A 57,671-nucleotide genomic window follows, 5' to 3' on the forward strand; every position below is an offset into this window, starting at 1 on the left:
CCCGGGGTTGCGCGGTCGGATGCCAAGTGTCGTGATAGTTGCTCGGTCGATCGCCGGAGTCCGTGAGCGCCGAACCGCAGAAAGCCCAGGTCCGTGATGGTTGCGCAGTCGATTGCCAGGCTTCCTAGCGGTTGTCGGAATGCCCGTCAGTCCTTAGCTCTGCCGTTGGGCGAGAACTGGGCGCAGATGTCGACCTCCACATATCTTCCTACCTCCATGTTCCTACCTGTCCCTGGTTAGCAGATGGTAGGAAAATGGAGGTAGGAAAATGCACTCAGTGATTTGCTGGTGACGCGGCAAATTGTTGCTTGACTCCGTTCCGGTCGGTATTCTGAGGTCGAGTCCGATCGGCGGGGTTGGTAAACCGTCCGTGAATCCGATCGCCTCGCAAGAACCATGTGGTGCACCCGAGCGGCGGCAACGTCGTGTCGTGTTCACCGAATCCTGGGTCGCCGCCGGGTGACCACCCACGTTCGTCGACAAGGAGCAGTTGATTGTCGCGACCGAAGACAATCGTTTTTACTCGAGCACGCTGGGACCGCATCTTCGCGACGGCAACTATGGTTGCGTCCGGCGTTGCGGCTTTCTGTGTGCACCTAACTGGTGGATTGCGCTTTCTCGTCGTGCCTGTCGTTTTCGTTGGAACGTGGCTCTATTTCCGACGATCAACACCGAAATCTGGTAAGCGTGTGGAGACGATTGAAGGAAACCCCACGACGATTCGTTTATTGGGTTGGTTGGGACTGATTTTGCTGTGGACCGCTTGTTTCTTCGTGTTCGACACTTTCGTCCTGGGTAATTCGTTTCATGGACCACTGGTTTGGTATCATTGGATATTCCTAGTGGCAACCGTAGCGGCCATGACCATCGGCTGCGGGCTGATCGGTCCCATCTCCGCACATCAGGAACCCGCTGCAGACAACGACGAACCATCGGATGCACGCTAGTCGCCGAGTTGACTTTATTGGAGTGGTTAGTCGATCGCGGCGACCGCGTGATCCGTACCGTTCGCCGACGGAATCACATGATGCGACTCGCCCTGACAAACGTGCTGATTGTCGCCGTCGCCGGATGTACCGGAACGCAATCAGTCACCCTCGGAATCGAGAAACCGCCTGGAATGGCCGAGGCAGTTCTCAGCGAGATCCCGGTCGGCACGCCCGTCGAGGACGCTGAGCGTTTCATGGTACGGGAGGGATTCGCCTGCATTCGCGCAACAGACGCCGAGTTCCTCGACCGCAAAGGCCTAGACTACATTTACTGTGACCGCACAGAGGGCGAGACCGTCCAGCGGCGATGGCAGATTGCGGTCGTTCACAACAACGGCGAGGTTGCCGAGATCATCGCTAGCACCGGTCTTGTCGCGCCATAGGGTCACACCGAGACGGCGAACCATCGGATGCAAACGAGCGGCGGTGGTCCGGTGGTTCGCAGTAGAACGCGTACTTCCGCCGCCGTCTGATCCGTAACGTTCTTGCTGTCCGTCGTTGCGCGGTCGAACGCCAAGCTTCGTGGTTGCGCGGTCGATCGGCCAGGTCCGTGAGCGCCAAACCTCGGAAGGCCCAGGGCCGTATGGATGCATCGTCGATTGCCAGGCTTCCTGGTGGTTGCTGGCATCCCCGTCAATCCTTGTCCCTGCCGTTGGGCGAGCACTGTTCACAAATGTCGCCCTCTGCTTATATTCCTACCTCCATGTTCCTACCTGTCCCTGGCGAGCAGATGGTAGGGAAATTGACGTAGTAGTTCGCAGGTTGCGCGGTCAATTGTTGCTCGGCCCCGTTCCCGACGGTATCTTGGGGGCTTGCCGAGTCGCTCGGATTGGCCAATGCACAGCCGGCTCCATCGCGTCGCAAGAACCAAGTGGTGCACCCGAGCGGCGGCAACGTCGTTTCGTGTTCACCAGATCCAGGGTCGCCGCCGGGTGACCACTGACGTTCTTGCGGTCACCTTCGTGCTCGTGCTTAGTCGCTTGCGACGGTGCTCGTGCTCGTAATCGAAATCGCCGCTGACGAACCGGTATGGCCGTGACGGTTGCAGACGATGCGGCGGGGCAGACTGGGCGATACGAGATCTTGGTGATGCTGTCCCTGCTGCCGCTTCATCTTGATGAGCACGCGAATCCCGGCGCGGTGGCCCCAACTGCACTCGATTACGATTGCGAGCACCGCTTCGCTGAGCACGAGCACGGTGTCCGATCGCCGTGCCCTTTGATCTTCACCGAGTTGCTGGTTCACATTTTCGCTTGTTGCTCGGCCTCCCCGGGAACAGTATCTTGAGGTTTGCGGCTGCCGTGCTGATGGCGAATCGTCCGCCCCGCGGCATCGAGCGCAAGAACCAAGTGGTGCACCCGAGCGGCGGCAACGTCGTTTCGTGTTCACCAGATCCAGGGTCGCCGCCGGGTGACCACTGACGTTCTTGCTGTCCGTGGTTGCTCGGTCGATGGCTCAGGTCCGTGATGGATGCGCGGTCGATTGCCAGACTTCCTGATGGTTGCTGGAATCTCCGTCTGACCCTGTTCCTGCCGTCGCGAGAACCGGTCACGAATGTCGACCTCCACCTATCTTCCTACCTCCATGTTCCTACCTGTCCCTCGCGAGCAGATGGTAGGAAAATGGAGGTAGGAAAATGCACTCAGTGATTTGCAGGTGACGCGGTCAATTGTTGCTAGGTTCCGATCCGGCCGGTATCTTGAAGTTGAGCTAGATCGGCAGCCTTAGCGAACCGTCCGCCGATGCAATCGCCGCGCAAGAACCATGTGGTGCACTCCAGCGGCGGCAGCATCTTTTCGTGATCACCGAATCCTGGGTCGCCGCCGGGTGACCACCGACGTTCTTGCTGTCCGTGCTTGCGAGGTCGACTGCTAGGCCTTGTGGTTGCTCGGTCGATGACCCAGACGCGTGATGGATGCGCGGTCGATTGCCAGGCTTCCTGATGATTGCTGGAATCTCCCTCAGCCCCTGTCCCTGCCGTCGCGAGAACTGGTCACAAATGTCGACCCCCAACTATCTGGTCCATCCGGGATTTTCGTGGGTTTAGCCAGAGTGCGGGGTTTTGTTAGGCACCCGCGGTGGTGTCCGAAGGGTGCGGTCTAACGGATCAAAAATGCTGGCGGCAGGCAATGCTTGCCGCCAGCCAGAGACACCACTGAGCAGACCCCGACCGCGATATCCCTATCAAGCCCGCGTCTCACGCAGAGCTTGCCTCCGTTTCTCGCAGCGGTTGCAATGAAATGGATGGCGACGCCTCAGGCAAAACATTCGGACACGACCGCGGGTGCCTCCGAAAATCCACCATCCTTGGCTTTCCCACGACCAACCCGGAGCGACCGAAATTTTCTGGGGTTTCGCTCACTGACGAAGTAAATTGCGTACGCGACCGAGAGGCGGTTTTTCGGAAACCATCCGAAAAGCCCTGGATGGGCGACATGAGACCGTGTCAACGTGCGTGGGTGGCTACAGCAGTTCCTGGCGTCCCCTCCGGGACTTGCGCGGTGGCGGGGCGTCCGATCCCTGGGGCCCGCACCCAGGGCTACCACATGTCGCCACTGCTGTGGCTGCCACGCCGCAATTGCATTGGCCCTACAATGCTCCAGCAACCGTTGGAAAATGCCGGAGTTGTTTCCAAACAGTTCCTGTTAGCGTTTATCCCAGCTGCACCACAGCTGGATAGTTCGCCGGAAGGTTCCGACTCAGGCCGTGGTGCTGAGGTCGGCCAGCTCTGCGGTGCTGTCGCCAAAGGATTCCAGCTCGATCCCGTTGCGGCGCAGCATCGCCAGGTACAGGTTGCACAGCGGCACCTGGCCTTCGGCCGCCAGGTGTCGCCCCGGGGTCAGCGTCCCGCCGCCGCGACCGGCCAACAGAATTGGGAGGTTGTCGGGGTCGTGGCGGTTGCCGTCGGAGAAGCTGGATCCGAACATCAACATGCTGTTGTCCAGCAGCGTGCCGTCGCCTTCGGGAATCGACTGCATCTTGTGCAGCATCCGCGCGAACTGTTCGACGTGCCAGTGAACGATGCGTTGGTACTGCGCGATCTTGTGCTCGTTGTTCTCGTGGTGAGACAGTTCGTGGTGACCGCCCTTGACGCCGTCGAGGAACGAAAAGTTGCGGCCCGAGACGTCGTTGGCGAACATGAACGAGGCGACGCGGGTAGCGTCGCTCTGGAACGCCAGGATCATCAGATCCAGCATCACGTCGATGTGCTCGCGAAAGGTTTCCGGTTCCTCGGGCCGCCGGGCGTCCAGCTGGTCCGAGCCGACGCGCGGCTGCCAGTCCTGGTTGCGGCTGGCGAACTCCAGCCGCTTCTCGACCGCTCGTACCGCATCGAGGTACTCGTCCATCTTGAATTGATCGTCGCGGCCGAGCCGGCGGCGGACGCTGCGGGCGTCCTCCAGGACGTAATCCAGCAGATGCTGGTCGGATTCGAGCTGGCCGGCCGCGTGCGGCTGGGTTAATCCGTACAGCCGCTGGTACACGACGCGCGGATCGATTTCTTTGGCCACGGGCCGCGTCGGGGTTTGCCAGGAGATGTGCGAACCGTACAGCCGCGTGTACCCCACGTTGCTGTCGACGCCGCTGATCACCGGCTCGGTGCCCAGCTCCAGCGACGGCAGCGGGGTTTGATGGCCGACGTGCTGGGCGATCAACTGGTCGACCGAAATCCCACCGCTGCTGATGTCCTTGCCCGTGGTCTTGGCCACCGGCATGCCGGTCAGGAAGTTAGCCGTTTTGGCGTAGTGCCCATCGCCGCCGTGACTGTGTTTCTTGTCCAGGCCGGACAGGACCAGCACCGAATCGCGGACCGCTTGGAGCGGCTGCAGGCTGGGCGGCAGGTCGAAGGCGGCGCCCGTCTTTTCGGGCACCCAAGCTTTCTCCCACATCCCGTTGGGGAAGTAAAGGAACGCGGTCCGCAGCGGCGGTTTGACCGGAGCCGGTTTTCCCGCGGCCCAGGCCAGCGACGGCAACCACGGCAGGCTCAGCAGGACGCTGCTGCCACGCAACAGCTGGCGCCGCGAAAGGCCGCCCGCTTGCCCGGTTCGTGCACCGGTTTGGCGAGATCGCGATCGACGACTTCCGGCGGAACGACGCAGAGAAAACGGTTTCATTTCGCAGCCTTGAAGTAACGGTGTTGAAACGGGTAACTGGTCACGATCGTTTCGATGATGGCGGTGGCGTTCTGGTCGCGGGCGTCGAGCGCCTCGAGGCAATCCTCGACCACGCAATCGTCAAAGCGGTTTAGTTTGCGTCCCAGGGCAAAGCCCAGCATCTTTCGCGACACATGTTTCTTGAACTCGCCGGCGCGCTTGCGCAGGGTCTGCTTTAATTCCTCGGGACCTCGAAACGTGTCTCCGTTTGGCAATTTGCCAGAGGCATCGATGGGGTGCCCGGCATCGGTTTCGCGCCAGCGTCCCAGGCCATCGAAGTTTTCCAGACCAAAGCCCAAGGGGTCCATGCGATTGTGGCAGCTGGAACACGCCGGATCGCGACGATGTTGCTCGAGGCGTTCGCGCTGCGACAGACTGGATGCGGCCGCCGTTTCTTCCAGCGCCGGCACGCCCGGCGGCGGCGGCGGGACGCGGCTGCCCAGCACCTGTTCCAGGATCCAATGCCCCCGCAACACCGGACTGGTCCGCCGCGGATAGGAAGACGCCATCAGGACCGCGCCCAGCGTCATCACGCCGCCGCGCCGGCGATCCTCGAGCGAGACGCGTTGCCATGGCGCGTCGGGCGACAGGGATAGTTCGTAGTGCTGGGCCAGGCGGCCATTGGCGAACACCCAGTCCGCGTCGATCAGATCCATGACCGATCGGTTCTCGGTAAACACGGCCGCCACGGTCCGGATCGCTTCCTCATACAGGTCTTCGGAGAGCGCCGTGTTGTATTCCGGATAGACTTCGGCATCCGGCCGAGTGCTGGAGCGGAAGTGGGTCAGGCCCAGCCACTGCATGCCAAAATTTTCGCCCAGGGCGCGGGCCTTGGGATCGGCCAACATCCGCCGCGTCTGTGCCAGAACTTGTTGGTCGGTTTCCAGCTGGCCAGCATCGGCCGCAGCCAGCAGGGCTTCGTCCGGTACCGACGACCACAGGAACAGCGCCAGCCGCGTCGCCAGTTGATGGGAGGTAAGTTTCTGGACACCGCCTTCGGCGGATTCGGTTTCGACGACGAACAAAAAATGCGGTGAGACCAACGCGGCTTTCAGCGGCCCGCGGAGCGCGGTTTCGACATCCACCGCGGCATCGTGACGGGGCTCTGCATCGCGGCGGGCATCGTACAGGTGCATTAACCGCTGAACTTCGTCGTCGCTGACCGGCCGTCGCCAGGCTCGCCGAGCAAAACGCCGCACCACGTCGCTGACGTCCGCTCGCTGCATCGCGGCGGGGTCTTCCACCGGGCCGAAGAGCCGCTCGCGGGCATCGCGAATCGCCGCGTTGCTGTCTGCATCGGTTCGCGCCGTGCCGCCGACCACGCGATCGATCACGTCGCTGGCCGCGGCCAGGTAGCGTTCGATGTGGATGGCCGAGGTGAACAGCGAATCACCGGCCGTATCGAAACCTTCGCCCCCGGCGCCATCGGAGGGCAGTTCGATCGAAGCGTTCAGCGAAACGCCGACCACGTCGCGGAGGGCGTTGCGGTACTCGGTCCGCGTCAGCCGGCGGCTCATCACATAGCCGCGATACCAGGCTTGGGTTTCATCGGTGGCCAAAGCCTGGCAGTCGTCACTGGCCGGGCGGGCATCGAGCCAGCGGTGGAAGATCGCCTTCTGTTGATCGTTCAGACCGGGGCTACCCTCGGGCGGCATTTCGTTCAAGCGGATACGCTTACCGACTTCCTCCCACACGTCGGCCTGTTCGGTGACCGCCGCGCCGGTCTGAAACTGGGCGATGTCAAAGCCAGCGTCGGCATCGTCACCCCGATGACATTCAAAGCAGTGGTCGCGGACGATCGGCAGGACCTCCTTTTCAAAGGTTTCCTGCCAGCGGCGAACGTCGGCCGACGGTTCGGCTCGCAAGTCAGCGGCTAGACAACCCATTACGGCGACCAACACCGTCAGGCTGAGGCCACGGCGATGGCAAAAAGCGATGGTTTGAGGCACAGCAAAAACTGCAGGGGAGAGGTGGGAGGAAGCGTCTGACGCGTTCCGGAGTCGAGGTGGGAATATTGCATGATAAGCGAAGGGCCTCCAAAGGTCCACACAGATCGGTCCCGGGGTCACGGCGAAAATCTTGCCGAATTCCCTGGGCTTTTCTTCCTCTGGCCGGTACCCGTTGGTTATCCTCAAATCCTAGAGAGCCGGTTGCCGATCCGCCCGTTCAAGGGGATGGTGGTTCCCAGCGGGCGGAGACGAAATCGAACCGTTCGCTGGGCCGCCCAAGGTGACCCAAGCGTGCCTTGTCCGCGTCTGTTAAGCAAAGCTCGACCGTGCCCATCGTCTACAAACTGTTGCTGGCCACCGTATTGCCGTCGATCCTGATCTGGTTGGTCGGCATCTATGCCACGGCGGCCGGCCAACACAGTCTGCGGGACGCGATCGAAGCCACCTCGGCTCGCCGTGCCCGCGAGGTCATGGACGAAATCGATTGGATCATTCAAACCCGCACCACCAATTGGCAGGCCTACCTGCGTTCGACGCTGGTGCGGAAGACACTGCGCGAGTCGCATCAGGAGATCGGTAATCTTCCGAATCCGCAGGAGACCATCGACGAGCGTGATCGTCAGTGGCAGCAGGCGACGAGCGAAATCGACTGGATCCAAGAACTGTCCGCCAACGACCTGGCCCTGGATCTTCGCGCCCGCCTGCTGGAACTGGACAGGCGCGCGGGCTACCCGGTCTTTGGCGAAGTCTTTCTGACCAATCGCTACGGTGTCAACGTGGCCCAGACCAGCCGCACCTCGGACTATCGTCAAGACGACGAACCCTGGTGGCAGCAGGCCGTTGCCGAGGGTGTCTATATCGGCGACGTCAGCTTCGACGAAAGTGCAGGCTTGTACTCAATCGATATCTGCTTGCGCGTGACCGACGAGGACGAACGGCTGTTGGGCGTTTTCAAAGCCGTGATGAACATCCGCGAAGTTTTGGAAATCGTCGACGGCGGCTCCCGGGAGAACCTCGCCGACGATCAATTAATCCTCTTCAACCGCAAGTATCAGATCATTCGCAAATCCGGAAGCGACGCCGCGATTTGGCGTGACGGAACGGCCTACTTCGACCATGTCCGATTCGCGCCCGGCGCGACCGAAACGACGACGAATCTTGCCGATCCTGACAGCGGTGAACCGCTGCTCGGCGCCCTGGCCGTCTCTCGCGGGCACCGCCAGGGCGAAGGGCTGGGCTGGGTGCTGTTGCACGTGCGTTCGCACGCCGATGTTTTCGCGCCGGTGCATCGCCTGCGAAACCGCATCATCCTGATCGCCACCTTGGCCACGGTGGTCGTGGCCCTGGTGGGCTGGCTGCTGGCCCGGTCGATCACTCGCCCGATCGCCGAGGTTCTCGATGGCACCGCACGGATCGGCCGCGGCGAACTGGAGCATCGCATCGGGGTCCACAGCCGCGACGAGATCGGTCGACTGGGGCGAGCCTTCAATGTGATGGCCCGCAATCTTCAAGAGATGGTCCAGCACCTGCGTCTGAAGGAAGGCGAGCTGAAGCGACAGTACGAGACACTGCAGGCGCAGAGCCAGACGTTGGCCACACAGGAAGAAATGTTGGCCGCCCAGCAGCAACGAGCGAAATTGTTTGAAGCCATTCGCGACGCCGTATGCCGCTTGAACGACGCCAGTGACGACATTCTGGCCACGACCACCGAGCAGGCTAGCGGCTCGCAGGAACAGGCTCGGGCGGTTTCCGAAACGGCCAGCACGGTGCACCAGGTCGCGCAGATCGCCGACCAGACGGCCGAACGAGCCAACCAGATGGTGGGCGGTGCCCGCGACGCACAAACCGCTGCTGAAACCGGACGCGAAGCGATGTTGAAATCGATTCGGGCCATCCAATCGGTGCAGTCCCAAGTCGAATCCACCGCCCAGACCATCGTCCTGCTGGCCGAACGAGCCGCTGCCATCGGCGAAATCACCGCGACGGTCAACGACATCGCCGAACAGACCAATGTGTTGGCTCTGAACGCCGCGGTCGAAGCCTCGCGGGCCGGCGAACACGGCAAGGGGTTTGCGGTGGTGGCCAGCGAAGTGAAATCGCTGGCGGGCCAATCCAAGGAAGCCACCAGGCAAGTGCGAAAGATTCTGTTGCAGATTCTGGATGCCACCAACGAAGCGGTTCGCAGCAGCGAAAAGGGCACCGAACTGGTGGGCACCGCGGAAAAGGTGGCCGCCGAAACGGGCCAATTGGTCGACCGCTTGCTGGCGACGATCTCCAGTTCCGCGCAGACCGCCAGACAGATCTCCGGTTCGGCCAGCCAACAAGCGACCGGAACGGTGCAGTGGATGGAGGCCATGCGGAGCATCGAGGAGGTCGCCAGACGGAACGTGGCCGCCCTGAAACACATCGAACAATCCGCCGCCGACCTCAGCCGCCTGAGCAGCGAACTGGCCGAACTAACCGCCGAATAGCCGTGCGTCCCATCGAACTGAGCGATTTCGATTTCGCTGTCGGTTTCGATGTCGCTGTCGCGGACAGGGACGACCGGACGATCGCTACCTCGGCCGATCTGTTGGCGGACGCGCTGCGGGCCGGTAAAGTAGGGGACATGAAAACATCAACCTCGACACTTGGCCCGCTCGTGCTTTCGCTGCTGTTCATTTGCCCTGCAAGCGGCCAACAACGCGCCGCTCCCAACCACGATGAAACGCTCGTACCGGAGTTTCGACTGCCGGATCCACTCGCCGGCGTCTCCTCGCCAGAACAGTGGCCGGCGCGGCGACAGAAGATTCTCGAGCAGTTCGCCGCGGAGATGTACGGCAAGGTGCCGGCCGAGGTAACCGATGACTATGTGGTCAAAGACCAGGGGACACCGCAAACGGTGCTCGCCGGCAAAGCGACCATGAGGCAGCCGGTGATCACGGTCGCCGGACGGGACCTGTCGTTGCTGGTGCTCTTGCCGGCCGGCGTCCAGGACCCCGTGCCGGTTTTTCTGGCCTACAACTTTCACGGCAACCATACCGTCCTCGATCATCCCGATATCGCGCTGACCGACCATTGGGTGCGGAAAGGCGATCACCGTGCCAAGGAAGAGCAACGAGGCCAGAGCACGTCAAGCTACGGTGCCGAACAGATCATCGACGCCGGTTTCGGTTTGGTAACGTTGTACTACGGCGATGTCGACCCCGACGTCGATGACGATTTCCAGAACGGCGTCCATGCGGCGTTTGAGAACCCGCCTGCGGACGACCAATGGGGATCGATCGCGACCTGGGCCTGGGGCCTCAGCCGCGTGCTGGATTATCTGGAGACCGTTCCCGGCATCGACGCCGAGCGGGTTGCGGTGATGGGACATTCGCGGCTGGGAAAGACGGCGTTGTGGGCCGGCGCCCGCGACCAGCGATTTTCCATCGTTATCTCCAACAACAGCGGCTGCGGCGGGGCCGCCCTCTCACGCCGGCGTTTTGGTGAGACCGTCGAGCGTATCAACACCGTTTTTCCCCACTGGTTCTGCGACAATTTCCTCAAATACAACGACAACGAGGATGCGTTGCCCTTTGACCAGCACATGCTGATCGCGTTGATGGCGCCGCGGCCCACCTATGTCGCCAGTGCAGCTCGGGACCTGCATGCGGATCCCCGCGGCGAGTTTCTCGCCACGCTTCACGCCAGTCCGGTTTACGAGCTGCTTGGCACCTCGGGGTTGCCCGCCGACGAGATGCCTCCGGTCGACGAACCGGTGCACGGCCAGCTCGGATACCACGTCCGTTCCGGCGGTCACGCCGTGACTGCTTTCGATTGGCAGCAATACATCGCATTCGCAAGAAAACACTGGCAGCCCGAGGACTGAACCGCCCGCGAAACGGATCCCGCGGGACGTACTTTGCCGCGTGCTTTAACCGACAACCGGAACAACGCTCGTGACAAAAGGCCGATTAGCGTTATCGGCAATGAAGGCCACTTGGCCATCGAACAGCGTGACCTTGGGAGCTTCCATAACGTCGGACCGGTCGTCGCCCTGAGCTGCTCGAAGGAAGAAGAAGACTTCGATGTCGCTGAGGATCGCAAACCCGAAGCTGGCCGGCGTGCCACCGTCTCCGAATGGTGGAGCCGTGCTGAACGAACCCTGATTGAAGTTCAACTGCGGCACCGCGGGCAACTCAAAGGATTGTTCAAAGCCACCGACGTCGCTCACCCCCGGTGCCCCACCGCTCAGATCCTGCCCATTGGGTAAGGGCAGCGTGTCGTCGTTGACGTCGAAATCAAAGTCCACACCGATGCGTTCGAAGAACGAGTCGTTCAGAGTGATGAACCGCACTTCGATCGTCACCTGCAAGTCCTGCAACCTGCGAAGTTGCTCCAGCAGGTCTGTAATCTGTTCGTGAACCTGCTGTGTTTGCCCGATGACCAAGCTGAGGTTCTGCGGATTCTCTACGATCGTTCCCGCGCCGCCATGCTCGTCCCAGGAATCCGGTGCGATCGTCGTGGTGATCAAATCGATCAGCGGGCCAAAGTCGGCATTCGGCGTTCCGCCCATACCACCGCCCATACCACCGCCCATACCACCGCCCATACCACCGCCCATACCACCGTCCATACCACCGCCCATACCACCGCCCATACCTCCGCCGCCGTAACTCTCCCAGCCGTTCATCCAGTCAGGGGCCATTTGGCTGTCGAAGCCGCCGCCGAGCCCGCCGCCGAGACCACCGCCGAAGCCGCCGCCGGTTAAGACGTTCAGCACGGCGCTTAATCCGGCCAGCGGGCCGCTGGGAATGACCAGATCCGCGACCGGGTACACCCTGGTGACCAGTTCCGCCGTATCGCCCTGGTCATCGGGTGGCGGTGGATCGATGTCGGGATAGGCCGGGCGCAGCAGGTAGTTGACCGCATTGACGACCGTCAACGCGTCATAGGGAGTGACCCAGCCATCGAGATTGACATCCACCGAGAGGTCGTCGGTCGCCAGTGCGCCGAGCAACCGCGTCCCGTAGCGGTTGAGATCGTTGATCACCAGCAAAGCGTCGTAGGGCGTGACTCCATCGTGGCCATCGACGTCCGGGCGGACGCGAATGCCAGCCGTACTCTCTGGCGAAAAGGCTCCGGCGACGCCCGTTTGGATGGGACCGGCGACCTCTTGGGCCACCTCCCTGATAGACTCGCCGAGAACATTGGCCATGGGATCGCCCCCGGGATCCAGCACCGCGGCGGCCAAAACCCTGCGGTCCTCCAGGTGTTCGAAACGAAGCATGGGGACGCGGTCGCGTCTGCGACGAGATGACGGAATCATGACCCTGGCCTAATTGGAGGTGTCTTTCAATCCAATCCATACGGCGGTGTCGATGCGCTCCTGAATTTGAATATAGAGGGCCTAAGTCCGGGAAGCAAACTCGCCTTTCGATGCGGCATCTCGCGGGCCGCCGAAGAGGCGGCCGGCCCGGCCTGCAGCGACGCACCGCGCCGGCCGACCAGGACGGCGACCACGCCGGCGACCAGGGCCGAGGCGGACATGACTCGGGTGCGGAGGCTTCGACCGTTCTTGGTTGCAGCGGGCGGCGACCGCCGTTACCGGCCGGCGACGCCTTGACGAACGCGGTCTCCCAGCTGCTTGTCCACGTTACTCCAGTATTCGAACGCGCGCTCGAGCACGGGCGGCGACACACCGTCTCGGAGGTGACCGACGATGTTGGAAACCAGACGCGTACGTTGTTGGTCGTCCATGACGTCTCGTACCAACGTACCGGCTTGACCAAAGTCGTCATCGTCTTCGCGCAGCGTGTAAGCCGAACGCGTGAATTCGCCATCGGCCGCCCAGGTCGCGGACTCCGGATAGCGTTCGCCATCGGCCGCGGGTCCGCCCTTGGAGTTCGGTGCGTAAACCGGGTCCGACACGTTCTCGGTTCGTCCCTGGCCGTCCTTGCTGTAACTGAACACCGGACACTGCGGAGCATTGACGGGAATCTGTTTGTAGTTCACGCCCAGCCGGTGCCGGTGGGCATCGGCGTAGGCGAACATGCGTCCGAGCAGCATCTTGTCCGGGCTGGGGCCGATCCCGGGCACGAGGCTATTGGGTTCGAACGCGGCCTGTTCGATTTCCGTATGAAAGTCAGTGGGATTACGATCCAGCGTTAGCTTGCCGACCTCGTGCAGCGGGTAATCGCCATGCGGCCAGACCTTGGTGAGATCAAACGGATTGAAGCGATACGTTTTGGCCTCTTCAAAGGGCATGATCTGCATCTTCAGTGTCCAACTGGGATACTCCCCACGCTCGATCGCGGTGAACAAGTCGCGACGGTGGTAGTCACCATCGGCGCCGGCCAGCCGATCGGCTTCTTCCTGCGTCAGGAAGTCATTGCCCTGGTCGGTCTTGAAATGGTACTTCACCCAGAACCGCTCGCCATCGGCATTGACCCACATATAGGTATGGCTGGAGTAGCCGTTCATGTGCCGCCACGTCTTGGGAATTCCGCGGTCGCCCATCAACCAGGTAACCTGGTGGGCGGATTCGGGCGACAGCGTCCAGAAGTCCCACTGCATGTCGTGGTCGCGGAGGCCGTTGTCGGCGCGTCGCTTTTGCGAGCGGATGAAGTGTTGGAACTTCAGCGGGTCGCGCACAAAGAACACGGGCGTGTTGTTGCCGACCATGTCGTAATTGCCTTCGCTGGTATAAAACTTCAGCGAAAAACCGCGGGGATCGCGCCACGTATCCGGACTGCCTCGTTCGCCCGCGACGGTGGAGAAGCGAATCAACGTGTCGGTCTTGGTGCCCGGCTGGAACACGGCCGCTTTGGTGAAGCGACTGACGTCGTGTGTGACCTGAAAGTGTCCGAACGCTCCCGAGCCTTTCGCGTGCGGTTGCCGCTCGGCGATACGCTCGCGATTGAAGTTCGCCATCTGCTCGATCAGATAATGGTCATGCAGCACGATAGGGCCATCGGGACCAACACTCAGCGAGTGCTCGTCGCTGGAAACGGGACAACCCGCGTCGTTGGTCGTCGGTTTTGAGTCCTTCTTGCTCATCGCTGGCACCTATCGTTTGGAGTGCGGGGGGTTCGACCACGTCCCTCAATCTAGCACTACTGTACGTCAGGTGCGAGCGACGCCGGGACATCCCCGGTCGGCGGCCGACCGGTCCCCGTTATTGAACCGGGTCCCCGTTATTGAACGGGTCCTCGTTATTGAACCGGTCCCCTTTATTGAACCGGTCCCCTTTATTGAACGGGGGTGACGAAGGCTTCGGGTTTGATGGTCAGTACCGAGCACTGGACGTCGGACAGGATGGACTCGGCCGTATTGCCAATAAAGAATCCCGCCACACCGGTTCGGCACTGTGTGCCGATGACCAACAAATCAGCGTCCACCTGGTCGATGGTTTCACGAATCTTGGTGTCGGCTGCGCCGCGGTGGAGGTGCTTTTGGACCGTTGGGCTGCGGACCGATTGGTGAACCAGCTGATCCAGTTTCGTTCGCACGTCGGATTCCAGCTCCGCCACCACACCGTCGACAATCTTGTCGCCCAGTCGCGCCCGCAAGGCGGTTTCCATCCAGACGTCCCACACACTGACCACGTGCAGGGTCGCCGCCTCACGTCTGGCAATCGTATCGGCGTATTCGAGGATGTCTTCGTTCAGTGCGTTGTCGGCGGCTTCGGGCGACGTGACGTCGATCGCTGCTACCACATTGTCGAACTGGTCCGGCGACTCCGGCTTCAGCAACCACACCGGACACGGCGCCAGACGCATCAAGGACTGCGAGACGCTGCCCAGCAGGCGATCGGTGATTCCAAAACCATCGGCCGACTTGACCAAGAGGTCACAGTTGCCTTCGACGACCTGCCGGACGATCGCATTGGCGGGATCACCGACGGCGACCACGGCATCCAGGGGCACGCCGGTGCAGGAGTACTCACTGGCCAGCTCCAGCAACTGACGACGGCGCTCGGCCGCGACCGTCTGCTGCAGTTCGTCGGGGTCGTCGATGCCGCTGAACATGCTCCAGGTGCGCGGCAGACGCTCGACCACGCTCATAAACGTCAAGGCCGCCTGGTTATCGATCGCCAACTCGACCGCGCGGCTGCGAGTGGCTTCGTCCGCAGCCGGATCGGTGACATGCAAAATGTGCCGGAACTTCTTCATGAAAAACCTCGTTCGCAAATGCGGACACACCCCGGTGTGTCGTGCAATCCCCGGATCGTCGTCGGTGTGATCATCGTCGTGCGATCATTCTACCGTCTCGCAGGTTGGCCAAAATGCAAAACATGTCAACGCGGGTGGACCGGCGACATCCGGCGTTGACGCTGCGGCGGGCAAACGCCGGGACGGACGGCGGTAAAACGCAGCAAAGTCGGCGAAAATGCAGGGAAACACGGGAAAAACGGTCGCTCGACAAACCTGGCACGACAAGTGCATTAGAGATGTTAATAGTGAAAGGATCGCCTTTCTTGTTTGATCTCCACTCTCTTTGCAAGGAGCACCATTCATTGCGTCAAGTCTCTAATGATCGTCACGTTCAGCTGCTTTCCACGCACGCAACGCCCTGCATCTCGCTGTACCAACCCACGCACCGGAGCCACCCTGACAATACTCAGGATCCCATCCGTTATCGGAACCTGCTCGGGGAACTGGAGGCGAAGCTGGGCGAGCAGTACGATGCAGCCCAAGTTCGTCAGCTTCTGAAGCCGTTCAAGCAACTGGGTGATGACACGGAGTTTTGGAAGCATCGCACCGACGGATTGGCTGTTTTTGCCGCGCCGGACACCTTTGAGATTTTCGAACTACAGCGTCCCGTCGAGAAGTTGTTGGTGGTCGCCGACAGCTTTCATACCAAACCGCTGGTCCGGATCCTGCAGTCGGCCGACCGCTACCAGGTTCTGTGTCTCAGTCGACAGGAAGCCAAATTGTATGAAGGCAACCGCGACGCGCTGACCGAAGTGGAGTTGGTTGATGTGCCCAGTCGCATCGCCGATGTATCACTGGACGAACGTACGCCTTCGACTCAGCCCGTGGGTTCCCACGGCAAACGATTTGGTGTCGGCACGGCCGTGATGCACAAGGGCCACGAGCCCCGCACCGACGCCAAGGAAGCCGACGAATTAATGTTTTTCCAGGCCGTCGACCGGGGAATTCTGGAACACCACTCCCGACCCTCTGGGCTGCCGTTGGTGTTGGTCGCACTGGCAGAATCACAGGCCGAGTTTCGTCGCATCAGCGATAACCCGTTCCTGCTGAGCGACGGCGTGACCGTTGACCCGGCAGCGCTGCGTCCGGAGGAGCTGCGGACGGAGGTTTGGAAGGTTATGGAACCGTCCTACGTCGCCCGGCTGCAGAACCTGAAGGAACGTTTTGGCGAAGCCCAATCCCAACAAACTGGATCGGGAGACCTTTCGGACGTCGCCAAGGCGGCGGTGGCAGATCGGGTGGGCACGCTGTTGTTGGAAGCCGATCGCACGATCCCCGGCGTGCTCGACCGCGACACCGGTGCGATCCGTCCTGCAGAGGCGTCGAGCTCCCATGTCGACGACATGTTGGACGATCTGGCCGAACTGGTGATCGCGAAGGGCGGCGAAGTTGTTATCGTCCCCAAATCGCAGATGCCCACCGAATCGGGCTTGGCCGCGATCTACCGTTTCTGATGCCGTCGCGGTGGACGGGGAAACCGTTACCGATCGCCAGCATTCTAGATCGCGAATCGCTTCGCCGTGTCGACGGCCGCGAGTCTCGTTAAACTGAACGTCCCGTGAACGACGACTCACAGTGGACGCCGTACCATTTCATCACCTCGGAGAAATCAAATGAACAAAGAAGTCATCGAAGCATTGCGTCAAACGGTCGCCAGCAGCTATGCCTTGATCGGTCAACTGCATCTGTGTCACTGGAACGTGCGAGGGAAGTCGTTCTTTAGCTTGCACGATGCGTTCGAGTCGCAGTACACGGAACTGTTTTCGGCCGTCGATGAGATCGCCGAACGCATCCGCGCGATCGGAGGTCTGGCACCGGGCGGACTCAGCTCTCTCGCAGAGATGGCGGGTATCAAAGAATTGCCCGAGGATGCCAGTGCTGACGAGATGGTCGAGCACCTGCTGGAAGACCACAAGAAAGTGCTGAAAGATCTCGCCGTTGCCCGAGAGAAAGCCGTCGAGGCGAACGATGCCGAGACCGAGGATATGATGATTGCCCGAACTCAAGTGCACGAGAAGGCAGTGTGGATGCTGAACAGCTACCTCGGATAGGCTCAGATGGGATCGTCGCCACGGGCCGCTCTCGGCGTTGGTCCCGGTTCCGTGCGAACCGAGGCTGACGCCAAAACGGCGGATCTGGCTGCTGCCGCCCGGCTCGATAGACCGCGACTCGATAGACCGCGACTCGATAGACCGCGACTCGATAGACCGCACCCCGATGGACCGCGACCCGAGCCGTTCGGCACCGCTCAGCCCTCGTGGTGCGTCAAAGCCCAAGCTTAGGGTAGCTGATCTCGCCAGAGCTTGGATTGAAGCGGCGAAAAGGTCCAAAGTCTGGCGACTTCAGCTACGGCCAGACCCTAAAATCTTACGCTGACGCAGCCCTAAGCACGTCGGCATGAATCTTTCGGTGAAACCCCGCGACAACACCCTCCCGCGCAGCGGGAGGGTCGGGCTCTAAGGCCCGGGGAGGGCCCTGCGAAAACCCTCTCCGGGCCTAAGAGCCCGACTCTCCCAAAGGGAGAGTGATGCCGAATTAAAGGTTGCGACGTGCTTAGAAGGGGAACAACAGCGGGACGATGATCAGCGTGGCGATCAGGATCAGCAGTTGCAGGGGCACCCCGACTTTTAAAAAATCGCCGAAACGGTAACCGCCTGCGCCGGCCACCAGGGCATTGATCGGTGAGGCGACCGGCGTCGCGAACGAGGTCGAAGCGGCCAGAGCGACGCCCATCAACAGGGGGTGCGGGGAAACGTCCAGTTGCCGGGCAAGTTCCAGGGCCAGCGGAGCGATCAGGACACTGGTCGCCGTGTTGGAGATCGCCTGACTGAGCAGCGACGTAACCGCGAAGAGCAACAGAAACAGGGCCCGCGGATCGGTCAAGCCAGGGCTGTCCAGGATCGCCGTGACGACCAGGTCCAGCGCCCCGGCTTTCTCCAACGCCGTCGCCAGCGGCATCACCGCGGCGATCATCACGATGCTTTCCCAGTTCACGCTTTGATAGGCGTTTGAACCTCGGAAGGCGCCACTGATTACCATCAACGTCGCGGCCAGCAGGACAGCGGTCACGTTCGCCACCACGCCCGTGCTCATCGCAATCAGCATGGCCACCAGGATCGCAACGACCCAGGGGGCGGCGGGCGAAAGTTTCGGAGCGAGTTGTTCCTCTTGTTCGCTGACCAGCAAGAAGTCGTTTCGCGCCTGTCCCAGCCGCTTGATCGCGCTCGCGTTGGCCGCCACCAGCAGCGTATCGCCCGGTCCCATCGCCGTGTCCGAGGTGTAGGTGTCGACCGGGTCTCCCTTCTGCTGCAGGGCGATCACCATCGCGCCATGGTTGTGAAAAAAATCGACCTCGCGAATCGTCCGGCCGATGAAGGTCGATCGGGGCGGAATAATTAATTCCGCCAGCGGAACCTCCCGAGGCAGCTCCGCCGGCGAAGCCACCAGTTCGATTTCGCTCTCCGCCACCAGATTCTCCAGCGCCTGAGGATTCGATGACTTGACGAATAGCGAGTCGCCGGCCTGGAGCAGCGTATCGGGTTCGCACCTCCGCACCACCGGACCCTTGGGCCCCGGTGTGGATACCGCCAGCACATTCACCCGAAAACTGGTGCGCAGGCTCAGGTCGCGCAGGGTACGATCCGCCAACATCGATCCTTGCGGAATGCGAAGCTGGAAAATCTGGCTACCGATACCGTAGTTGTGAATCAGTTCCGGCCGCGAGACGAGCCCCCGGTCGGGCGGCAGATGTTTGGAATCGGTGCGGCGCGCCGGCAGCATCCGCGTCCCAACGGTACTCATGAACGCGACGCCCAGCCCCAGCACGACGACGCCAGCGGGGGCGAACGAAAAGAAGTGAAATGGTTCCAAGCCCGCGTCGTACAACACTTGATTGACGACCATGTTCGGCGGCGTCCCGATCAGGGTCAGCATGCCGCCCAACGACGCGGCAAAGGCCAGCGGGATCAGCAGTTTGGCCGGCGGCACTTCGCTGCCGCGACACAGACTGATCACCACCGGCAACATGACCGCCACCGTTCCGGTCGAACTGAGCAGCGCCGAGAGCAGTGCACTCGATAGCATGACGGTGATGGTCAAACGCACCGTGGACGTACCACCGAGTCGGCTCAGTCCGCGGCCGGCCAGATCCGCAACGCCTGAATTCAGCAACGCACCGCCTACGACAAACAACCCCGCGATCATCAGGACCAAGGGGTTCGAGAAACCGGCCGTGGCTTCGGTCGGCGTCAGGATACCGGTTGCCAGCAGAGCCATCAGGGACACAAAGGCGACCACGTCCAACCGGAACCGGTCCAGCACGAACGCCACAATCGTCGCCAGCAAAATGCAGGTCACAATCCAAAGGTCAGCAGTCATCCGAGAATCTTAACCAGATGTCTCGCTGGGCGTAAGGATCAGGGCGCGGCCGCGTCGCCGACCAGGTCGCTCAAGGGGACCCGCTGGAACGTCAACTGGGCCTGACTGCCCTCGTACAGGATGCCGACGGTGTTCGCGTCGATCATCGACATGCACGAGTACCCCGCACTGTTGCCTTCGTCCAGCAGCAATTGATGCGACTCGGGCCACGACCGCCCACGATCCGGGGACGCCTTGATCGTCAGTTGGCGTCGTGCTTGCGTGCTGTTGGGGTTGGAGAACAACAGCCAGTCGCCGCGGCTGCCATCGACCTCTTGAGCCACATCGATCAAGCTCGCCATGCACGTTCCGGGTTCGATCAGAGCGTGCTCGGACGTCGGATGTTCCTGCCACGTCTGGCCCATGTCGCGGGTCGTCATCACGACCCGCGCAGGTTTGCGGTTGTAGCGACAGTTCAACATCAGCACGCCGGGTTCCACTTCGACGACCTGCGCCTCGGTGGTGTCATCGAAGGCGCCGGTTCCGATCTGCCACGAACGGCCGTGGTCTCGAGAATACATGATCGTCGAATGCGGCAGGCGATGCGCCGTCGGGTCCGATTCATCGGGTGGGTCCTGGTACTGCGCGGCGAAGACAATCGTGCCGTCGTGCATCGTGATGCCCTTGCCGGGGCCGGGCAAAAGGAAACTCCACTGCGGCTTTTTAACCTGAGCGGTGATGTTGATCGGTTCCGACCACGTCACACCATCGTCGTCACTGCGGACCAGCATTACCTGGCCCGTCTCTTCCGGCTTCATTCCCGGTCCCGATCCTCGCCACGACCGATTGCCGTGGCTCCATGTCGCCGCAACCCAGATGGTCCCGGTGTTGCGATCCACCAGCACGGCGGGGTCACCGATGCCGTCGTAGTTCCACTGGGGATCGTCGCCCATGTCCATGATCACGCGCATCGGTTCCCAGGTCTTGCCGCCGTCGGTCGAACGCGACATGCCGACGTCAATGTCCGCCGGCAAATCCCCGCTGCTGCGGTACCGGATGTCATAGACAGCGATCAACGTTCCTTTGTTGGTGGTGGCCAGCCCCGGAATGCGATACGTATGCACGCCGTCGTCGCCGCCGCTGCGCAGGGCAACACCCATCCGCTGTGTGGAAACGGCGTCCAGGCCGACGGTCTGTCCATTGGAAAACGTCATGCTCTGACACGCCGCACCCACGGTGTGATCGATGTTGGCGTCCGCCCGCAGTGTGCACGCAATCCAGACATAGTTCTCGCCTTCCGCTAGGACCTGTTGGCCCGAAATCACCTGCGGTTCGGGGTTGGCCGCATCGGCAACATCGACGGGTTCGCCAAACGGCGTTGCGGCCGTGAACCGGCGATTCGCTCCGCCAAAATAAATCCGCGCCGCGGCGATGTCGTCCGGCTTTCCAAGCACCGAAGCCTGCAATTGCGAAAGCGAAATCGGGTTCAGCGTGCCGGTGGTTTCGATCCGCAGCTTCATCAGCGGACTGGCTTCGGCGCCGACCAGTGCCGGCAACGTCAGGGGCACAGCGGTAACCCCGATGATTTTTTGGGGCACGGCCGGGGCGAGACGCACGTCGTCGATCAGGACGCCGGTCTTGGGCGGACTGGTTACCGTAAACCGCAGCCGCCGGACGTCGTCATCGCCCAGTGGCACCCGCACGTGCGACAGAAACGAACGGCCCACCCGCACATCCTTGTCGCCGACGTAGATCGTTTGCCAGCGGTCGCCGGAACGCGTTTGCTTTTCGATGCGAAAGGAAAACGGCTCGCGCTGCGTCCAGCGTTCGGCCCAAAAGGCTAACTCACCAGAGGTATCGACGTCCTCGGCCAACCGCAGCGTGACGCTCGTCCGTTCGCCTCCGGCCAGCTGCAGGCACTGCGTACCGGTCTTGGCATGCTTGTCGTCGACGATCGCCGTGCCCGCCTCTCGCGTCCAGACGCCCAGCGGCGTTTGCAGTTGACGGAACGGCCCGGCCGCCGCCTGTTCGAAGCTTTCGCTGCGAGTCGCAGCACCGGTGGACGGGGCGTTCGGCTGTGGTTCGTCAGCGGGGCACAAAGCCGGTATTGCCAGGAGTGCCATCACGCCGATCAAAAATGTTCGTTTCATCTATTTCTCTAAACGCTGAAGACTGCTTTGGGCTTGGTTATAGCATAGTCGAACTTAGGATCTTGAGCCGCATCGAGCGGTCGTGTTTGACTTGCCCCGCCGCAGGCCAGACAATTTTAAGCTCGGATGGAATCTTAATCGGGCGACATCGTGAGTCGCTAGGGACAGAAGACGCGCATCTGGTGGATGCCATGAAGACAACCGCGGGACCTCAATCGCAACCTGCCGCGGCTTGGCACGCCCTGGATGTTAGCGACGTCGCGGTCCAATTAGCCGCGACCGATCGAGGGCTGAGCGAAACCGAAGCCCAGCGGCGGCTTGCTGAGTACGGCCCGAATCAACTGCCGCGAAAGCCGCCGCCTCCGCTGTGGGCGATCGTGCTGCGGCAGTTTCGCAGTCCTTTGATCACCATTTTGTTGCTCGCCGCAGTCGTCTCTTTGGCGATCGGCGATGTCAAAGATGCCGCATTCATTCTTGGCGTGTTGGTGTTGAACGCCGTGATCGGGGCCTACCAGGAGTGGAAGGCGGAACAGAGCAGCCACGCGCTGCAGTCCCTGTTGGAAATTCATGCGACGGTTCATCGCGATGGCGATGTTCGGGAAATCCCTGCCGAGGCGGTGGTGCCGGGCGACGTGGTCTGGCTGGAGTCAGGGAACCGCATCCCTGCCGATATTCGCTTGCTGTCCGCACAAGGGTTGGAAGTCGACGAGTCGTTGCTGACCGGCGAGTCCTTGCCGGTGCACAAAGTGCCGTCCTGGTTGGGCACCGACACGACGCCGGTCGCCGATCGCCTGAACATGGCCCATGCCGGATCGATCGTGACCCGCGGACGAGCCCAAGGACTGGTGGTCGCGACCGGGCTGGCGACCAGTGTGGGGCAATTGGCCGTGGATGTGCTGGGCAGCGAAGGCGGCAAAGCACCGCTGCTGTTGCGGATGGAGCGGTTCACTCGAACCGTCGCCGCGGCCGTCGTGGTCGCGGCGGTGGTTATCGGCGGGATCGGCGTGACCGTGGGTGGATATTCACTGTCGCAGATGTTCATGTTCTCGATCGCTTTAGCGGTCTCGGCAATCCCCGAAGGACTGCCGGTGGCAATGACCGTGGCTTTGGCGGTCGCCACCACACGGATGGCCAGACGCGGTTTGATCGTCCGCCGCTTGACCGCCGTGGAAGGACTGGGCAGTTGCACTCTGGTCGCCACCGACAAGACGGGCACCCTGACCTGCAACGAATTGACCGTCCGCGAGATCCACTTGCCCGATGGCCAAGTCCTGACGGTCACCGGCGAGGGGTTCGCGCCGCAGGGCGAAGTGTTTTGCGAGGGCGAACGAGTGCAAGTCGCGACGCTGGCTCCGTCGTCGCCGGCCCCAGCGGACCGCCACGACAATCCGCTGGAAGCCTTGGTCCGCGCCGGGGTGCTGTGCAACGAGTCCGATCTGCATCACCGTGGTGGCGACTGGCTGTGGCACGGCGATGCCGTCGATATCGCGTTTTTGTCCGTGGGCCAAAAGCTGTCTTGCCGACGGCAACCGACACTGGATCTTCATCCTCAGCTTCATCAGATTCCCTTTGAACCGGAACAGCAATTCGCTGCCACGTTCCATAAGATCGACCGCGGCGTGCTGGTGTGTGTCAAAGGCGCCCCCGAACGGGTGCTGGGGATGTGCAGCGAATCGACGACGGCGAGTTTTGATGCTGAACGGTTCGACGCGATGGCAACCGGCATGGCCGAACAGGGTTTTCGCGTGTTGGCCTTGGCCGACGGCGTGCTGCCCGCATCGGTCGCCGACCAGGCGGTTCCGCCACCGCCGGCGAACCTGCGTTTCCTTGGCTTCGTCGGCATGATCGACCCCTTGCGTCCGGGAGCCAAAGACGCCGTGCGAGCTTGCAACCGAGCCGGCATCTCGGTTTCGATGGTCACGGGCGACCATCGCATCACAGCGCTGGCGATCGCCCGCGACTTGGGGCTGGCCGACGAGGTCGGCCAGGTCATGACCGGCGAAGAACTGCTGGACAAATCACCGCCGGAACTGGTCGAGATCATCGGCCGGATTCGCGTTTTCGCACGCGTCGCGCCCCAGCAGAAACTCGACATCGTGGCCGCCGCTCGACAGGCCGGCCACTACGTTGCCGTGACCGGTGATGGCGTCAACGACGCTCCGGCACTGCAAGCGGCCAACATCGGCGTGGCGATGGGCAAGAGCGGAACCGATGTGGCTCGAGAAGCCGCCGAACTGGTGATCGCCGACGACGATTTCTCAACCATCGTCAGCGGCGTCGAAGAGGGCCGAGTGGCGTACGATAATATTCGCAAAGTCATCTACCTGTTGGTGTCTACCGGAGCGGCGGAGTTGGTGTTGATGGGCCTGGCGATCGCCACCGGCATGCCCTACCTGCCGCTGTTGCCCATGCAGATCCTCTGGCTGAACCTGGTCACCAACGGCATTCAGGATGTGGCTCTGGCGTTTGAACCCAACGAAGGCGATGTGTTGGAGCGTTCACCGCGCGCGCCGAGCGAAGGGATCTTTAACCAGTTGATGATTGAACGCACCGTCATCGCTGCGGTGGTCATGGGCGGCGTTGGCTTCTTGACCTTTCGCTGGTTGCTGCCGGCCGATCCCAGCGATGCCGAGGTCGCCTCGGCTCGTAACGGCCTGTTGCTGTTGATGGTGTTGTTCGAAAACATCCACATCGGTAACTGTCGTTCGGAAACCAAGTCCGCCCTGCGATTCTCACCGCTGCGCAGCCCCATCCTGCTGACCGGCGTGATCATTGCTTTCCTGGTTCACCTGCTGGCGATGTACACGCCGTGGGGTTCGGCGCTGTTGGAAACACAACCGGTCGAACCGGCGCAGTGGGCGATCCTGTTTCTGTTGGCCCTAACGATCTTTCCCGTGATGGAACTTCACAAACTGAGCTGGAAGCTTCGCTACGGCAGTGACGCACACTAGCGTCTCGGGTCTGGCCGTAGCTGAAGTCGCCAGACTTTGGACCTTTTCGCCGCCTCGATCCAGTCTCTGGCGAGCCTCGGCTCCCCCGAGGCTCTGTCTGAAAACCTGGTCGGGTGGAATGGATGGGCCGCGAGCCGCTGCGAAAACCTGGCGATCATGGTTCGGTTCGGTGGTAAGCACGTCGGCATAAATCTTTCGGTGAAACCCCGCGACAACACCCTCCCGCGCAGCGGGAGGGTAAAGCCGAATTAAATGTTGCGACGTGCTTAGCAACAACGCCGGACGACAAAACCGACCCTTTTGCTCTTACTCTGAACGGAACGGTGTGCCTTTGAGTTGGACCTTGGCATCGATTCCCAACGCCTTGGAACGCGGTGAACGGCATCTGCAGCCGAACTGGAGCGTCATCGCGGGTTGGGTCGACTCGCAGCAGTTGGGTGAGCGGACGAATGACGTATGGACAGCGTTAGCCCGTGATTGGCTCGAGCAACTTAGACGATCGCTGAATGACGGATACGTTGTGGCCGAATCCTCCGAGTTCTTCGTTTTGAGCAAAGAGTCGGCGGTCAAATCGAACCGTCTGCTCGGACATTGCGAATACGCTCGGCGGACGATTCTGCAAACGCTGGACGGCGTCGCTCGAGACGAAGGCTTTGGAAAGCATGTGGTGCTCGTCCTCGCCAACGTCGAACAGTACTACGACTACATTGCCGACTTCTATCCGGACGAAGGCCAAGAGCTGAGTTATCACCTGGCCCAAGTTCTGTTCCGGAATCTGATGTCCGATTACCCGAGCAAGGTTTGTGCGATCCTCAACTCGGCAGACTGCGAGGACGCAGGAAACAGTGCTCTGAAACAGCTCTGCGGCACGTCCCTGGCGGATCGCGCTGGGCAGTTCCTGGGCGGTGGCGATTGGGAACCGCAGGAACGGTTCGAAGAGATTGATTGAGTCTCACAGCCGTGTCGGGGCAGTTTGGGACGCGGCGTTGGGCTAGAATGAACGCCTGTATCACGGGCAGCCCTCAGCACCTGGGACAGGGCAGGGATAGACCGTAGGTACAGCGATTGCACGTTGGGCAATGCCACTCCCGCCAATCTCGGCAGGTGCGACACACATCGCAGTGCCAGGTGCAGCTCTCCTGCTCTGCGGTTCCCCTGCAGAAGGAAAAGGAATAGAGCTCGTCGTCGCAGCCAGGACAAGAGTAATTGTCGATCAGTAGCTTTAGTGGGACCGGGTCATGGCCACAGGGCAGCGGTATTAAAAGTTCTAGCTCTTCGCTAGTCAGTGCGCGAACGATCTCTGCGTTTCCAATCGCGCAGTCGGACATCCTCGAGACATCCATGCCATTGAGCGGGTTCTGGCAATCAACACACTTGCACGCCTCACTGCAAGGTTGATGGTTTCTTAAGCACTGGCATCGTCGCGTGTCACAGCGGCCCTTGCATTTACAACGCATGGTGGTTTCTTTCATGGGATCAACAGCAAAACCGGATACAGATCATTCAGGTGTCCTCGCAGGGCTCGCGCCAACCCAGTTTACCGTCTCGCCCCGTCGCTATCGCTAGTATTTAGCTTTAAAGTCACGGACGTCAGGGTACGGTAGCGGCAACGCCGGTAGGCTAGAATGATGTTCTCCAGCATAAAGGCTGCGAGCCTGTCCGCATCTTTCCGTACTCCGCCTACCGATCTTCTCAGAGAAACTCCGATGAAACGATTCGCCGTTGCTTGGCTGCTTGGCTTTGTTGTGGTTACTGCGTGTCCTGCGCAAGAAGCTGCTAGCAGCGGACCCGAAACGCAGCAGGCCGAGCGTGGGGAGCAGCGGAGCCGCCCGCGTGAGCGCCGCCCGGAGGCACGCACCGAAGTTACCGTGGCAGATCCCGACGGTTATCGAATGGAAGGCGAACCGGTCTTCTCTGGGCCCCAGCCGGGCGAGAAAGTCGTCGGCTTTCAGGCCACCAGCCTTGCTGGCGAGAACAAGGGGCAGGCGGTCGATCCGATCGCGGCCGCCGACCGTAGCGCTCAGGTCCTGTTCTTCCAAGACGACACCGGCGTGGCCATTCGCGGACTGCTCGGTGTCGTGGATGCCATCGAGGCGATCGATCAAAAGGCGGATGCCGACCTACAGGTCGTCTGCGTCTTCCTGTCGGACGACCCCGACGCGATCGCTCAGCGATTCGCAAGAGCGTTTCCGATCATGCAGCGACGCGGGGTGGATGTCATCGCGGTTTCCAAAGACGGCCGCGACGGGCCCGGCGCCTATGGGCTGAACCGCAATATTGCTCAGACCATCATCCTTGCCAAAGATGGCAAGGTCACACGCAACTTTGTTTTCCGCCAAGGCCTACTGTACCTCGATCCGCACGTGATGGGCGGCATTGCGGAACTTGTGGACGAAGACCGCGAAACGGTCGCCAAGTGGCTGGCCGAAGCTTCCGAAAACAACCCACGGATGCGGATGCGCCGCAGCAATGCTCCTCCGGCTGGGCGATAGCTTCAGTCCAATCTCTGGCGAGATCAGCCACCCTGAAATGAAACCCTTGCCAACGGTTCGAAATGCACTGCTTATGAAAACGCTGCTGTCGGCTCTGGCTCTCGTCGTCGGCTTCGCCGCGGCCGGCGTCGCGGAAGAGGCCTCGTCGCGACGTGTCGATTTTCGTAACGACTTGATTCCGATGTTCACCAAGAACGGTTGCAACGCCGGGGCGTGTCACGGTGCCGCGATCGGTCGCGGCGGTTTCAAGCTTTCGCTGTATGGTGGCGATCCAGCGTCCGACTACGAAGCGATTGTCCGGCAGCGGCAGGGCCGGCGGATTCATTTGCTCGATCCGGCCGGAAGCCTGATCTACCGAAAACCCGCCGAATACGTGCAGCACGGCGGTGGGGCGGTGTTCGAAGACCAAAGCGAAAGCGCCCGCTTGCTGCTTCGGTGGATCGAGCAGGGGGCGTCGCCGGTATCACGGCGTGAACTCGTGGACGTCGCGATCACGCCGGCGAAGCACGTGTCGCGATCCCTGGACGAACCGATTGCCCTGCGTGCGGTCGCTCACTATGCCGACGGTTCTACCCGAGACGTGACCCGGTGGACGATTTTCAAGGCAGAGGACGCGTCCGCGGTCGCAGTCGATCCCGCGTCCGCGACAACTCGCGTGCTGCGTCCGGGTCGGCACATCGTGATCGCTCGCTATCTGAATACGGTCGTGCCCATCGAGTTGGTGGTGCCGCTCGCCGAATCCACGATCGATTTGGCCGATGAGGCCCAGAGCAACTTCATCGACCAACGGGTCCTCGAATCGCTTGCGGCGCTGGGACTGTCGCCTTCGCCGGTGTGCGACGACGCCACCTACCTGCGCCGCGTGAGCTTGGACTTGACCGGCCGCCTTCCTTCGCCACAGCAGGTCCGCGACTTTCTCGATGACGACCGAGCGGACAAGCGGCGCGTTTTGGTCGATCGCTTGCTCGAGGGAGAAGCCTTCCAGCAGTACTGGACGTTGCAGTTGGCCAAGCTGTTGCGGATCAGTCCGCCCCAGGGCGATCAACAAGCCGCCCAGGCCTATCACCGCTGGGTGGCGGACCAGGTCAAGCGGGACGCGAGCTACCGGCAGCTTGCGCGAACGCTGATCCTGGCTAGCGGCGATACGCATGTGGTGGGGCCGGCCAACTTTTATCGCACCACGACGGGACCGCGCGAGCAGGCGGAGTTTGTCAGCGAGTTGTTCATGGGCAGCCGGTTGCGTTGTGCGAATTGTCACAACCATCCGCTGGATCGCTGGACGCAGGACGACTATCACGGGCTGGCCGCAGTTTTTGCCAAGGTCGAACAAGGCGAAACCGTCAGGCCAAAACCGGACGGCCAAACGATCCATCCCCGTACGCTGGAGCCCGCCGCGGAGCGGATCCCGGGGGAGTTCTTTCTGGCCGACAGCGCCACCGACGGGCGTCAGCAATTCGCCGATTGGTTGACCGATCCGGCCAATCCCTACTTCGCCAAGGCCATCGTCAACCGCTTGTGGCAGCGGATGATGGGCCGCGGGCTGGTCGAACCGGTGGACGATTTTCGCGATACCAATCCCGCCACGCATCCCGTCCTGCTGGACCAGTTGGCCGAGGATTTTATCCAGCACGGTTACCGTCTGCGGCGGACGTTGCGTTTGATCGCCAACAGCACCACGTATGCGCGGAGTGCGAACGCGACCGCCGAAAACAAAGACGATGATCGCTTCTACTCCCACGCCCTGCGCCGACCGCTCGAAGCCGAGGTGCTGGCCGACGCCATTTCCGACGTGTTGGGCGTTGCGGATCGCTACGGTGACCAGCCGGTGGGGACGCGAGCCGTGACGTTGGTCAGCCCCGCTACGGCGTCGCCGGCTCTGGATATTCTGGGCCGGTGCGATCGATCCGGGGCCTGTGAAAGCTCCTCCCGCTCGGCCGGTGGCCTGCCGCAGAAACTGCATCTTTTCAACGGCGACCTGCTGAACGCTCGCATCGCGGCCGAGGGCGGTCGCCTGGAACGACTGCGTTTGGAAGGCAAACGCTCGATGGAAGTCATCCAGGCGTTTTATCTGGCCGCGCTCAGTCGTCCGCCGACGAACCGCGAACGCGAGCACTGGCAGACGCAGTTAAACGGTCTAGGTTCCCACCATGCCCGGCAAGCCTTTCTCGAAGATTTTGTGTGGGGCCTGCTGACCTGTGAAGAATTCGTAACGAACCACTAATCCCGACGAAAGAAATAATCCCGGCGAAAGAAAGGTCCATCATGAACCATCTGAAACGATGTGTCGGTGTGGTGCGCCGCGACGTGCTGCGGATCGGCGGACTGTCGGCACTGGGGATCGGCTTGGGCGATTTCTTTCGTCTGCGGCGGGCGGCGGCCGCCGAAACGTCGCCGGTGGCCAAAGCGAAGTCGTGCATCTTGATTTGGCTGGACGGCGGGCCGAGCCACCTGGAGACGTTCGATCCCAAGCCCGATGCGCCGCGGGAGGTTCGCGGGCCGCTGGACTCCATCGCGACCGGTATCGCGGGCGTTCGTCTCGGCGAGTGTCTGCAGCGAACGGCCACGATCATGGACAAGATGGCTATTGTTCGCTCGATGACCTCACCGCTGGGCGAGCACAATTTCGGGACGCATTACTTGATGACCGGATACAAGCCATCGCCGGCGCTGGAGTACCCGACCTTCGGCGCGACGCTGGCCCATGAGCGTGAACGCACCGGAGTGCTGCCGCCTCACGTCGCCGTGCCCGAGTTCAGCCGCAACGTCAGCGGCAACGGGTTTTTGCCCAGGGGCACCGAGCCGTTTTCGGTCGGCGGCAACCCCGAGCGCCCGGACTTCAAGGTGCGCGACCTGGACTTTTATCGCGGCCTGGATCTCGATCGCTTGGATCGACGCCGACGCATTGTCAACGCGCTGGACGCCTTCGCCCGGTCGCGAGACGCTTCGGCGTTATCGCAATCCGATCCGGATCTTGAACAAGCCTACGACCTGATCGCCTCGCCTTCGGCCAAAGCCGCCTTTGATCTATCGGACGAGCCGGCCAGCGTTCGCAATCGTTATGGCCGCAGCGGCGGCAACGGCATCGGGCAAAGTTGTTTGCTCGCACGGCGATTGGTCGAACGAGGCGTCCCCTTCGTAACGGTCAACAGCGCGGGCTGGGATACGCATCAGAACATCATCCAGCTGAAACAACGCTATGCGGGCGATCGCAACGCTCACCTACCTTCGCTGGATCGCGCCTACAGTGCCTTGATCCAGGACCTGGACGAACGCGGCTTGCTCGGCGAGACGTTGGTCGTGGTCATGGGCGAGTTCGGACGCACGCCCAAGATAAATTCCGGCGGCGGTCGCGACCACTGGCCCAACGTCTTCAGCGTCGCATTGGCCGGCGGAGGCGTCAAAGGCGGTCAGATCATCGGCAGTAGCGATCCGCTGGGCGAGCTGCCGCACGACCAACCCGTCACGCCCTCGGACCTGGCCGCCACGATCTATACGTTGCTGGGCATCGATCCGAGCCACGAGTTGCACACCGGCGACGGTCGGCCCGTTCGCGTTGCGGCGGACGGAGCTCGCATCGTGGCTCAGTTGTTCGGTTAAAGGAACCCACGATGCAACGCCATGAGGTTTGTTCGAGATACCTGTTCGCCCCAAGCATCGTGCTCGGGCTGACCGTTGCCCTGTCGGTTGCGGCCACCGCGACCGAGCCACCGATTACCGCCGTGACGTTTACTCCGGATGGGCAAGCGGTCGTGGCGGTGTCGCAAGCGGGCATGCAGGTGTGCTCGTGGCCGGACCTGAAGCGACAACGAACGAGTAAAGCTTCCGTACCGAACCTGCACTGCGCGGCCTTTTCGCCGGATGGCCAACACCTTGCCATCGGCGGCGGATATCCGGCCGAGGACGGCAGCGTCGAACTGCGGTCCTGGCCAGCCGGCACGCCGACCGCGAAGCTGGGGGACCACGACGATTCCGTACGAGCGGTCGTATGGTTGGACTCGTCGCGGCTTTTGAGTGCAAGTGCCGATCGACAAATCAGGCTTTGGGACATGAAAACGCCGCGCGAATTGGTGCGGGTTTTACAAAGCCATTCACGAAGCGTCGATGCGTTGTGTCTGCTCGAGGATGGCAAGACGCTTGTCAGCGCAGGCGTGGATCAATCGGTGCGGGTGTGGGATCTGGAAACAGGAGCGTTGGTCCGCAGCATGAACCAGCACACGCAAGGAGTGCACGACCTGGCGTTGCGTCCGGGGGAGGGCGGATTGCCGATGGTCGCTTCGGCCGCTGGCGATCGCACGATCCGGTTTTGGCAACCCACGATCGGCCGGATGGTCCGCTACGTTCGGCTGGACGCGATGCCTATGGACATCGCTTGGCGGAGCGACGGTTCGCAGATCGTCGCAGCCTGTGCCGATGGCCGGATTCGCGTGGTCGATCCCGAGGAAGTAAAGGTCACCGAGACGCTCGACGCGATCGACGGCTGGGCCTACGCCGTCGCGGTCCACCCCCACCAGAATCGCGTTGTCGTCGGGGGCAGCGACGGACAGCTAAAAAAGGTAACGATTCGCTCGGCTGGAAACGCCGACATCAGTGTTCGGTGAACCCCTACGACAGCACTCTCCCGCGCCGCACGTCGATTGTGTTCGTGAGCGTCCCTCGCGGCAGGCGAGCTTGAATCGCGAAGCGATGGCAGTCGCCGACCTGTGATTCGCATCCCAGGCTATCGACGGTCGTTGCCTCGCAACTGGCGATCGTGTGCGATCGTCCAACAGTAGCTCGGCTGTCCTCAGCCGAGACGAGAGCGAGCGAAAAATGGAAGATGGCCATTCCGTTCTCGACGGCGCGGATGCCGATGCGAGCTGTGCTGAATCGCGAAGCGATGGCAGTTGATAGCCTCGGATGCCAATCCGAGGTAGGAGGCCCTATAGAATAGTAATTGGTTCGGTGAGGGGCGGAGGTCGCACGCGCATTGCCGGCCGATTACGATGAGCCTTGCAGTGAAGTCCGACGGCACCAAGCAGTGGTGGCCGTACCGTTTGATGATCGAAGTTGAGAATGAGTTCACACGTAAAGAACAGCCCCGCGGCTTGGGCTGCGTTAACCTTGCTATTGGCCAACGTCGCCATCGCTGCGGACTACACGGCGGCATCGCTGTCGGCCGTCGACGGAACAACGCTGGGACGCTTGCGCTGGATCGTGTGGAACGTTTCGCCTGTCACGAACGTGGGTGGCGGAGAGAACACCGCGTTCCAGGAGCTGGCCGTTCGCACTGCGGAAGAGCCTTTTACAGAGACAGAGACAGAGACAGAGACAGAGACAGAGACAGAGACAGACGATTCGGCGGCGACAGACGCGGCGGCCGGAAAACCCAATGTCATCTACCTGATGCTGGATGACTGGGGGTATTTTGAAAGCGGGCACATGGGGCACCCGGAATTGGTGACGCCGAACATCGACCGGTTTGCCAGCGAAGGGATGCGTTTTACGAATGCTTACGCCGGAGCCCCGGTGTGTGGGCCGACGCGAGCCGTGTTGCTGACCGGATTGCATGCCGGCCACACCTCGATGCGCGTCAACAACGGCTTTTCGCCAATCCGCGAAGACGAGCCCACTCTGGGCACGATGCTGAAGCAGCACGGCTATGCGACCGGCGGCTTCGGCAAGTGGGGCATCGGCGCACGCGGTACGTCGGGCGTCCCGGAAACGCATGGCTTTGACGAGTTCTTCGGCTACTACCATCAGGTCCATGCTCATACCTACTACCCCGCCTACCTGATCCGCAACAGTCGCGAAGTGCCGCTGGCAGGAAACACCGGCGAGAGTTTTTACATGGGCGAGACCCACGCCCAAGACGAGATCTTCCGCGAGTCGAAGGAGTTCATTCGCGAACATCGGGACCAACCGTTCTTTTGTTATCTGCCCTGGACACCGCCCCATGGTCTGTGGGGGATCGACGAGGACGATCCTTCGTGGCAGCTTTTTAAAGACAAACCCTGGACCGCCGGCCAGCGAACCGATCGCGACGCTCGCGTGTACGCCGCATTCATGCATATGATGGATCGGCAACTGGGTGAGTTGATGGACCTGTTGAAGGAGTTGGAACTCGACGACAACACGGTCATCTTTCTGTGCGGAGACAACGGCGGGCAGGATTACTTTCATACCCCAGACCGTCCGCATGGCTTTTTCGCTCCGAACCTAAATCCCGAAACACGAACGCGGTTTCGGGCGGGCAAAGGTTCGCTGTACGAGGGCGGACTGAAAGTTCCCTTTCTGGTCCGTTGGCCGGGGAAGGTACCCGCGGGAACGGTCTCCGATCATGTGCTCAGTTTTCAAGACGTTATGCCCACGCTGGCCGACTTGACCGGTGCGAGCAGTCCGCCCACGGACGGACTGTCCTTTCTACCCACGTTGATGGGCCGAGAGGGCCAGCAAGCACATTCGCATCTGTACTGGGAGTACCGAGATCAGACCGCGGTACGAATGGGGCGGTGGAAAGCGTATCGCAAGAACAAGCAGCCCTGGGAACTGTACGACCTTTCCGAGGATGTCGAAGAAGCGAACGACCTTGCCGCCCAGCATCCCGAGCTCTTAAAGCAGCTGATCGCACGGGCACAGCAGGAACACGAGCCGGTGCGGCCGGGTAAAATCTACGATCGCCAGCTGGTCGAAAAGGATCGCCGCCAAGCTCCGCACTGACCGTCCGGCCGCCCTGCTTTACCGTCCGATACAACTCATTGCCATTCCATGTCAGTACAGGACAGAGTCCAGTGAAACAACTTGCCGTAGTCTTGTTGATGGTTGCAGTGTCGAGCGGGGACGCAACATCCCTTCGAGCGGAAGACTTCACGCGATTCCGCGGGACGCACGCAACGGGCGTTGCCGAGGATCATCCCGATCTTCCGGACCGCTGGAGCAAGACCGAAAACGTCGCCTGGGTGGCCAACGTGCCGGGGCAGGGATGGGGAAGCCCAATCGTTGTCGGAGGTCGGGTGTTCGTTTCTTCCGTCATCGCGGATGAAGAAAACGTCAAACCGAAGGGAGGCTTGTACCTGGGGCGAGGCGTCCGTGATCCTGCAAAGGGTGTCCATCACTGGATGGTGTACTGCTTTGATCTGCACAGCGGCAAAGAGTTGTGGCGTCATGAAGCGCACACCGGCCGGCCCGTCGTTCCCCGGCACCCGAAGAGCTCCTACGCTGCGGAAACGCCGACCACAGACGGCGAGCGTTTGTTTGTGCTGTTCGGTGATCTCGGACTGTATTGCTACAGCCTCGACGGGGATTTGCTCTGGTCTCATCCGATCGAGCCCAAGAAAACCAACTTCGACTACGGCGCGGCGGCTTCACCCGTGGTGCACGATGGTCAGGTTTTTGTCGTTTACGACAATATGGAAGAGTCGTGGATCGCTTCGTTTGACGCGGCAACCGGAAAGCAGCGTTGGATCACCAAACGAGACGAAACGATGTCCTGGGCGACACCGCTGGTTTGGCAGAACGACAAGCGAACGGAAATCGTCGTGCCGGGTCAACAACGCAACCGTGGCTACTCGCTTGATGGCCAGGAGCTGTGGAGCTTTGATGGGGGCATGTCCATCCTGGTGATTCCCTCGCCCTTTGCCGCCCACGGTTTGTGCTACATCTCGTCGGGCTACGTCGGCGATGCACATCGCCCGACGTTCGCAATGCATCCTGGTGCGGAAGGGAGCCTGGATCTGGACGATGGCTTCGCAGAAAACGAGTTTATCGAGTGGTATCAGCCGCTGGCTTCTCCCTACAACACGACGCAGATTGTTTACGGCGACTACCTTTACACGGTGTACGATCAGGGATTCATGACCTGTCACAACGCCTTGACCGGAGAGGAAGTCTACGGCAAACAACGCTTCTCGCCCAAAGGCAGTTTCACCGCCTCGCCGTGGGCGTACAACGGCAAGGTGTTTTGTCTCAGCGAAGACGGGCTGACGTACGTCATCAAAGCTGGTCCGGAGTTCGAGATTCTGAAAACGAATCCACTGGAGGAACTGTGCATCGCCACGCCGAGCGTCGTCGGTGACAAATTGTTGATTCGAACTCTGACGAAGCTCTACTGCGTCACGGAAAAGGACCGTTAGGCCGTCACACAGAACCGTGTTCGCGTCTCGAGATCCGACAGGCATTCGGCCCAACGCTGGACATTTATCGACGAAGTATCGCCGAGCGATCGTCTCGTTGCTGACTTAAACGACAACACCAATCCGAAATTCTGATTAGAAAATGAACCGTCTAAAAAAAGCTGTTTGCGGTCTGCTCGTCGTTCTCGTGCCGGGATTCGTCTTTCTTGGCGCTTCCAAGGCGGCTGCAGCCGACGACCGTGACAAGCCCAACGTCGTGCTGATTTTTATCGACGACCTGGGCTGGACGGATATCGGCTGTTACGGCAACGATTTCGTCGAAACGCCTCGGATCGATCAACTGGCCGCCGAGGGCGTTCGCTTCACGGATTTCTATGCGTCCGGAGCCGTTTGTTCACCCACGCGATGTGCGCTGCAGTCCGGCCAGAACCAGGCTCGCATCGGTATCACGGCACACATCCCGGGCCACTGGCGACCCTTTGAACGCGTGATCACGCCGCGTCCGACGATGGCACTGCCGAGCGATACCGTGACGATCGGTGAAGCGCTCAAGACGGCCGGCTACACAACGGGCTACGTCGGCAAGTGGCATCTGGGCACGGGGGCCCCACAATTCCAACCCGACCAGCAAGGATACGACTTCTCGGCCGTCATCGGAGGTCCTCATCTGCCCGGTCGTTTTCGGGTTCAGGGGCGACCCGATCTGAAACCCGGCCCGAATCAGTATCGGACGGACTTTGAAGCCGACTTAAGCATCGAGTTCATCAAGAAGAATCGAGACCAGCCTTTCTTTTTAATGCTCTCGCCCTTCGCCGTTCACATTCCCCTCGGAGCCATGTCGGAAAAGGTCCAGAAATACCGCCAGAAGGCCGCCGAGCAGCAACGGGATCTGCCGCATCCCGTGTACGCCGCCATGATCGAACACTGCGATGATATGGTTGGGCGCATCGTCGATGCGATCGACCAGAACGGTCTGAGCGACAACACGATGGTGATCTTTACTTCCGACAATGGTGCACTCTATCGACGTTACGACTTTCGCGAGCAGGCGGACGACACCGTCACCGACCTTGCGCCCCTGAAAGGAGAAAAGGGATCCTTGCACGAAGGCGGCGTTCGCGTGCCGATGATCGTGAAGTATCCGCCCCTCGTGGGCGCAGGTGCTGTCTGCAACGAACCGACCATTACCCACGACTTCTATCCGACACTCGTCGAACTTGCTGGCGGACAGTTGCCACGGAATCAGACTATCGACGGTGTGAGTTTGACGCCGTTGCTGTCCAACCCTGATGCTCGGCTCGATCGGGATGCGTTGTACTGGCACTTTCCCCACTACCACCACGATCGACCGGCCAGCAGCATCCGCGCGCGTGATTGGAAGCTGATCGAGTATCTCGACGGCACCGGTGACATCGAGTTGTACCAGATCGGAAAGGATATCGGAGAAACAAAGAACCTTGCGGCCGAGCGACCTGGACGCGTCGCTGACCTGCAGAAAAAACTGAAAGCCTGGCGCGAGAACGTACTGGCACGCATGCCGATCCCCAATCCGGGTTACGATCCTGATCGCGCAGCCGAATGGTGGAACGTGCGGAACGGCCAGCCGGTTGCCAGCGACAACCGAAAGCGGTTTCCCGCGACGGAGAAAGACCAGTAATCGTGATCGATACCAGCCTCCGAGCAGAGTGACGCCTCAATTGCGGGAAACGTAACCGCACGTACTAGAGCTACGGCGATTATGCTGAAACCCCGTGCGCGGAAGCCCCCGGTGCTGAAGCACCGCCCGTTCCTCATTCCCGCCCGTTCTTCATTCCCGTCCGCTTTCTTTCCTAGTGACCGCTTTGATGAATCTTAACCGTCGCCAGTTCGTGGCCGCGTGCACTGCCTCCGCGTTGCTTGCTCGTACCGCTTCCGCCACGCCGTCTGACTTCCAGTTCAACTACCTGGTCGGTTCCAGCATGTACGGCTACACCGACCTGAAAGACATTGTTCCCGAGGTCCCGAAGACGGGAGCGAAGGCTCTGGACATCTGGCCCAAGGTCCACGGCAACCAGCGCGAACAACTGGATGCCATGGGCGAAGCCGCTTTCCAGAAACTGCTCGATCGGCATGGCGTCCAACTGGGCTGCATCACGCAGTACAAGCTGGGTCCGTTCCGGTTGCAGGACGAGATGCGGCTGGCCGGGCGACTGGGCTGCCAGACGATCGTTTGTGGCGGCAAAGGTCCTAAGAGATTAAAGGGGACGGAATTGAAAACGGCAGTGGGTGAGTTTGCCGAACAGATGAAACCTCACCTGGCCGTCGCCGAAGAAACCGGAGTGACGATCGCCATCGAGAACCATGGCAACAACCTGATCGAATCGCCGGACTCCCTGAAGTGGCTGGTCGAACTCTGTCCCAGCAAGCACCTGGGCGTGGCGCTCGCACCCTATCATCTCGAGCAAGATCCCCAGTTGATCGCCGGGCTGATCGAATCGCTGGGCAACCGCATCGCGGTGTTCTACGCCTGGCAGCACGGGATGGGATCGGTCAAGAAGCTGCCCAAAGAGCAGGAGCTGATGCAGATGCCCGGCCGCGGCGAGCTGGATTTCGGACCCTTGGTCGATGCAATGAAGGCGGTCGGCTACGCGGGCTGGACCGAGATCTTCATGCATCCGGTGCCGCGTGGGGTGCCGATTCTCGAACCCACCGCGGCCGTCACTGCCGAAATCAATCGGTCTCGCGATTACCTGGAAAGCCTTCTCTAAGGCTTGGCTCCCACCGTGCCAGCGGCGGTGGTGAGCCGGACGTTGGTAAGCACGTCGCAACATTTCATTCGGCTTTACTCTCCCTCTGGGAGAGTCGGGCTCTTAGGCCCGGAGAGGGTTTTCGTAGGGCTCTCCCCGGTCCTAAGAGCCCGACCCTCCCGCTGCGCGGGAGGGTGTTGTCGCGGGGTTTCACCGAAAGATTCATGCCGACGTGCTTAGTTGCCCCGGAGCGCTGGCGGGATGGCCAGTACGTCTTGCTCGGAAACTCGCAGGACGCCTTCGGTAACGCTTCCCATCAGGGCCCGAGCGAACACGGAACGACCGCACGTCCCCAGCACCACAAGGTCGGCCGACATTTCTCGAGCGGTGTCGCAGATCGTTTCGGCGATATTGGCGGTGGCGTGTTGAACCAGCGGGGTCATCTCTTCAATGCCGACGCGCTGCATGAAGGCAACGGTCTGCTGCATGGAGCGGTTTTGAATACTGTCCAGATACGACTGTTTCTCCGCTTCGCTCATCGAGGTGCGGTTGACCAAGGTGCTTCCCGGCGCGCTGTAGACGTGCAGCAGGGATACGCCCAGCCGGTTCATCAAGCGAAGTTCTTGAGCTTGGTGAATCATTGCTTGGGATTCGTCCGAGAGGTCCGAAGCGACCAGTGCCCGGCGGTACAGCCCACTGGGCACGCCATTGGCCATCAACACGGGACGGTCTGCGGTCCGGATCGTTCGCTCTGCGGTCGTGCCCACCAGGATATTGCGCAGCAGTTGGCGGCGATGGGGGCCGATGACGATCAAATCCGCGTCCAGTTCTCGAGCGGCTTGCGTGATGGCCAGGAAGGGCTTGCCCAAAGCCACGCGGAAGTCGCACTGCACCCGATCGACGTTGCCGAGGGTCTGCGTCAGCTTCGCGAGCAGCTCGGTCGACGCGGTCTGCTTGGCCTGTACGATCACTCGAGGTTGATCGTCATCGACGACGTGCACCAGGTGCAGATGCGATTCAAACTCCCGCGCCAACAACTTCGCCCGCCGGATGGCGCGGTCCGAACGCTCTGAAAAATCGGTCGCAACGACAATCGATCTCATTTCCTGATTCCTTCAAACGCCTCATCGTCGGCGTTCTTGTGGAAGGTCGCCCAAACGGCTCATAGAAGCCATGCGTTTTTGAAAAAATCGACAGGCCGAGATCTCGCCGGCGACGTCCGCACATGGTGGTCTAGGCGGCATCCTTTTTCCAAAACGCCGAAGCAAAGAGAAGCAAAGAGCGTACCAGCCATTTTTTGCCTGATCAACCAAAACGGCTCCTGGCCTTTTCCCTCGCCCGCTGTTCTCTCTGTATTGGACATCTGGCTCAAGGTCCACGACGGGTTCCGTGCGTGGGAACCGACACCGCGAACGCTGTGTCAGGCGTTATATTCGGTACAAACAGCAGGCCGCCCCTCCGGCGAGGGTTGGCTTGCGTTTTTTTAGGGGGTTTCTGATCCCCGCGGGCTGGGCCTGAGAGCTATCTGTTGAAGTCGTCGCACGTATTGTGTCACACCGTTTGCAGAGAGCCGCCCGCATCATGCCTGCTGAGAAAAATCGTCTACACCCACGCTCGACCCGACGCGGGGCGAGCGCGGTGGAGTTGGCCTTCGTGGCCATTCCTTTGTTCCTGGTGCTCTTTGCATCGATCGAGTTGGGCCGGGCTGCGATGTCCGTGCAGGCTCTCGAGGAAGCCGCTCGCTCAGGATGCCGGTTGGCAATCTTGCGGTCGCAGAGCAGCGCAGCGGCGGAAGCCGAAGTCCAGCGGCTGACTCAGAGCATCGGCCTACGCAACGTCACCACGGAGATTTTGCCGGAACAACTGGAGTCGATGCCGCAGTGGGATCCCGTCACGGTGCGGGTATCGGCCCGCTTTGCCGACAACAGCTGGGTGCCCTTGCCCAAGTACTTTGCTCGTTACCGCTACACCGCCAGCTGTGTGCTGCCGCGCGAAGCCGAACCTGAACGGTAGGGATTGCGAGATGAAGATGAGAAAACACTTTGCTCGCCTACGCCGTCGTGGTGGCACTATGGTGATGTTCACCTTCTTCTTGGTGATCGTCATTGCGATGGCTGCCTTCGCCATTGATTTGGCCCGCGTCCAGCTGGTGCGCAGCCAACTGCAGTCGGCCGTCGATGCGGGGGCGCTGGCGGGCGGATTGCAGCTGAAACGCGACCCCGACGATGCTGAGGCGGCCCGAGCGGCCGCCGAGCGTTTTATTCAGATGAACCAGGTCGGGTTTTCCGGCAACGTCGCCGCCGCCGCGATCGATGTCGAGCTGGGGCAGTGGGAACCGGATGCCCAGCGGTTCTATGCCACCGACGAGAATCCCTACAGCGTTCGCGTGTTGGCGAGGAAAGAGGACGAACCGTATTCGTTCGCGCAGATCTTCGGCAGGACGACGTTTACGGTGCCGCGACAGGCCGTTGCATCGGTGCCGACCGCCCCGCTGGACATCATGATGGTGCTGGATCTGTCGTCCTCGATGGGATCTCAAGGCCGTATCGAAGCGTTGCGCGAAGCCTCGCCCGAGTTCGTGAGCACGATTCGAGACGCTGACAAGGAAGACTTCGTCGGCGTGATGGGCTACGGCGTGCGGAAAGACGATTACGACCCGGACGATTACGCGTCCCCGGGGATCGTCTACACGGCGACGCCGGCAAGTCTGTTTCCCGATCCCAGTGAGGCGGCGACCGACTGGGCCGGGGTGCTGGAAGCCCCTCTGACCGACGACTACGATGCTTTAATCCGTACCGCGCTCAGTCCCGCCGCCTTGCAGGCCCGCAAGTATGGCGGCGGCACGCCGATCGGGGCAGCGATTCGAGACGGGGCGCATTGTGTGGACGCGAACAATCGTGAGGACGTCGACATGTTGATGGTGTTGATGAGCGACGGGCATGCCAACAAACCGTCCAGCAACGGCGATGGATACGCTCGACAAATGGCCGCTTATGCCGCCGACTTGGGAGTCAAGATTCATACGATCAGTCTAGGAAATTCCGCCGACGTCGATTTGATGACCGACATCGCTGCGATCACCGGTGGGCGGCACTTCGACGCCTCGGGCAGCGGCAGCGTGCTCACGTCCAGCCTGCGAGAGGCCTATCGCGGAATCGCCAACGACATCAACCGTACCACCATCGTGGAATAATCCCATGCAAAAGCGAAACGCTCGCTCGCAACCGTTCCCCTGTTACGGCCCCCGCCGTTTCCGCTCGAGGACTACGCGGCGGGGCATTGCGGCGGTGGAGTTCGCCGTGATCCTGCCGGCGGTGATTCTGGTGATCCTGGCATCGTTGGAGATCACCCGGGGCTTTACGGTCCAGCATGCCCTGCAGGAGGCAGCCATGAATGGTTGTCGGATCTATACACTTGGCGATAAAGACCAAGCGGACGCCCAAGCCATGATCGATCGTTCGCTGGCTGAAGCCGGCATCCTCGGCTATGCGGTGGCCTACACTCCGGCGACCAAAGCCGAGATCGTTTCGGACCTGCAACCGGTGTCGGTCACCGTCACGGTACCCTACAGTCGGGTCGGCATCGGCATCGAGTGGTTCCTGGCCGGCACGGACATCGCGGCCAGCGTCACCCTTCCGGCCGACTCACCACCGCCTGCCGAACACGAAGATTAAACACCGCTCGGCAATCGCCGAGACGCTTACGAGAATGGGAGACCGAGGATGAACGACCGCTTCGCGACACCGCGATTCCTCGGCTTCATTGTCGCTGGCAACCGCTGTGCCGCCGGCTGGTGGTCTTTTCAGCCGGAGGCGAAGCGATGAGAGCGGTCTACGCCGATCGATACGGTCCGCCCGAGGCCTTGGTATTGGCCGAGGTGCCGCGGCCCGAGCTGGACGCGTCAGCGGTGCTGGTGCGGGTTCAAGCCGCCGGGCTGCACGTCGGAGATTGCTTTACGGTTCGCGGCCGTCCGTTTGTCGTGCGGATGGAAACTGGCTGGCTTCGCCCCCGCTGTGGAATCCCGGGCTATGACTTCTCTGGCGTCGTAGAACAGGTCGGAGACGCCGTAACCGATTTCCAGCCTGGAGATGAAGTGTTCGGTTACCATCCGGGGACCTGTGCCGAATTCGTCGCCGCGGGTAACGACAAACTTGCGAAGAAACCGCGCGGCGTATCACACGCCGAGGCCGCGGCGATCCCGACCTCGGGCCTGGCGGCTTTGCACGCTTTGCGAGACGTCGCCAAGTTGCAAAGCGGCCAGTCCGTGCTGATCAACGGCGCGTCCGGAGGGATTGGCACGTTCGCTGTACAGATTGCCAAATCCATAGGGGCCGAGGTGACCGGGGTGTGTAGCGAGACGAATATCGAGCTCGTGGAATCGCTCGGGGCCGACCATGTCGTCGACTACACAAAAGCTGATTTTACCGCGACCGCCCAGCCCTACGACGTCATCCTCGACAACGTCGAGAATCGCCGTTTGGCAGAGGTGCGTCGAGCGCTGAAGCCGACCGGTACACTGATATGCAACAGTGGCACGGGCGCGAGTGGATTGGCGTTCTGGATCCGCCTACTGCAACCGCTAATCCTCTCGCCGTTTACGAAACAGAGCCTTCGCCGCTACATCTCCGTACCACTTCGCCGAGATCTCGAAGTGCTTGGCGAACTGGTCGACGCCGGCAAATTGAAACCGGTTCTCTCGGAAACGCATTCGCTGGAGCGTGTGGCCGAGGCGCTGGCGAAATTGGAGCAGGGTCATACGGCAGGCAAACGAGCGGTAAACATCTCGGCAAAATAATTCTGGTGCGCGATGTGGGTTCCGACCCTGACCTGTTTGTTGGCCGATGGGACCGTGACTGCGGGGGAGACGTTGACGCTGTGGAGTGTGCGGTTGGCCGTAGGCTGTTATTTGGTCCGGGTGTTGTTGGATGTCGTTTCGCGTTCGGACGCGGAGCCCGCGGCAGCGTCTTATCTGGTGCGGTTCTTATGGACCATTGGCGCCGTGTTCTGTCTGGTTCACATTGCCGGAGCGTTCGGCGTGTATCACGATTGGCGTCATGATGCGGCTCTCCGCCACACGGCCGAACAGACCGAGCGGATGATTGGCGTCGCCTGGGCGGGAGGGCTGTACGTCAATTATGCGTTCACGGTCCTCTGGCTGGCAGACGTCGCCGCGTGGTGGATCGGTGGCGTTGGCTTTCCCTATCGGCACCGCGTTTACTTCTGGACCGTTCATGCCAGCTTTGCGTTTGTCGTCGTCAACGCGACCGTGGTCTTCGGTCCGCCCGGTTGGCGGTACGTCGCCGCGATGTTTGCTCTTTGCCTTGCCGCTTGTATGGCCTTTCGTCTCCGCGGCCGGCCGGGACCGCCGAATAGATCGTGACTAGCACTCCCTGCACCGCTGGGCTGGTTCAGCGGTAATTGGAATTGGGCGTCAAGTGAGAAGAGCAGGGTGGTCGGCTTCCTGCCTGATTCTACAGACGCCCGCCGTGATCTGGCGTTCCTACTGCCCGTGAGCACACCGGACCCAACCCCGCGAACGGGTTCTGGAATGAACTTTGTGACGAACAGCCGCGCGGAATGGCGGCGCCGCGCATCCCCGCAGTGGCGGCGAGACGCTGCGAATATTCTACGGCAGCTTCACCTGAACACCGAACGCAACGCCCAGCCCTCGCCGTAACCGCAGGTCGCGCGTTAAACGCTTGTGTCGCCCCTCCGGGGCTTTGTTTTGTTTGGGGTGGCGAGACCCGGCGGTTGACACCGCCGGCAGGGGCTATGCCGCCCTGCGGGCTGGTGCTGCGGTCGCGGTGATTGTTGCGGCGTGGTTTGTTTGGTTCCGCTGCATGTCCAACATAACTTGCTTGTGAACAAGTCTGCTCCTGGCTCCTAGCCCGAAGGGCGGCACAGCCTCTGCCGGGGACGTGAGTCCCCGGGTCCGGGCCAGCAGAACACTTTTAGCCCGAAGGGCGGCACAGGTGCAGACCCGCTGGGTCGCCCCTCCGGGGCTTTGGTTTGTTTGAGGATGCGAGACCCGGCCGTGACACCGCCGGCAGGGGAAGGCTTCGCCGGGGGTAAGGCCTTGTGTTCGGTGTTCGAGGGGGGGGGAAGGCTTCGCCGGGGTCAGGCCTTGTGTTCGGTGTTCGAGAGGGGGAGCGTAAAGGGTTGCACCTATCCGCCCGGAGGATTGTCATGCCCAGACCGCCCCGGATTCAGTTTCCAGGCGCTAATTACCACGTCGTTACTCGCGGTGATGGCCGGCGCGAGCTGTTTCATGACCATGCCCGGTACAAAGCTTTCTTGGTCGAGGATGCGGGCTACTACTGGACGCTCAATCGTTATATTAACCTTAATCCCTGCAGTGGCGCTCGCCCCCTGGTCGCCGATCCAGAATCCTGGCCACACAGCAGCTTCGCCGGGTACGCGAGGAGGTTGAAACGAGTCGACTGGATCGCTTACGACCAACTGCACACCTACTGGAAGGCGTCCGTCGGCGGCAAAGACCCGGCGGCGGCGTACCGCCGCTATGTGAATGCCGGATTGGCGGCTCCTGAAAACCCCTTCAACACCCAGCTACGCGAATGGGTGTTCGGAAGCGAAGACTTTCTGCGCCGCATGATCCAGCTGGCTGACGGAGCCGACTCGCATTGCCAACAAAGCACATCCCGGCGGCCGGGAAGCATCGGAGCCGAGGAGATCATTGCCGCAACCGCCGCCTATCACGGAGTGGAGCCGGCGGACTACGCGGTGTTCCGAAGCACCGCGGCAGGCCGTGACATGGCGGCCTGGCTTTGCCGGCGATGGTCGCCGGCCACGCTGCGAGAGTTGGGGCCTCGGTTCGGCCTGCCGGGGGTGGACAGCGTGTCGAACCTGGTCCGCCGTGCGGAACGACGATATCAGGAGTCCCGGCAGTGGCGCCACGACGCCGCGAATATCGAACAACAACTCCACCTGAACACCGAACACAAGGCCTGACCCTGGCGAAGCCTTCCCGGTCGACGCAAACCTCGACACCCAGTTGAATCGCATCATCGAGCGTGCCGGATGCGTCCCATGGCAAAAGACGTTTGTCAACTTGCGATCCACGAGACGAACCGAACTGCAAGAGCGGTTCCCCAGTTACGTTGTCGACTCGTGGCTCGGACATTCATCCGAGGTCGCCGCCAAGCATTACCTGCAAGTGACTGTCGATCATTGGGATGCCGCGCGAACCGCCCTTACCGGATCAACAGAAAGCCGCGAAATGTCACCGCCGCCGGCTGGCGGTCTCCCTGGCGGTGTCATTCCTACTCTTTCCGAGTGCTTTACCGCGGAATCGGACGGTGGAAACCGAGCAAATCCGACTGGGAAAGACTCCAAAACACTAGGAAAAACAAGCAAAGTAGCCCAACCAGGACTCTCACAATCGCCCGAAACGCTAGGGAAAACCGCCCTGCCCGCTGCTGGTGGTAACACCGGTGGTAACAGGGCCGACGAAACCACCGCCGAACTGTTAGCGATCTGGGACCGACTGGACGCATCCCAGCGGGCCGAATTGCTGGCCGCCGCCCGTGCCGCCGTGCGATCCCAGAAGGGTCCAACAAGCTGACCCCCGCCGGGCCTGTGGGTCCTTGGTAGGCAACCGGACCGAAGGCACTCGACTACCCACTGCGGTACTTTCGCACCGATGCGATGTGAACTGGGACCACCCCCACCGCCCTCCTTGCCATTTGCAGATGCCCGCGGTGATCTGGTGTTACAACTACCACGTGAACATACCGGCTCCCACCCCGCAGCCGATCCACGCACTAACTTAGTAATGGACCGCCGCGGCTTGCTCACCCCGCGGGGCGGACGATCGGTCGGAAGTACCTGCGAGTTACACCGGAGCTTCCCCCTGGCCTCCAGAGTATCTTACCGGACGGACTGAGTCCAACACCGGCCGGGCTGCTTCCTACCGCAATGGGAGTCGGGGGTGGGCGACCGGGGACCCGCGGCACGCCGGGGCGGGGGTGGGCAGATTGTGGTGGTCTGCTTGGCCGCGACCGTGGTTGCCCGTTTTATTTCTGCCGTGCGAAAAATGGGCGTTGGTAGCGGAGCGTGCTGGCCCGGCTGGCCCCTCTCGCCTTGCATGGCATCCGTGCCAACGATCGGTAACAATATTCCTGTGCGGGTTTGGTCGCCCGCAATTCTCCGCTGTCGCCTGACCCGCGATGGCTTCCAAGGGTAGGCCGTTAGCTACGGCTGCACGATTCAGCCGACCGCTGGCGTAAAACCTTCCGCGGCGGTCGGTCGAATCGGCCCACAACCGAAGGATGCCAATGAACGTCGATAGGAATCATCTGCAGCGAGAAGTCAGAGACGATTATCTCGGCTTGTTTACGATCGCTACTCTGCCAATCGCAACCAGCTATGAGGGAAAACGGTGTCGGTTAAGTGATTCGTTTCCACGTTTCATGGAAGTTTTTTCGGATGGGACTGTATGGAGAAGCACAGGCACGCTTCAGGCAATCTATGAGAACAGGCGAGGTGCTCACCTTGGTCGGTACTCACCGGATAGTCTTCCGCCGGCAAAGTTGAACTCGGGCAATCGCTGCCATGTGTCCAATGGGGATTCATGTTTCATGGAACTGTACTCAGATGGGATGGGATGGCGTTTTTCAGCCTCTCATCTTCCTCTAGCAAACTCTCGTTTATCGGAGATCAGTGACCCCCGGGAGCTACCGGCCACGGTGCCAGCGCCACCACTCCCATCTGTTCGCTTACCAAAGGTTTTAGATCGCCTCTTGCGAGCAATTTGGAGCACAGCAGATTGGACCGCAAGCCCGCCACAAGCAAAAGCCATTGCCGTCGTTGTGGAGGTCTGGAAGGATGAAGAAAAACTATCAACAAATCTTCGCCCGACCATAAGCCGGTTGAATGACGCGTTCCTGTGCGCTGAGCCTCGCGTCGATCTAAATATTACGACAAAAGGTGACTGGATACTCATGGAAGGCCGCTTATCTGGATAGCGATTATTTGTTGCAAAATTTGAAGCGGTTTTGCAACTGACTGAATGCCAAAGTGGTGCCACCTCAAACAAAAGGATGGTGCCAAATGGCAAATCGAATTTCTGAACCACTTGATTGGATCCCAGACCCTCGGAATGTCCGAGTTGAGCTAGGGAAGCGATTGCGAGAACTTCGCTTGCTTCGACGGCTGCTTAAACTGGCCGAGGCTGTAGACCACGAGCGATCTTCTGTCGAATCACAGGAGGAAATGGCTCGTGGATAAATCTTCTGCTCTGTCCATAATTGCAGATGGGCGTCGTCTGTTTCTGCGTCGTTTAGAAGAAGGGCCGGCGACCTTCACTGACGCGATTCGCGGGCTTTCATTGCCCAATGACATGGACGGCCGCGTGTTCGGTGCGATGGTCGCCCAGCTCCACCGCGATCGGATCATCCGCCCAGTGGGCTACGTTCCATCAAGCAACCGCTGTTGTCATTCCCGGCTGTGGGAACTGGTCGACGATCGGAAGGGGGTGGGCCGTGGCTGATTTACTGCTGCGAGACACCGACGCCGACGCACTGGCTGCGATGATCGCTGCGGCTGTGGCCGATGCGGTCCGGCCGCTGCTGGCCGAATCTGCCGAGCCGCGGTTGGTCGACCGCGAACGCATGGCCGCGCTGCTGTCGATCAGTGTGCCGAAGCTGGACACGATGACCGCTGCCGGAACGATCCCCAGCGTGTCGGTGGGACGCAGGCGGCTGTATCAACCCGCCGCCGTGATCGACGCACTGTCCCGCGACTGAATCGCCTAATAGACCTTTACGGGCCGGAGCGCGGTCGCTGGAACAGGCTACTCACCTTGTTCTGTCGGGGTTCAACTCCCCGTCGGTCCAATGACAAACCCCACGCCGAAACGTGGGGCTGTCGCTGGAACAGACTACTCATTAACAAGGATAAAACAGATGGCTCTCCCGAGCAATCGGAATCCTGGCGGTCCGCCCAAGGCGTCACCGGCACCGGATCCCGTACACAAACCGAACCGCAGGCCCAGGCTACTCCGCATGGCGGATGTGACCCCGCGCCCTGTCCAATGGCTGTGGCATGATCGCGTCGCGACTGGACGATTGTCGCTGCTGGTTGGTCAACCTGGCGTCGGCAAGTCCTACCTAACCGCCGACATGGCCGCGCGCATCTCCACCGGCCGACCGTGGCCTGACGGCTCGCCCTGCGAGCGTGGAAGCGTGTTGCTGCTGAGTGCCGAAGATGACCCCGCCGACACCCTGAGGCCGAGGCTAGACGCCCACGATGCGGACGTGTCCCGCGTGGTCGCAATGACGGGAAGCTACTTTGACAACGCCGATCCCGATGACGCTGACATGACGGTGACGCTGGCCGATGTTGCGATGATCGAAGATGCCTTGCGAGAGCTGGACAACTGCCGGCTGATCGTTGTCGATCCCATCGGCAGCTATTTGGGTGGCCGAACTGATGCACACCGGGACAACGAAGTCCGGAGCGTGCTGGCCCCCATCGCCAAGCTGGCGGAAAAGTACGGGCCGGCCGTGCTGTGCGTGGCTCACCGCCGGAAGTCTGCGGGGCGTGCTGCCGATGACATGGCACTTGGCAGTCGAGCGTTTACCGGGATCGCGCGGTCCGTGTGGCATCTGTCGGTCGACACCGATGACGATAGCCGCCGCCTACTGCTGCCTGGCAAGAACAACTTGGCTCCCAGGCAACACGGGCTGGCCTATCGCATCACCGGCAATCCTGGTGTGCTCCAATGGGATCCCAAGCCCGTGACGATGAGTGCCGACGATGCACTGGCGAAGGAAAACGATGGGCAGGACGCCGGACAATCCGCCCACGATGAGGCCAAGGCATGGCTGGCCGACTACCTGGTAACCGGCCCGCGGCCTGCGAAGGAAATCAAGCAGGATGCCAAGCGGGACGGCATCGCAGAACGGACGGTCGACCGGGCCGCGAAGTCGCTGAATGTGGACCGTGGCCGCGATGGACTGACCGGCCCCTGGGTGTGGCGACTGCCCGAAGATCCCCAAGTACTCGCCAAGGAACCAAGTACTCGCCAAGAGAACCCGTTGGCGTGTACACGGAATGTTGGCGAGTACACGGAAACCGCCGATCGCGTGAGGATGCAAATATGACGCCCCTGATGCTGGTCGATGACCTGATGGGCCGCGGTGTGTACCTGACCGTGGCGGGCGATGCCTTGGAACTGGACGCGCCGCCGAACGTGGTTACGGATGCGGACGTAGAGGCACTGAGAGCGAACAAGCAAGCCGTGGTTGCGATCCTGCGACTAGACGCCGGCCTGTCCATCACAGACGCAGATGCCGAGCTGCTGGCGTGCGAGGAAATCGCCCCAGCCGATGTGCCGATGTGCGACCGATGCGGGCGGCTGTGCGACGTCCAGACGTTGGCGGAAACGTGGCACTGCTCCCACTGTGACCCCGCCGCGGCTGCCCGCCGTGAGCGGACGGTGCGACTGATGGAGCGTGCCAAGTCGATCCGATGTTACAATCAACCTTGCAACGGCTAGGCTCGCTACCGAAAACCGGCTTCACCACCGGCTGCCGTTGTTCTCTTTCCCCTGGTGATTCGTGAAAGGTGATTCGCGATGGCTTCATTGCATCAACAGAAGGGCGACCGGCCCGGCTTCAAGATCCGCTGGCGCGATGACGCCGGCAAACAACGCGCCCTGTGGCTGGGCGATATGAGCAAGCGGGCTGCGAGCGCCATCTTCTCGCATGTGTCGGAGTTGATCCGCGCCCAGTCTGCCGGTACACGTCCCGAGGCACCCGCCGAAGCGTGGGCGAGCAAGCTTACCGGCCGGCTGCGGACCAACCTGGTCAAGCTTGGATTGGTCGACGATGGATCCGCGCAGGAAACAACCGACGCCGACCGGTTGCTGGGTGCGTTCATCGATCGGTTCATCGAACGCCGGACGGATGTTTCGCAGCACACGGTCCGGAACTATCAACAGGCACGGCGGTATCTGATCGAATACTTCGGAGCGGATCGGACGTTGCGCTCGATCACGCCGGCCGATGCGGACCAGTGGCGTCGATGGCTGCTGACCTATGTGGTCCGCCGTGATGGCGACGGGAAGCCGGTCAAAACGATGGCGGTGGCGACCGTGGCCAAACACGTTAAACGCGCGCGGCTGCTGTTCAACGATGCGGTCCGGGGCCGGCTGCTGGGCGCAAGCCCGTTTGCAACCGTGAAGATCGGTTCGGAAGCCAATGCGGAACGCCATCACTTCGTGGATCGGACCACCGCCGCCGCGGTCTTGGAAGCTTGCCCGGATCACGACTGGCGGCTGGTCTTCGCCCTGGCTCGATACGGTGGCCTGCGCTGTCCCTCCGAAGTCACTCGGCTGCGATGGGCGGACGTTCAATGGGACGCTGGCCGCCTGCGGATCGATTCACCGAAAACGGGGCTGCGATTCTGTCCGCTGTTTCCCGAATTGCTGCCGATCCTGGAAGCCGCCGCCGCCGACCGGGAAAACGATTTGGTGATGAACCGCCGCTTGATTGTCGGCTACGCGGTGGACGCGAACCTGGGCACGCAACTGCACCGAATCATTCAGCGGGCCGGATGCGTTCCGTGGACAAAGACATTCGTCAATCTGCGTTCCACCCGCCGCACCGAGCTGCAAGAGGCATTCCCCAGCCACGTTGTGGACGCATGGCTGGGACATTCGTCCCAGGTGGCTGCCGAGCACTATTTGCAGGTGACGACCGACCACTGGGCGGACGGGGTGACGAAGCTCACCGGCAAGCCTGTTCAGACGAAATCGGATGTTGAAGAGCGCCGTGGTAACGCCGGTGGTAACGCCGGTGGTAACGCCGGTGGTAACATCCACGCTCTTTCCCAGGCATTTGGGGCCGAAACGGACGCTGGAAAGCACCCGAAACGCACTGCAAATGAGGCTAAAAGCCTAGGGAAAACGCGGGAAGTAGCCCAACCAGGACTCGAACCTGGAATAATAGAACCAGAATCTATCGTGTTGCCAATTACACCATTGGGCCGCGTATTAAACTAAGAATCGCCGGCTGGCTGTCAAGCGGGGGCCGGTGGATTTGGGCGTTTTGAACGCCGGATTCTGCGGGGTGACGGATTCTGCGGGGCCATTGGCAGCTGGGTCTTTCTCGGTCAACTGGGAGCCGATCGATCGCGTGGGCCTTGGGGACAGGGCCCCCCGGTTCGTTGACGCCGCCGCTGGCAGGCGCCAAAATGACAACCCTCCAACCCTTGACCGGCGTCTTCCTCGTTGCCTTGTGTGTTGCTCCATCATGGCTTTCCTTTCCTCGCGCAGTGAAGGCTCCGCCGGTCGCTACGACCTGCCCGAAACGGCGATCATCGGTCGGCACCCCGAGTGCGACGTGATCCTGACCGTCGGGGCGGTCAGCCGGCATCACGCGAAAATTTTCCGGCGCGATGCCGAGTACTTTCTGGAAGACCTGCAGAGCCGCAACGGGACGTTCGTCAACGGCAAACTGGTCTCCACGACGCATCCGCTGGAAGAGGGCGACCGGATCCGGATCTGCGAGGTGGAGCTGGTGTTTCACCGCGATTCGCCGCCGGCCTTCAATCCCAGTTCGGAGATGACCTTCGACGGTACGCAGTTCGGCATCGTGATGGTCGACGATCCGGTCAGCGACGACGATTCCAGCTCGCGGATCGACATCCGCCGCTCGGGCGATACGTCGCGAATCACCGCGACGGCCGAAGCCAAACTGGCGGCGCTACTGAAGATCACTACGAATCTGGGCCAAGCGTTGTCGTTGGACGACGTCCTGCCGAAGGTGCTGGCCTCGCTGTTCGAGATCTTTTCGCAAGCCGATCGCGGTTTCGTTGTGCTTCGCGAACCCGACGGGACGCTGACGCCGCGCTGGGTCAAGACGCGGGCCAAGCACCAGGAGCAGACGATCCGGATCAGCCGCACGATCCTGCATCAAGCGATGACCGGCGGCGAACCGATCCTCTCGCTGGACGCAGCCAACGACGACCGCTTCGACGCGGCCGCTTCGATCGCGGATTTTCGCATTCGTTCGATGATCTGCGCTCCGCTGATCGACAGCGAAGGCGTCGCCTTTGGGGCCTTGCAGATCGATACCAGCGAGGGCCAGGGGCGGTTTGCCGACAACGATGTCGACCTGTTGGCCGCGGTCGCGGCCCAGGCCGGAATCGTGATCCGCAATGCCCAGCTGCACGAACAAGCGCTGGCCCAGCGCGAAGTCGAACAGGACTTGAAACTGTCCACCGAAGTCCAGCAGGCGTTCTTGCCGCAGCAGCCGCCGGACGTCGCCGGGTATCGGCTGCGGAGTTTCTACAAAGCCGCGCACCATATCGGCGGCGATTACTTCGACTACATCCGCTTGCCCGGTAAACGGATTGGCGTGGTGGTGGCCGATGTCGTGGGCCACGGGGTCGCGGCGGCGATGTTCATGGCCAAATTGTCCGCCGAAACGCGGTTCTGCTTGGCTGGCGAACCGGACGTGGCACGCGCTATCGAGATGCTGAACGACCGGATGAGCGCTTTGCAGATCGAACGCTTTGTGACGTTCTTGTTGATGGTGATCGATCCGGTTAAGGATGTGGTCAGCATCGTCAATGCCGGTCATATGTGTCCGATCGTGCGCAAAGCGTCCGACGGTTCGATTGATGAACCCGGCGCGGAAGAATCCGGTTTGCCCATCGCCATCGAGACCGGCATGCAGTACGAAGCGGTGCCGCTGAGGATGGAGGTGGGCGATCTGGCGTTGATGTATACCGATGGCATCAACGAAGCGATGAACGACGAGGACGAACCGTTCGGCATCGACGCGATCCGCCGGATCGTGGCCGCCGGTGAAGACGCCGATGCGACCCTGCAGCAATTGGTTAGCGCCGTGGCGGGACACGCCGGGCCCGGACCTCAAGACGATGACATGTGTGTGGTGGTGATCGAACGCGTGGCCGCCGAAGGCAAATTGTCCGAGCGCGAAACCCATTCCGACGTGATCACCCATGCCTGAAGCGATTCGTGTGAAAATTATCTATCAGGGGACGGTGCAGGGCGTTGGCTTTCGAGCCACGACCGCTATGCTGGCCGAACCGATTCCCGTCACCGGAACGGTGCGTAACCTGCCCGATGGCAGCGTCGAAGTGGTGGCCGAGGGAACGCGAGCCAACGTCGAGCGGTTGCTGACGGCGATCGAGACCGAGCTGCGTCACCGCATCGACACCGCGGAGCGTCGCGAGAGCTCCGCCAGCGGCCAGTTCGAGCGGTTCCGGATCACGTACTGAAGCGGTGTAGAGTTGCCTTTCGCTCCGCGAAAGTGAAAGACGTAAAAAGCTGCTTTCGGCGGAGCGAAAGGCGACTCTTGAAAAACTGCTTTCGGCGGAGCGAAAGGCGACTCTTGGAGAGCTGCTCAGCTACTTTTAAGGTTTTCTCTGCGTGTCCTACCTGCAAGATTTGACGTTTCGACTGGCCGCCGGTGCGGTCCGCCTGCCCGCGGAGGTTCGCCAGCGGCACGCCGATTGGCTGCGCCGGCAGCAACAACCCGACGGCGGCTTCGCCGGCCGGGAAGGTGGCAGTGATCCGTACTACACCGGCTTTGCCCTGCGGGCATTGATGATCCTGGACGCCTTGGAAGAGGAGTCAGCCGAGCGGGCGGCGGACTTTCTGCGGTCGCGGCTCGACCAGCGCGAGAGCGTCGTCGATCTGATCTCCCTGGTCTACGGCGCGGCCGTCCTGCAGTTGGTCGCGGGGATCGATGTCCTGGGGGCGGCCGATCCGCAGTGGCCAGAGAAACTGTCGCAGTTGCTCGAGTCGCTGCGCCGCGACGACGGCGGCTACGCCAAGAGCCCCGAAGGCCGAGCGGGCAGCACCTACCAGACGTTTCTGACCACGTTGTGCTACGAACTGGTCGACATGCCGCAGCCCGAACCCGAGCGAGCGGTCGATTTTCTGCGGCGTCACGAACATCCCGAAGGCGGCTTTCTGGAGATCCGCGTGGGCAAACGGGCCGGGGTGAATCCGACGGCGGCCGCGATCGGGGCTCTGAAGACACTGGGTGCCCTAACGCCCGAGATCGCCGAGCGGACGGCGGAGTTTCTGGCCGAGATGCAGTCCGACGAGGGCGGGCTGGCGGCCAACACCCGCATTCCCATGGCGGATCTGCTGAGCAGTTGCACCGGGGTGATCACCCTGAGCGACCTGAACGCGACCGACCGGATCTCCCTCGCTCGTCTCCGCAACTACGCCCTCGAGATGCAGCGTGACGACGGCGGCTTCGCCGGCTTTGCAATGGACCCGGCCGAGGACGTGGAGTACACGTTCTATGGTTTGGCTACGCTGGCCCTGTGCGCTGAGTGAGTGGAGGGGGACGGCAGCTGAGCTCGCCAGAGTTTGAGCTCGGCGACTTCGGCTACGAACGCGGGTGAGGCTCGCTTCGCAATCTGGCGACGGCGTAGGCGGGCGCGACTCGGCTGAGTTCTGGCCCCAGCGTGTCGCGGAGATCGGTCGCGGTGAGCGAGTCGGGACGTGCGTCACCGAGCAGCGCTTGGCCGTGACCGCTGAGGACCCAGTGCCGGTGCGGTGGCGCGGCGTCGATGGCCGCGAGGATGCGGCGGCGGACCGCCGCCAAAACGTGCCGGCTGCACCGCAGGGCGGTCTCCGCTGGGAAGCGATCCGCATCCAGGCCGACCATTCTCGCAAGTCGGGCCGAGGCGGCAGCAACGGTTCGCGGCCGGCCGTCGGCGGTGTGCGTATCGCGAACGTCTTCCGGTTCCAGGCCCAGGATGAGCGCGCAGTCACCGGTCGTGGCGAAGACTTCGTTCATGACCGGAACGGTGCGTCCCGCGATGGGTAGGTCGTCGACCACCGCGCATACCGGCGTTCGTCCGAAGCCGACATACACCAGTTCATGATGGCACAGTCGGTCGAAGTCCGATTGCGAAGCGGTGTTCACACGGCCTGCATCCAGAGAAATTAAATCGCAGGTGGTCGAGCCGATATCGATCAACAAGGACTGCGGCGGCGCCTCGTTCGCGACAAAGGCGGCCAGAGCGTGCCAGTTGGAGGCGGCAAAGCGGTGCGGATCCGCGCAGACTTCCGCCAGCGAGGCAAACCGTCCATCGACGCCGTAGAAGGAGATTCGCCCGTGGTCCGGTAGGGCTGTGCAGACGGCCTTGGCGATGAACCGCACGCCCTCGGCCGCCGAAGCAAAGCAATCGGCCAGCTCGCCTGTCATCGTCACGGCCAAGTCCGATTCCTTCAGCAGGCCGTCGGCACCATCCGCATGATCGAAGGCGCTTTCGGCCGCCGCGACGCCTGGCGCACTCGCGGCCTGGGTCGCCAGCTTGTGCACCAGCTCTCGCAACTGACCGGCCAGCCGCTCGGGCGTCCGCCAGAGGGCGAACGGTCGGTCGATGCTGTGGCCCAGCGTATCGGCCGCTTTGAGGTTCGCTCCGCCGATGTCCAGGCCCATCACGTGGCGGCCGGAGGGCTCTGCCTTAGAAGCCGGCGTCACTTCAGCAACCGACCCGCTCGTCGACCAATCGGTCATTGACCCAGACCTGTCCATCGATCGCCCAGCGGACGCTGGTCGCTTCGGTCGCACAGCGGACCGGGCCTGCGCCGTGGCCCAGAATGCGGGCTGCGAGGTTGTCTTCGACCATGTGCCGCAGGCCGACGTAGGAGGTGGTCAGACGCGGATTGATCTCAATGACACAGTCCTCGGCCGGCTTGTCGCCCAGGATCAAATCCAGTCCGACAAAGCCTTTGGCCGTCGGCGGCATGGCCGCCAGGGCGCACGATGCCAGCGAGGTGACGCGGCGCTGGAGGTCGGCCGGCAGCGGGCCTTCGCCACCGGCGTAGCTGCAGGACCGCGAATCGATCGACTGGGCGACGGCGGGCAAGACCGTCATTTGACCGCCGGCAACGATTAAACCAACCGAGACCGGTAGGCCTGGGGACCAGGTCTGCAGGATACCGCCCGGGTCGAGAGCCGCTGCCGCGGATGAAAAACTGTCGTACACGGTGATCCGTTCGGTCCCGCAGCCATCGCGCGGCTTGACGATCCAGCGCCGGGCCGCGGCGGGGTCGGCGTCCCGGATGGTGTCGGCGATGAAGGTTGCCGGGTGCGGCACACGCTGGGTGGCGAAGCGCCGTGCGGTTTCCCACTTGTCGCTGGCCACGCGCAGGAAGTCGCCGCTGGACATGAGCGGATCGACACCGCCGGCGCGAAGCATCGAGACGGCTTGCGCCAGGGTGCCGTTTTGTTCCGGAGCCACGACGATGGCCGCATCGCAGTCGCGGGCGGCTTCGATCCACTGTGGCCAGAGCGGCTGGCTGGAATCGATCATCGCCCGCCGCACCGAGCGCGGCAGTCGCACATTCAGCCGGGCATCGAGAGGCACGACGACGTCACCCAGTTCGGTCAAGTCTTGCGCAAGGGCCCGCAACATCGCACCGCCTTCGCGGCGCAATGCCTTGGGAACTTCGGTCAGGTCGCGCTGGCAGAAACCGCCACCGCAGACGAATTCCGCCGCAAAGACTCGCATAGTGGTCGTGACTGTCGGGTTTAGAAGATATTCAGTTGATCCCGAGCGTCATCGCTCATCATGTCCTGGGTCCACGGCGGTTCCATCACGACTTTGACGTCGGCCTCGTTGACCTCTTCGAGTCCTTCGGCGGAGCTTTTCACGCCGGCGACCAACTGGGGGCCGGCCGGACACATCGGGCTGGTCATCGTCATTTCGATCGCCACGTCGTGCTGGCCCTCGTCGTTGGGCTCGGAGATGTCGACGGTGTAGATCAGTCCCAAGTCGACGATGTTCACGTACAGCTCGGGGTCGATAACTTGCTTGAGTGCTTCACGCACCTTGTCTTCGCAAAGGGCCATAATTGCTTACTCGTAGTCGCGTACTTGTTGAGCGATCGATCGACCGAGCGCTTCGCGAACGCTTTCGATCGTGATCCGGTCGAAAATCTGTTGGAAGAAGCCGATGACAATCATTCGCACCGCTTCGTTGCGGGTAAAGCCACGACACAGCGCGTAGAAGATTTGTTCGGCGTCGACCTTACTGGTCGTGCTGCCGTGTGTGCAGCGAACGTCGTCGGCTTCGATTTCCAAGCCCGGGATGGAGTCTGCCCGGGAGGTGTTCGACAGTACCAGGTTGTCGTTCCGCTGGTAACCATTGGTCTTCTGCGCCGCCTTGTCGACCTTGATCATACCGCGCCAAACGGTGCGGCTGTGGTCCTGCTGGGCCGACTTGTACAAAAAGTCGCTTTGGCAGTTGGGGGCGATGTGGTGCTGCAGGGTATGGTAGGCGATGTGTTGTCGGCCTTCCGTCGAGAGCACCCCGTTGACCTGGCTGGACGCGCCTTCGCCGACCAGTTCGACGGTCTGGTTGACTTTGGCGAACCCCGCACCCATCGCCGCGATCGTCCACTGCAGCGAGGCGTCGGCGCCCACCCGAGCCTTTTGATGGGCAAAGTGGTTGCACTTGTGGCCCCATTCCTGAAGGTCCACAAATCGCAGGTGCGAGTTCGGTGCCTGGATGATTTCCAGGGCACCGACATGCAACCCACCGGCATCGGAGGTGGGGCTGTGCGATTCATGCAGCACGGTCGCTTCGGCGCCCTCTTCCAG

General features: G+C 61.6%; 45 protein-coding genes, 1 tRNA gene and 1 pseudogene (1 of these 47 running past the window's edge). 31 read left to right on the forward strand and 16 right to left on the reverse strand.

What is annotated here, in order from left to right:
- Window positions 1–494: 494 nt before the first annotated feature.
- Both GE027_RS08345 and GE027_RS08350 read left to right on the forward strand, forming a co-directional pair.
- Entirely contained in the window at window positions 495–947 is a 453-nt protein-coding gene (locus GE027_RS08345) for a hypothetical protein (protein ID WP_153556735.1), read from the forward strand.
- 77 nt (window positions 948–1,024) lie between these two features.
- Window positions 1,025–1,372: a hypothetical protein gene (locus GE027_RS08350; RefSeq protein WP_153556736.1), complete on the forward strand. Its 348-nt coding sequence runs from the start codon at window positions 1,025–1,027 to the stop codon at window positions 1,370–1,372.
- A 589-nt stretch (window positions 1,373–1,961) separates the two neighbouring features.
- Here the strand turns inward: GE027_RS08350 and GE027_RS08355 are convergent.
- From GE027_RS08355 to GE027_RS08365, 3 genes are all read right to left on the reverse strand, one after another.
- Window positions 1,962–2,234, reverse strand: a complete 273-nt coding sequence (locus GE027_RS08355; protein WP_153556737.1) for a hypothetical protein — start codon at window positions 2,232–2,234, stop codon at window positions 1,962–1,964.
- 1,454 nt (window positions 2,235–3,688) lie between these two features.
- Entirely contained in the window at window positions 3,689–5,101 is a 1,413-nt protein-coding gene (locus tag GE027_RS08360) for a DUF1552 domain-containing protein (RefSeq protein ID WP_153556738.1), read from the reverse strand.
- Window positions 5,098–7,089 carry a DUF1592 domain-containing protein gene (locus GE027_RS08365; RefSeq protein WP_237607398.1) on the reverse strand — a complete coding sequence of 664 codons (1,992 nt, stop codon included), beginning with the start codon at window positions 7,087–7,089 and terminating at the stop codon, window positions 5,098–5,100. Before GE027_RS08365 ends, GE027_RS08360 begins: the two co-directional genes overlap by 4 nt.
- Before the next feature lie 326 nt (window positions 7,090–7,415).
- Between GE027_RS08365 and GE027_RS08370 the strand changes: the two genes are divergently transcribed.
- Together GE027_RS08370 and GE027_RS08375 are read left to right on the forward strand one after the other, a co-directional pair.
- On the forward strand, window positions 7,416–9,560 hold the full coding sequence (locus GE027_RS08370; RefSeq protein ID WP_153556739.1) for a methyl-accepting chemotaxis protein: 2,145 nt from the start codon (window positions 7,416–7,418) through the stop codon (window positions 9,558–9,560).
- A 2-nt stretch (window positions 9,561–9,562) separates the two neighbouring features.
- Window positions 9,563–10,939, forward strand: a complete 1,377-nt coding sequence (locus GE027_RS08375; RefSeq protein WP_237607399.1) for a glucuronyl esterase domain-containing protein — start codon at window positions 9,563–9,565, stop codon at window positions 10,937–10,939.
- A gap of 45 nt (window positions 10,940–10,984) precedes the next feature.
- On the opposite strand, the gene GE027_RS23580 is transcribed toward GE027_RS08375, so the two are convergent.
- From GE027_RS23580 to GE027_RS08390, 3 genes are all read right to left on the reverse strand, one after another.
- Window positions 10,985–12,340, reverse strand: coding sequence for a dockerin type I domain-containing protein (locus GE027_RS23580; protein WP_162006627.1), 1,356 nt, complete (start codon window positions 12,338–12,340; stop codon window positions 10,985–10,987).
- Window positions 12,341–12,654: 314 nt separating this feature from the next.
- Complete coding sequence (locus GE027_RS08385) at window positions 12,655–14,109, reverse strand: catalase (protein ID WP_153556740.1); 1,455 nt, start codon at window positions 14,107–14,109, stop codon at window positions 12,655–12,657.
- Between the two features lie 191 nt (window positions 14,110–14,300).
- A complete protein-coding gene (locus GE027_RS08390) occupies window positions 14,301–15,224 on the reverse strand; it encodes a universal stress protein (RefSeq protein WP_153556741.1) in 924 nt (307 codons plus the stop codon).
- A gap of 344 nt (window positions 15,225–15,568) precedes the next feature.
- Between GE027_RS08390 and GE027_RS08395 the strand changes: the two genes are divergently transcribed.
- The gene (locus GE027_RS08395; protein ID WP_153556742.1) at window positions 15,569–16,720 is read left to right on the forward strand and encodes a baeRF3 domain-containing protein; all 1,152 of its coding nucleotides are present in this window, start codon (window positions 15,569–15,571) and stop codon (window positions 16,718–16,720) included.
- Between the two features lie 159 nt (window positions 16,721–16,879).
- On the forward strand, window positions 16,880–17,317 hold the full coding sequence (locus GE027_RS08400) for a Dps family protein (RefSeq protein ID WP_153556743.1): 438 nt from the start codon (window positions 16,880–16,882) through the stop codon (window positions 17,315–17,317).
- 502 nt (window positions 17,318–17,819) lie between these two features.
- On the opposite strand, the gene GE027_RS08405 is transcribed toward GE027_RS08400, so the two are convergent.
- Window positions 17,820–19,643: an SLC13 family permease gene (locus GE027_RS08405; protein ID WP_153556744.1), complete on the reverse strand. Its 1,824-nt coding sequence runs from the start codon at window positions 19,641–19,643 to the stop codon at window positions 17,820–17,822.
- A 38-nt stretch (window positions 19,644–19,681) separates the two neighbouring features.
- Entirely contained in the window at window positions 19,682–21,772 is a 2,091-nt protein-coding gene (locus tag GE027_RS22815; protein ID WP_162006629.1) for a sialidase family protein, read from the reverse strand.
- Window positions 21,773–21,963: 191 nt separating this feature from the next.
- On the opposite strand from GE027_RS22815, the gene GE027_RS08415 reads away from it, so the two are divergent.
- The 8 genes from GE027_RS08415 (at window position 21,964) to GE027_RS08455 (ending at window position 35,323) form a co-directional block, all read left to right on the forward strand.
- On the forward strand, window positions 21,964–24,723 hold the full coding sequence (locus GE027_RS08415) for a cation-translocating P-type ATPase (protein WP_153556745.1): 2,760 nt from the start codon (window positions 21,964–21,966) through the stop codon (window positions 24,721–24,723).
- Window positions 24,724–25,054: 331 nt separating this feature from the next.
- The gene (locus GE027_RS08420; RefSeq protein ID WP_237607400.1) at window positions 25,055–25,672 is read left to right on the forward strand and encodes a hypothetical protein; all 618 of its coding nucleotides are present in this window, start codon (window positions 25,055–25,057) and stop codon (window positions 25,670–25,672) included.
- Between the two features lie 919 nt (window positions 25,673–26,591).
- The gene (locus GE027_RS08430) at window positions 26,592–27,215 is read left to right on the forward strand and encodes a hypothetical protein (RefSeq protein WP_153556748.1); all 624 of its coding nucleotides are present in this window, start codon (window positions 26,592–26,594) and stop codon (window positions 27,213–27,215) included.
- 73 nt (window positions 27,216–27,288) lie between these two features.
- Window positions 27,289–29,436: a DUF1549 and DUF1553 domain-containing protein gene (locus GE027_RS08435; protein ID WP_162006630.1), complete on the forward strand. Its 2,148-nt coding sequence runs from the start codon at window positions 27,289–27,291 to the stop codon at window positions 29,434–29,436.
- 41 nt (window positions 29,437–29,477) lie between these two features.
- Window positions 29,478–30,812 (forward strand): DUF1501 domain-containing protein, encoded by a 1,335-nt coding sequence (locus GE027_RS08440; protein WP_153556750.1) that lies wholly within the window; start codon window positions 29,478–29,480, stop codon window positions 30,810–30,812.
- Window positions 30,813–30,823: 11 nt separating this feature from the next.
- Entirely contained in the window at window positions 30,824–31,813 is a 990-nt protein-coding gene (locus GE027_RS08445) for a WD40 repeat domain-containing protein (protein ID WP_153556751.1), read from the forward strand.
- A 454-nt stretch (window positions 31,814–32,267) separates the two neighbouring features.
- Window positions 32,268–33,911, forward strand: coding sequence for an arylsulfatase (locus GE027_RS08450; RefSeq protein WP_153556752.1), 1,644 nt, complete (start codon window positions 32,268–32,270; stop codon window positions 33,909–33,911).
- A 293-nt stretch (window positions 33,912–34,204) separates the two neighbouring features.
- A complete protein-coding gene (locus tag GE027_RS08455; protein ID WP_456320479.1) occupies window positions 34,205–35,323 on the forward strand; it encodes an outer membrane protein assembly factor BamB family protein in 1,119 nt (372 codons plus the stop codon).
- Window positions 35,324–35,474: 151 nt separating this feature from the next.
- Here the strand turns inward: GE027_RS08455 and GE027_RS23345 are convergent, their stop codons facing one another.
- Window positions 35,475–35,663 carry a hypothetical protein gene (locus GE027_RS23345; protein WP_237607411.1) on the reverse strand — a complete coding sequence of 63 codons (189 nt, stop codon included), beginning with the start codon at window positions 35,661–35,663 and terminating at the stop codon, window positions 35,475–35,477.
- On the opposite strand from GE027_RS23345, the gene GE027_RS08460 reads away from it, so the two are divergent.
- Together GE027_RS08460 and GE027_RS08465 are read left to right on the forward strand one after the other, a co-directional pair.
- A complete protein-coding gene (locus tag GE027_RS08460) occupies window positions 35,580–36,980 on the forward strand; it encodes a sulfatase (protein ID WP_237607409.1) in 1,401 nt (466 codons plus the stop codon). The genes GE027_RS23345 and GE027_RS08460 overlap by 84 nt on opposite strands.
- Window positions 36,981–37,167: 187 nt before the next feature.
- The gene (locus GE027_RS08465; RefSeq protein WP_153556755.1) at window positions 37,168–38,070 is read left to right on the forward strand and encodes a sugar phosphate isomerase/epimerase family protein; all 903 of its coding nucleotides are present in this window, start codon (window positions 37,168–37,170) and stop codon (window positions 38,068–38,070) included.
- 215 nt (window positions 38,071–38,285) lie between these two features.
- On the opposite strand, the gene GE027_RS08470 is transcribed toward GE027_RS08465, so the two are convergent.
- Window positions 38,286–39,152 (reverse strand): universal stress protein, encoded by an 867-nt coding sequence (locus tag GE027_RS08470; RefSeq protein ID WP_153556756.1) that lies wholly within the window; start codon window positions 39,150–39,152, stop codon window positions 38,286–38,288.
- A gap of 478 nt (window positions 39,153–39,630) precedes the next feature.
- On the opposite strand from GE027_RS08470, the gene GE027_RS08475 reads away from it, so the two are divergent.
- The 11 genes from GE027_RS08475 to GE027_RS08525 all read left to right on the forward strand — a co-directional run bounded on the left by GE027_RS08475 (window position 39,631) and on the right by GE027_RS08525 (window position 49,567).
- Window positions 39,631–40,062 carry a TadE/TadG family type IV pilus assembly protein gene (locus GE027_RS08475; RefSeq protein ID WP_153556757.1) on the forward strand — a complete coding sequence of 144 codons (432 nt, stop codon included), beginning with the start codon at window positions 39,631–39,633 and terminating at the stop codon, window positions 40,060–40,062.
- A 58-nt stretch (window positions 40,063–40,120) separates the two neighbouring features.
- Window positions 40,121–41,242 carry a pilus assembly protein TadG-related protein gene (locus GE027_RS08480; protein WP_162006632.1) on the forward strand — a complete coding sequence of 374 codons (1,122 nt, stop codon included), beginning with the start codon at window positions 40,121–40,123 and terminating at the stop codon, window positions 41,240–41,242.
- 4 nt (window positions 41,243–41,246) lie between these two features.
- A complete protein-coding gene (locus GE027_RS08485; RefSeq protein WP_153556759.1) occupies window positions 41,247–41,723 on the forward strand; it encodes a TadE/TadG family type IV pilus assembly protein in 477 nt (158 codons plus the stop codon).
- Window positions 41,724–41,926: 203 nt separating this feature from the next.
- Window positions 41,927–42,844, forward strand: a complete 918-nt coding sequence (locus tag GE027_RS08490; protein WP_237607410.1) for an NAD(P)-dependent alcohol dehydrogenase — start codon at window positions 41,927–41,929, stop codon at window positions 42,842–42,844.
- 12 nt (window positions 42,845–42,856) lie between these two features.
- Complete coding sequence (locus GE027_RS08495; protein WP_153556761.1) at window positions 42,857–43,429, forward strand: hypothetical protein; 573 nt, start codon at window positions 42,857–42,859, stop codon at window positions 43,427–43,429.
- An 806-nt stretch (window positions 43,430–44,235) separates the two neighbouring features.
- Window positions 44,236–45,018, forward strand: a complete 783-nt coding sequence (locus tag GE027_RS23040; RefSeq protein ID WP_153556762.1) for a hypothetical protein — start codon at window positions 44,236–44,238, stop codon at window positions 45,016–45,018.
- A gap of 43 nt (window positions 45,019–45,061) precedes the next feature.
- Entirely contained in the window at window positions 45,062–45,631 is a 570-nt protein-coding gene (locus GE027_RS08505) for a hypothetical protein (RefSeq protein ID WP_153556763.1), read from the forward strand.
- A gap of 1,656 nt (window positions 45,632–47,287) precedes the next feature.
- Window positions 47,288–47,557, forward strand: coding sequence for a hypothetical protein (locus GE027_RS08510; RefSeq protein WP_153556764.1), 270 nt, complete (start codon window positions 47,288–47,290; stop codon window positions 47,555–47,557).
- Entirely contained in the window at window positions 47,550–47,813 is a 264-nt protein-coding gene (locus tag GE027_RS08515) for a DNA-binding protein (RefSeq protein WP_237607401.1), read from the forward strand. Before GE027_RS08510 ends, GE027_RS08515 begins: the two co-directional genes overlap by 8 nt.
- A 258-nt stretch (window positions 47,814–48,071) precedes the next feature.
- Window positions 48,072–49,172: an AAA family ATPase gene (locus GE027_RS08520; RefSeq protein ID WP_162006633.1), complete on the forward strand. Its 1,101-nt coding sequence runs from the start codon at window positions 48,072–48,074 to the stop codon at window positions 49,170–49,172.
- Complete coding sequence (locus GE027_RS08525) at window positions 49,169–49,567, forward strand: TubC N-terminal docking domain-related protein (RefSeq protein WP_153556766.1); 399 nt, start codon at window positions 49,169–49,171, stop codon at window positions 49,565–49,567. Before GE027_RS08520 ends, GE027_RS08525 begins: the two co-directional genes overlap by 4 nt.
- 84 nt (window positions 49,568–49,651) lie before the next feature.
- Here the strand turns inward: GE027_RS08525 and GE027_RS23350 are convergent, their stop codons facing one another.
- The gene (locus GE027_RS23350; protein ID WP_237607402.1) at window positions 49,652–50,008 is read right to left on the reverse strand and encodes a hypothetical protein; all 357 of its coding nucleotides are present in this window, start codon (window positions 50,006–50,008) and stop codon (window positions 49,652–49,654) included.
- Here GE027_RS23350 and GE027_RS23715 point away from each other — a divergent pair.
- Window positions 49,934–50,710, forward strand: a pseudogene (locus tag GE027_RS23715) (tyrosine-type recombinase/integrase); the annotation flags it as partial. The gene GE027_RS23350 and the pseudogene GE027_RS23715 sit on opposite strands and share 75 nt — an antisense overlap.
- 277 nt (window positions 50,711–50,987) lie before the next feature.
- Here the strand turns inward: GE027_RS23715 and GE027_RS08535 are convergent.
- Window positions 50,988–51,059: transfer RNA gene (locus GE027_RS08535), tRNA-Gln, on the reverse strand.
- Window positions 51,060–51,323: 264 nt separating this feature from the next.
- On the opposite strand from GE027_RS08535, the gene GE027_RS08540 reads away from it, so the two are divergent.
- From GE027_RS08540 to GE027_RS08550, 3 genes are all read left to right on the forward strand, one after another.
- Window positions 51,324–53,048, forward strand: a complete 1,725-nt coding sequence (locus GE027_RS08540) for a SpoIIE family protein phosphatase (RefSeq protein ID WP_153556767.1) — start codon at window positions 51,324–51,326, stop codon at window positions 53,046–53,048.
- The gene (locus GE027_RS08545) at window positions 53,041–53,319 is read left to right on the forward strand and encodes an acylphosphatase (protein WP_153556768.1); all 279 of its coding nucleotides are present in this window, start codon (window positions 53,041–53,043) and stop codon (window positions 53,317–53,319) included. Before GE027_RS08540 ends, GE027_RS08545 begins: the two co-directional genes overlap by 8 nt.
- A 151-nt stretch (window positions 53,320–53,470) precedes the next feature.
- A complete protein-coding gene (locus GE027_RS08550; protein WP_153556769.1) occupies window positions 53,471–54,391 on the forward strand; it encodes a prenyltransferase/squalene oxidase repeat-containing protein in 921 nt (306 codons plus the stop codon).
- 52 nt (window positions 54,392–54,443) lie between these two features.
- Here GE027_RS08550 and GE027_RS08555 read toward each other — a convergent pair whose 3' ends face one another.
- The 4 genes in view from GE027_RS08555 to sufD are tightly spaced (at most 43 nt apart) and all read right to left on the reverse strand, a layout consistent with a single transcriptional unit that may run on beyond the window.
- A complete protein-coding gene (locus tag GE027_RS08555; protein WP_162006635.1) occupies window positions 54,444–55,505 on the reverse strand; it encodes a hydantoinase/oxoprolinase family protein in 1,062 nt (353 codons plus the stop codon).
- A 43-nt stretch (window positions 55,506–55,548) separates the two neighbouring features.
- Window positions 55,549–56,580: an ATP-grasp domain-containing protein gene (locus tag GE027_RS08560; RefSeq protein WP_153556771.1), complete on the reverse strand. Its 1,032-nt coding sequence runs from the start codon at window positions 56,578–56,580 to the stop codon at window positions 55,549–55,551.
- 20 nt (window positions 56,581–56,600) lie between these two features.
- Window positions 56,601–56,921 (reverse strand): metal-sulfur cluster assembly factor, encoded by a 321-nt coding sequence (locus tag GE027_RS08565; RefSeq protein WP_153556772.1) that lies wholly within the window; start codon window positions 56,919–56,921, stop codon window positions 56,601–56,603.
- Between the two features lie 6 nt (window positions 56,922–56,927).
- On the reverse strand, window positions 56,928–57,671 hold the 3' portion of the coding sequence (gene sufD, locus GE027_RS08570) for a Fe-S cluster assembly protein SufD (protein WP_153556773.1). Its footprint extends 570 nt past the window's final position; 744 of the gene's 1,314 nt are visible here — the last part of the coding sequence; its start codon lies off the right edge, out of view; the stop codon is at window positions 56,928–56,930.

The sequence above is a fragment of the Roseimaritima sediminicola genome, assembly GCF_009618275.1.
In the GTDB taxonomy this organism is placed as follows: domain Bacteria; phylum Planctomycetota; class Planctomycetia; order Pirellulales; family Pirellulaceae; genus Roseimaritima; species Roseimaritima sediminicola.

What these genes read in the sequence shown, in the direction of transcription:
- GE027_RS08350 (WP_153556736.1), top strand. Translation starts at nt 1,025, where the DNA reads ATGATGCGACTCGCCCTGACAAACGTGCTGATTGTCGCCGTCGCCGGA.
- GE027_RS08360 (WP_153556738.1), bottom strand. Translation starts at nt 5,101, where the DNA reads ATGAAACCGTTTTCTCTGCGTCGTTCCGCCGGAAGTCGTCGATCGCGA.
- GE027_RS23580 (WP_162006627.1), bottom strand. Translation starts at nt 12,340, where the DNA reads ATGCTTCGTTTCGAACACCTGGAGGACCGCAGGGTTTTGGCCGCCGCG.
- GE027_RS08385 (WP_153556740.1), bottom strand. Translation starts at nt 14,109, where the DNA reads ATGAGCAAGAAGGACTCAAAACCGACGACCAACGACGCGGGTTGTCCC.
- GE027_RS08390 (WP_153556741.1), bottom strand. Translation starts at nt 15,224, where the DNA reads ATGAAGAAGTTCCGGCACATTTTGCATGTCACCGATCCGGCTGCGGAC.
- GE027_RS08400 (WP_153556743.1), top strand. Translation starts at nt 16,880, where the DNA reads ATGAACAAAGAAGTCATCGAAGCATTGCGTCAAACGGTCGCCAGCAGC.
- GE027_RS08405 (WP_153556744.1), bottom strand. Translation starts at nt 19,643, where the DNA reads ATGACTGCTGACCTTTGGATTGTGACCTGCATTTTGCTGGCGACGATT.
- GE027_RS22815 (WP_162006629.1), bottom strand. Translation starts at nt 21,772, where the DNA reads ATGAAACGAACATTTTTGATCGGCGTGATGGCACTCCTGGCAATACCG.
- GE027_RS08415 (WP_153556745.1), top strand. Translation starts at nt 21,964, where the DNA reads ATGAAGACAACCGCGGGACCTCAATCGCAACCTGCCGCGGCTTGGCAC.
- GE027_RS08435 (WP_162006630.1), top strand. Translation starts at nt 27,289, where the DNA reads ATGAAAACGCTGCTGTCGGCTCTGGCTCTCGTCGTCGGCTTCGCCGCG.
- GE027_RS08440 (WP_153556750.1), top strand. Translation starts at nt 29,478, where the DNA reads ATGAACCATCTGAAACGATGTGTCGGTGTGGTGCGCCGCGACGTGCTG.
- GE027_RS08445 (WP_153556751.1), top strand. Translation starts at nt 30,824, where the DNA reads ATGCAACGCCATGAGGTTTGTTCGAGATACCTGTTCGCCCCAAGCATC.
- GE027_RS08450 (WP_153556752.1), top strand. Translation starts at nt 32,268, where the DNA reads ATGAGTTCACACGTAAAGAACAGCCCCGCGGCTTGGGCTGCGTTAACC.
- GE027_RS08465 (WP_153556755.1), top strand. Translation starts at nt 37,168, where the DNA reads ATGAATCTTAACCGTCGCCAGTTCGTGGCCGCGTGCACTGCCTCCGCG.
- GE027_RS08470 (WP_153556756.1), bottom strand. Translation starts at nt 39,152, where the DNA reads ATGAGATCGATTGTCGTTGCGACCGATTTTTCAGAGCGTTCGGACCGC.
- GE027_RS08475 (WP_153556757.1), top strand. Translation starts at nt 39,631, where the DNA reads ATGCCTGCTGAGAAAAATCGTCTACACCCACGCTCGACCCGACGCGGG.
- GE027_RS08480 (WP_162006632.1), top strand. Translation starts at nt 40,121, where the DNA reads ATGGTGATGTTCACCTTCTTCTTGGTGATCGTCATTGCGATGGCTGCC.
- GE027_RS08485 (WP_153556759.1), top strand. Translation starts at nt 41,247, where the DNA reads ATGCAAAAGCGAAACGCTCGCTCGCAACCGTTCCCCTGTTACGGCCCC.
- GE027_RS08495 (WP_153556761.1), top strand. Translation starts at nt 42,857, where the DNA reads ATGTGGGTTCCGACCCTGACCTGTTTGTTGGCCGATGGGACCGTGACT.
- GE027_RS23040 (WP_153556762.1), top strand. Translation starts at nt 44,236, where the DNA reads ATGCCCAGACCGCCCCGGATTCAGTTTCCAGGCGCTAATTACCACGTC.
- GE027_RS08520 (WP_162006633.1), top strand. Translation starts at nt 48,072, where the DNA reads ATGGCGGATGTGACCCCGCGCCCTGTCCAATGGCTGTGGCATGATCGC.
- GE027_RS08525 (WP_153556766.1), top strand. Translation starts at nt 49,169, where the DNA reads ATGACGCCCCTGATGCTGGTCGATGACCTGATGGGCCGCGGTGTGTAC.
- GE027_RS08540 (WP_153556767.1), top strand. Translation starts at nt 51,324, where the DNA reads ATGGCTTTCCTTTCCTCGCGCAGTGAAGGCTCCGCCGGTCGCTACGAC.
- GE027_RS08545 (WP_153556768.1), top strand. Translation starts at nt 53,041, where the DNA reads ATGCCTGAAGCGATTCGTGTGAAAATTATCTATCAGGGGACGGTGCAG.
- GE027_RS08555 (WP_162006635.1), bottom strand. Translation starts at nt 55,505, where the DNA reads ATGGGCCTGGACATCGGCGGAGCGAACCTCAAAGCGGCCGATACGCTG.
- GE027_RS08560 (WP_153556771.1), bottom strand. Translation starts at nt 56,580, where the DNA reads ATGCGAGTCTTTGCGGCGGAATTCGTCTGCGGTGGCGGTTTCTGCCAG.
- GE027_RS08565 (WP_153556772.1), bottom strand. Translation starts at nt 56,921, where the DNA reads ATGGCCCTTTGCGAAGACAAGGTGCGTGAAGCACTCAAGCAAGTTATC.